The sequence below is a fragment of the Streptomyces sp. NPDC050703 genome (assembly GCF_040654435.1).
In the GTDB taxonomy this organism is placed as follows: Bacteria; Actinomycetota; Actinomycetes; order Streptomycetales; family Streptomycetaceae; genus Streptomyces.
The window spans coordinates 1-57,671 of sequence record NZ_JBFAHX010000020.1; the positions used below are offsets into that span (position 1 = coordinate 1).

Below are 57,671 nucleotides of genomic sequence, written 5' to 3' on the forward strand. Positions count from 1 at the left end.
CCGCCGAACCAGGCCGCCATCCTCGGCATCGGCGCCACCGTCAAGCGCCCGGTCGTCATCAACCACCCCGACCTCGGCGAGACCATCGCCGTCCGGGACATGACCTACCTCTCGCTCTCCTACGACCACCGCCTGGTGGACGGCGCCGACGCCGCCCGCTACCTGACCGCGGTCAAGGCCATCCTGGAGGCCGGCGAGTTCGAGGTCGAACTCGGCCCGTAGCACCGCCGCGGTACACCGCCCCAGCACCTCACCAAGAAAGGCACCCTCGTGCGGAGCTCCCGCCAGGCACGGATCCTGCTCTGGATCCTCGTAGCAGCAGTCGGCGCGACCGGCTGGTCCGTCCTCGCCCTCGCCCGGGGCGAGCGGGTCTCCGCGATCTGGGTGGTCGCGGCGGCGGTCGGCTCGTATCTGATCGCGCAGCGCTTCTACGCCCGCTTCATCGCACGCCGCGTGCTCGGCGTCGACGACCGCAGGGCCACCCCCGCCGAACGGCTCGACGACGGCGCGGACTTCCACCCCACCGACCGCCGCGTGCTGTTCGGCCACCACTTCGCCGCCATCGCGGGCGCCGGGCCGCTGGTCGGCCCGGTGCTCGCCGCCCAGATGGGGTACCTCCCGGGCACCATCTGGATCATCGTCGGAGTGATCTTCGCCGGGGCCGTCCAGGACATGGTCACCCTGTTCTTCTCCATGCGGCGCGACGGCAAGAGTCTGGGTCAGATGGCGCGGGAGGAGATCGGCCTGGTCGGTGGCGTCGCCGCGTTGATCGCGGTGTTCGCGATCATGATCATCATCCTTGCGGTGCTCGCCCTCATCGTGGTCAACTCCCTCGCCCACTCGGCCTGGGGCACGTTCTCCATCGCAATGACCATCCCGATCGCCCTGTTCATGGGGTTCTACCTGCGCTGCCTGCGACCTGGCAGGGTCGGTGAGATCAGCGCCATCGGCGTGGTGCTGCTGCTGGCTTCGATCGCCGGCGGACGCTGGGTCGCCGAGTCGTCCTTCGGCGACGCCTTCGTCCTGTCGCCGAAGACACTGGCGCTGACCTTGATGGCGTACGGCTTCATCGCCTCGATCCTGCCCGTCTGGATGCTCCTGGCGCCTCGCGACTACCTGTCGACCTTCATGAAGGTGGGCGTGATCGTGCTCCTCGCGATCGGTGTGCTCGTGACGCTGCCCGACATGGCGGCGGCGCCCGTGACCGACTTCGCGCGCGCCGGTGACGGGCCGGTCTTCGCGGGGAGCCTCTTCCCCTTCGCCTTCATCACCATCGCGTGCGGCGCCCTGTCCGGCTTCCACGCGCTGATCTCCTCGGGCACCACCCCGAAGATGATCGAGAAGGAGTCGCAGGTCGCCGCGATCGGGTACGGCGGGATGCTGATGGAGTCGTTCGTGGCCATCATGGCGCTGATCGCCGCGTCGGTGATCGACCCCGGTCTGTACTACGCGATGAACGCCCCCGCCGGGCTGCTCGGCGACAGCCTGCAGTCCGCGTCGTCGGCCGTCGGCTCACTCGGGTTCACTATCAGCCCGGACGATCTGACGGCCGCCGCGAAGGCGGTCGGCGAGGAGTCCGTGGTCTCGCGCACCGGTGGCGCGCCCACCCTCGCCATGGGTGTCGCGCTGATCCTGTCCGACACCTTCGGCAGCAGTGGGATGATGGCGTTCTGGTACCACTTCGCCATCATGTTCGAGGCGCTGTTCATCCTCACCGCGGTGGATGCCGCGACCCGGGTGGGCCGTTTCATGCTGCAGGACATGCTGGGCAACGTCGTCCCGCGCTTCAACGACAAGGCGTGGCGGCCTGGGCTGTGGACCACCTCGGCCCTGGTGGTACTGGCCTGGGGGTACTTCCTGTGGGTGGGCGTGACCGACCCCCTCGGCGGGATCAACCAGCTCTATCCCCTCTTCGGCACGGCGAACCAGTTGCTCGCCGCCATCGCTCTCGCCGTGGCGACCGCCCTGCTCATCAAGTCCGGCCGCGTGAAGTGGTCCTGGGTGACCGGCGTCCCGCTGGCCTGGTGCCTGGCGGTGACCATGACCGCGAGCTGGCAGAAGGTGTTCTCCGGCGATCCCGCCGTGGGCTTCTTCGCGCAGCGGTCCCGGTACGCGGACGCCGTGGCCGAAGGCCGTCTGCTGGCGCCGGCCAAGAGCGCCGCGGACATGGCTGCCGTCGTGCGGAACTCCACGGTGACGGGTGTGCTGTCCGTCGTCTTCGCCCTGCTGACCGTGGTGGTCGTGGCGGCGTGCGCCCACGTCTCCGTCAAGGCGATCCGCCAGGGCGGGCGGCTCCCGCTGAACGAGGCGCCGCACGTGGAGTCCGCTCTCGGCGGTCCCACGACGGTCAAGCACGCCACCGACGCCGAACGCCCCGACTCGGCCGACCCGGCCGACCCGGCCGAGCCCACCCTCAGCCCGTCCGGCGGCCGGACACGACAAACCTGACGCTGCGGGGGGCGTCGCAGCGTCATCGGACATCACCCCCCTTACGTCGGCGCCCGGCTCGGCGACGACCTGTGCGGCGGCCGGGCGACGCGGTTGCCGGAGCCAGGCGTCACGCCGCCGTCTTCGGGGTCGGCGACTCGGGGTGGAACTGTTCGACGCGGTCGCGGGCCACATACATCTTCCAGTAGTGCTCGGCGAGGTCGTCCGGGTCGGCCACGTCGACCTGCGGGCGATCAGCGACGCGACGGTGAGCATGCCGCGCGGAAGCCGCCGGGCGGCCGATGCCCGTCGCACCGCTCACCCCCGAGGAGATGTACGACGTGCTGGGCGGCCTCGCCCGCCCGGGCGCCTGACCCTCCTGGCGCCCCCTCCGACACCGTACCGGCCAAGCGGCGCTGACCCCGGACCGGTCCCCCGCGTGCCGGTCACGGGGGCGGTCTCAGTGCCAGTTCTGCTCGCACTCGATGATCCGCGCGGACGAATCGGTGTGGCAGGCCCGGGCGCTGAGACTGCGCGCGCCCTGACCGAGGTGGTAGTAGTAGCTGCTGACCTCGGCGTCGCTGTTGGTCGAGCAGTCGTTGACGAGCGTGCGGTAGTGCCAGTGGCCGGCCCAGTTCCCGTCGCTGTTGAGGTTCTCGTAGCGGATCTGCACAGCACCGCAGTAGCCGTCGTTCTTCTGGTCCGACACGGCGCCGCGTACGGCGACACCCTCGTAGCCTGTCCACCAGATCTGGGTCTTCTGGTGGACCGAGCCGGCGGTCGACTCCGCCACGCGGTAGTTCCAGCCGCTCGGCGCGGAGCCGGCGGCGAACCAGTCATCGGTCGTGTGCGCACTCGCCGGAGTGGTGACCAACAGGACGGAGCCGAGCGCGGCCGCCGAGGCAGCCAGTATCCGAGCCTTCAACGCTTCCTCCCAATGGATCGTGAAACGGACATCGCGATTGTGGCAGCGGGCGCTTCGGCACACGTCAGACCAGCGCCGTACGGGGAATCAACCCGGAGCGGTAGACCGCCCGCGGTACACGCACCGTCGGATCTCCCCGACGTCGGCCGCCGGCTCCCGGTCCGGCGGCACCACGCCCGGGGCAACGACGCGCCTCCGGAAAGTGGCCGCTGCCGGTCCGGGACATGAAGTTCCGGTGGCCGAGGGGCGGTCCGCGCACTCCGGCCGACAACGGCGCCCGTGACAGGAACCGATGTGGCGCGTTGGCACTCATGCTCCATGAGGGCCGGGGACAGCACGCAGTGAACGCCCCCTCCCCGCCCGCCCGCACGCGGCACCCCCGCGTGTGCCGTTGTTCCACCGAGTCGAGAACGAGGAACCCACGTGTCCCCGCTGACCCGCAGACGCCTGGCCACGAGCGCCACCCTGATCGCCGCCCTCGCCGGCGTCCTCACCCCCGCCACCGCCGCCTCCGCGGCACCGGCGGCCCCCACCGCCCCGACCGTCCCCGCCCCCGACATGGAGGGCGTGAGCACGGCCCTGAAGGCCGCCATGGCCAATGGCGCTCCGGGTGCGATGGCCCGTTTCACCGGTCCCGACGGGGTCCGCACCCGCACCGCGGGCGTCCGCGACCGGGTCTCCGGCGCAGCCATGGACACCCGCGCCCGCTTCCGTATCGGCAGCGTCAGCAAGACGTTCTCCAGCGTCGTGCTGCTCCAACTGGTCGACCAGGGGAAGGTGGAGCTCGACGCGCCGGTCAACCGCTACCTTCCCGGCCTGCTGCCCGACGACCGCATCACGGTCCGTCACCTGCTCACCCACCGCAGCGGCCTGGCCGACTACTCCGACGCCATGTTCGCCAAGACCGTGCCCGGCTTCGAAGCGGTGCGCAACCGCGTCTTCACCTACCAGGAACTGGTCGACCTCTCCCTGGCCGAGCCCCGCACCACGGAGCCCGGCGCGAACTACAGGTACTCCAACGCCAACTTCGTCGTCGTCGGCATGCTGATCGAGAAGATCACGGGGACCTCGGCCGCCGAGCAGTACAAGCAGCGCATCATCGAGCCGCTGAAGCTGCGCAACACCTCCTACGTGCACCCCAGGACCGAGATCGCGGGGCTGCACGTACGCGGTTACCTCCACCCCGACGAAGCGGGGGCGCCGCTGGTCGACTCCACCGAGCAGACCGGTTCCTGGGCCCAGACCGCGGGCGCGGTCATCTCCAACCCCGCCGACCTCAACACCTTCACGACCGCGCTCATGCGGGGCAAGCTGCTCTCGCCCCGCATGCTGGACGCCATGACCACGGTCACCCCGACGGACACCACCCAGACCCGCTTCTACGGGCTCGGGCTGCGCCGCTACGACCTCTCGTGCGGCACCCAGGTCTACGGCCACACCGGCACCGTGCAGGGGTTCTACACCTACGCCTTCGCCACCCGCGACGGCCGTCGCTCGCTCTCCGCCATGGCCAACGCCTCGAACCGCGGCGTGGTCAACACCGCGCTCGGCGGAACGCTGGAGGCGGCCTTCTGCGGGAAGAAGACCCCCGCCTCCGCGTCGGCCAAGGCCCCGCGCGGCCTCTCCACCCTGCCGGCCGAAGCCGACCTGCGCGAGAACCGCTGAGGACGGCCGCGCTCCGGGGCCCTGACGCGCCACGGCCCCACGACCGCGCGGCATTCCGAGGCGACCGGCCGGTCCCGTTCATGTGCACGTGAACGGGGCCGGCCGACCCCGTGGGCGCGGCCATGAGGAGAGGCCGACGGCCGGGTCAGGCCCGGTCGGCGGCCGGGGTCTGGATGACCATCATCTTCGTGACGGTGCCGTCGTCGCCGACGACGTCCTTGACGTGACGGAAGCCCAGGCGGCGGCAGAGGGCGAGGCTCGCGGTGTTCTCGGCGCCGACCATGCCGTACGCCTCGCTGAGCCCGAGGGTGTCGGCGCCGTACCGGAGCAGGCCGTGTACGGCCTCGCCGCCCAGGCCCTGGCCCCAGTACGCGGGGGCGAGCGCGGTGATGAGTTCATGGCCGTCGACGTTGCCGGTGGGCTTCACCTCGGCGTGCCCGACGTAGGCGCCGTCCATCCACAGGCCCCATACGTCGAACCGGTGCTGCGGGTAGACGTCGGTGAGGATCGCACGGAACACCTCGCGCAGTTGCGGCTCGGGCACGAGGTCCTGGCCCATCCACCGGCACACCTCCGCGTCCCGCAGCAGGGCGACGAAGTGGTCCTCGTGTTCGGGCCGGTAGGGCAGGAAGTCCAGGCGTTCGGTGCGCAGGACGGGGGTCATGTCGGGCTCCTCGGGAGTGATGCCGTTCGATGGGGGGCCGAGGGCGGTGGGGCGCCGGAACGGTGACGTGCCGGGGGCGCCGGGCCGTCGCGGATGCTCGACGGCCCGGCGTGCCGGTGCGTGCGGGTCCTGTCAGGCCCCGGCGCTCTCCATGCGCTCGCGCAGGCTCTTGGGCCGCATGTCGGTCCAGACCTCGTCGACGTAGGCGGAGCACTCGGCCTCGGTGCCCTCCTTGCCGACGGGCTGCCAGCCCGCGGGCACCTCGGTCTCGGTGGGCCAGAGCGAGTACTGCTCCTCGTCGTTGCGCAGCACCTGGTAGCGGGTGTTCTCGTCCATGTCGCCTTCTTTCGTCGTCCGGTCCGTCCGGTCCGTCCGGTCCGGAGGGAGGGTGGGGGTCGTGGGCATCGGGTGAGGGGATGCGGGGGTGGTCGGGGCGCGGGGGGCGTGCGGGCCGTGCCGGACGGTTCGCCGGGGCGGTGCCGCGCGGGGCCGGGGTCGTGTCACCGGCCTCCCCGGGCGTGCCGGGCGAGGTGGCGCAGGGCCTCGGCGAAGTCCTCCGCCGCCCGGCGTACGGCCGCCGTGTCGTGCAGTCCTGGCCGGTGGTGCCAGGTGAAGGCGAGCCTGCCGTGCTGCACCGCGCCCACCACCTCCACCGGATGGGAGCCGGGGTCCCGCAGGTCGTGGTCCTGGCCGAAGGAGCCGTGTTCGGCGCGGACCAGGCCGCCGTCCGCCGTCTCGGGGCGCGCGTCCCACTGGCCGAGGTAGTTGAACACGACCTGGCTGTGGGCCTGGGCGCCGAGGCGCTCGCGGACCTCGGGCGGGCCGAAGGTGCGCAGGGCGCCGTAGCCGATGCCGTTGCCGGGCACGGCGCGCATCTGCCGGCGGACCGACTTCACCAGGGACCGCCAGTCGCGGTCGGGGCCGAGGCCGCCGGGGCCCGGCACGTGGAGGGCGACCGGGTAGACCGTGGTGAACCAGCCGACGGTGCGCGAGAGGTCGACGCCGTCGAGCAGGTCTTCGCGGCCGTGGCCCTCCAGGTCCAGGCGGACGCGGTCGTGGCCGGTCCAGCGGGACAGGGCCAGGGCGAGCGCGGTCAGCAGGACGTCGTTGACCCGGGTGCGGTAGGCGGTGGGCGCGGAGCGCAGCAGGGCCGTGGTGTCGTCCTCGTCGAGTTCCACGCTCACCGTGGCCGCCGGTGCGTCGCCGGCCGCCGTTGCCGGGTCCGCCGGGGCGGGCTCGGCGCCCACCGTCTGCTCCCAGTGCGGCAGTTCGTGGTCGAGGCCGCCCTCGGCGACGTGCGCGGCCAGGCGAGTGGACCATTCGCGGAAGCTGGTGCCGCGCTCGCCCAGTGCGACCGGTTCGCCCTGGAGGGCCTGGCGGTAGGCGGTCTCCAGGTCGTCGCGCAGGACGCGCCAGGAGACGGCGTCCACCACCAGGTGGTGGGCGATGAGGAGGAGGTACACGGGCCGGTCCGGGTCACCGGTGAACAGGGCCGCCCGCAGGTGCGGGCCCCGGGCCAGGTCGAAGCTCGCGTGGAGTTCGTCGGCGGCCTTCGCCATCGCCGCGTCGGCGTCCTCGGAGGACAGCCCGGTCAGGTCATGTCGTACGAGGATGTCGGGGGTGTCGTCGCCGGCGGCGGGCGGCGGGTTGTACTGCCGCCAGCCGTGTGCGTCGCGGGTGAAGCGCATGCGCAGCGCGTCGTGGTGTTCGAGGAGGGCGTCGAGCGCGGTGCGCAGGGCGCGCGGGTCGGGTCCGCCGTCGAGTTCGAGCAGCGCCGACTGGTTGAAGTGGTGGTGGGCCGCGCGGGGCGTGGTCAGGAACCACTCCTGGATCGGGGTGAGCGGTACCTCGCCGGTCACCGGGCCCTCGGCGGAGCGCCGGGGCGCGGTACGGACCACGGTGGCGAGTTCGGCGACGGTCTGGTGCGTGAACAGGTCCCGGGTGGCCACGTGCAGCCCGTCGCGGCGCATCCGGGAGACGACCTGCATGCTCAGGATGGAGTCGCCGCCCAGGGCGAAGAAGTTGTCCTCCGCGCCGACCTCGGAGAGGCCCAGCACGTCGGCCCAGATGCGGGCGATGCGGCGTTCGGTGTCGGTGCGCGGCGCGGTCCGCGGGCCGTCCGCGGCCAGGGCCGGGCCGGGTGCGGGCAGCGCCCGCCGGTCGGTCTTGCCGTTCGGGGAGAGCGGCAGCCGGTCGAGCGGCACGAAGACCGAGGGCACCATGTGCGGCGGCAGCGTCTCGGCCAGGTGCAGGCGGAGTTCCCCGGTGGGCAGCGCGGTCGCGGAGGAGTCGGTGCCCGGGGAGGCGGTCCCGGACGGCTCGGGGCGGGTGTGTCCGGTGGCGGGCGGCTCCGGTACGACGTAGGCGACGAGGCGGGCCGGGGTGCCGGGCCCGTCCGCCGTCCGGACGGCCACGGCCGCGTCCCGCACCAGCGGACTGCGGCGCAGGGCGCTCTCGATCTCGCCGGGCTCGATGCGATAGCCGCGCAGTTTGACCTGGTCGTCGGCGCGTCCCGCGTACCGCAGTTGACCGTCGGTGCTCCAGCGGACCAGGTCGCCCGTGCGGTACATCCGCTCCCCCGGCGCGCCGAACGGGTCGGGCAGGAAGCGCTGGGCGGTGAGGCCCGGCCGGCCCAGGTAGCCGCGGGCCAGGCCGGGCCCCGCGATGTACAGCTCGCCGGTCACGCCGGGCGGCACGGGGCGCAGGGCGGTGTCGAGCACGTACACGCGGCTGCCGCCGGACGGGCGGCCGATGGGCGGGGCGCCGGTGCCCGGGGCCAGCGGTCCCGTCCAGGTGGCGACGACGGTGGCCTCGGTGGGGCCGTAGGAGTTGACCATCCGGCGCCCGGGGGCCCAGGTGTCGACGAGGTCGGCCGGGCATGCCTCGGCGCCGACGATGAGGGTGCGCAGATGGGGCAGGGCTGCGGCGGTCTGCGCCGGCAGGGTGGCCAGTGCCGCCGGCGGGATCAGCGTGTGGCTGACGCGCCGTTCGGCGAGTACTTCCGCCAGCCGCTCCCCCACCAGCGGTCCTTCCTCGCCCGTGACCAGCGTGGCCCCGCTAAGCAGGGAGACGCACAGTTCGAGGACGGAGGCGTCGAAGCTCGGGGAGGCGAACTGGAGGACCCGGTCGCCGGCGCCCGCCGCGTACTGCTCGGTGGCCGCCGCGGCGAAGGATGCCAGGCCCCGGTGGGTGACCACGACGCCCTTGGGTGTGCCGGTGGAGCCCGAGGTGTAGATGACGTAGGCGGGGTGGGCGGGGGTGAGCGTGCCGCCGCGGTCGGCGTCCGTGGGCGCGGTCGTCGGCCCGTCGGCGGACCACACCTGGGCGGGGTCGTCGAGGACGAGGTGGGCGCCCGCGTCCGCGAGCATGAACTCCTTTCGCTGCGGCGGGTAGTCGGGGTCCACGGGCAGGAAGGCCCCGCCTGCCTTGGCGACGGCGAGCTGCGCCACCACGGCGGCTGCCGAGCGCGGCAGCGCCAGGGCCACCACGCGCTCGGGTCCGACGCCGTCGCGCAGGAGGCGGTGGGCCAGCCGGTTGGCGGCGCGGTCCGTCTCGGCGTAGGTCAGTTCCCGCTCGCCGTCGATCAGCGCCACGGCGTCCGGGGTGCGGGCCGCCTGCGCTTCGAACAGGGCGGGCAGGGTGGACTCGGGTACCGGGCGGAAGGTGCCCCGGCCCTGCTCCAGGAGGCTCGCCGTCTCGTCGGCGGAGGTCAGCGGCAGTGCGCCGAGGGGGCGGCAGGGGTCATCGGCGATGGCGTGCAGCCAGGTGCCGAGCTGTTCCGCCATCCGTTCGGCCGTGGCCGCCTCGAACAGGTCGGTGTTGTAGGTGAGCAGGGCGTGCAGCTCGCCGGAGCCGGTCTCGGCGAACTCCAGGGTGAGGTCGAACGCGGCCTGCTCCGATTCGGGTTCGACGTCGGTGACCTCCAGGCCCGGCAGGTCGAGGGCGACGGCGGGGGTGTTCTGGAGGACGACCATGACCTGGAAGAGCGGGCTGCGGCTGGTGTCGCGGACGGGCTGCACCTCGTCCACGACCCGTTCGAACGGCACGTCCTGGTGGGCGAAGGCGTCCAGGACGGTCCGCCGTACGTCGCCGAGGAAGTCGGTGAAGGGCCGGCCGGCCTCGGCGCGGGAGCGCAGCACCAGGGTGTTGACGAAGAAGCCGACGAGGGCCTGGGTCTCGGGCCGGTCGCGGCCGGCGTTGACCGTGCCGACGGTGATGTCCCGGCTGCCGGTGAGCCTGGCGAGGTAGCTCTGGGCGGCGGCCACGAGCGTGGTGAACAGGGTGGTGCCGTGGTCCCGGGCGAGCCGGGCGAGCCGTCCGGCGGTCGTGGCGGGCACCACCAGGCGGGTCGTCGCGCCGGCGCTGGTGCGCACCGGGGGGCGGGGCCGGTCGGTGGGCAGCTCCAGCGGTGGGGTGTCGGCCAGGTGTTCCTTCCAGTAGGCGAGGTGTTCGTGGGCCTCGGTGTCGCCGGTGGTGCGCTGCCAGTGGGCGTAGTCGGCGTACTGCACCGGCAGCGGCGCCAACGCGTCCTGCCGCACTCCGCGTTCGGCTCGGTAGAAGTGTGCGAGGTCGCCGAGCAGGACGGCGGTGGACCAGCCGTCGGTGACGATGTGGTGCAGGGCGAGGGTGAGGACGTGCTCGTCCTCGGCGAGCCGCAGCAGTCCGGCGCGCAGCAGCGGTCCCTCGCGCAGGTCGAAGGGGCGCAGGCGTTCCTCGGCGAGCAGGCGGCGCACGGCCGGTTCCCGCTCCCCCGTGCCGAGCCGGGACAGGTCGTGCACGGGCAGCGGCACGTCGTGGGGCGGGTGGACGCGCTGGATGCCGTGTCCGTCGACGCTGTCGAAGGTGGTGCGCAGCGACTCGTGCCGGGCCACCACGGCGGTGAGGGCGGCGCGCAGCGCGTCGGTGTCCAGGGTGCCGCGCAGCCGCAGGGCGAGCGCGGTGACGTACTCGGTGCCGCCGGGCTCGAACTCGTGCAGGAAGTACAGGCGCTGCTGGGCGTGGGACATCGGCGCGACCGCGTCACGGGCGAGGGGGACGAGCGCCGGTCGGCCGGAACCGCGCCGCTCCCCGATCAGGCGGGCCAGGGCGGCCGGTGTGGGGTGGGTGAACACGGCGCGCGGTGTGACGTCGGTGCCGAAGGCCTCGGCCAGGCGGGAGGCCAGCCGGATGCTGAGGATGGAGTCGCCGCCGAGCTGGAAGAAGTCGTCCTCCACGCCGGGCGGTTCGCTGGCCAGGACCTCGCCGAAGACCTCGGCCGTGCGGCGCTCGGCGTCGGTGCGCGGCTCGGTGCGTCCGCGGCCCGGCGCGGCCTCCGGTGCGGGCAGGGCGGCCCGGTCGACCTTGCCGTTGCGGCTGAGGGGCAGCGCGGTGAGCGGGACGACGGTGGTGGGCACCAGGTAGTCGGGGAGGGTGCGGGCGGCGAAGGACCGCAGTGCCTCGCCGTCCCGGCCGGCCGGTCCGACGACGTAGGCGACGAGCCGCCTGGCTCCGGGGCGGTCCTCGCGGGCGAGGACGGCCACGTCGAGGACGTCGGGGTGGGCGGCGAGCGCGGCCTCGACCTCGCCGGGCTCCACCCTGAAGCCGCGGATCTTCACCTGGTCGTCGGCGCGGCCGAGGAACTCGACGGTGCCGTCGGGGCGCCGTCGCGCCAGGTCGCCCGTGCGGTACATGCGGGCTCCGGCGGGACCGAGCGGGTCGGCGAGGAAGCGGGCGGCGGTCTCGCCCGGGCGGCCCAGGTAGCCCCGGGCGACGCCCTCGCCGGCCAGGTACAGCTCGCCCGGGCAGCCCGGCGGGACGGGGCGCAGCCGGGTGTCGAGGATGAGCGCCCGCATGTCGTCCAGCGGTTGCCCGACGGGGATCGTGGCGGGCACCGCCGCCGGGTCGGTGAGGGCGAAGGACGTCGCGAAGGTGGTGGTCTCGGTGGGGCCGTAGCCGTCGACGACGGTCAGGCCGGGGCAGGCGTCGAGGACCCGGCGCACGGCCTGTGCCGGGACGACGTCACCGCCGGTCCACACCTGTGTGAGGCCGCGGAAGCAGTCGGGCGTGTCCTGGGCCAGGAGCCGGAAGAGCCCGGCGGTCAGCCAGAGCGCGGTCAGTCCGCCGTCGGCGGCGAGCCGGCGCAGCGCGGCTCCGTCGAGGCCGCCGTCCGGGGCCACGACGACGCGGCCGCCGTTCAGGAGCGGGGCCCACACCTCGAAGGTGGCGGCGTCGAACGCGACCGGCGAGTGCAGCAGCACGCGGTCGCAGACCCCGCCGGTGAACCGGCTGTCGGTGGCCAGCGCCGCCACGTCCCGGTGCCGCACCGCGACCGCCTTGGGCAGTCCGGTGGAGCCGGAGGTGAACATCACGTACGCCAGCCGGTCGGGGTCGGCGGGCGGCATCGGCGGCACGGCCGGTGCGGGGTGGTCCGTCGCGCCGGGGCGGGCGTCCGCCACCTCCGGGGCGGTGAGCGCACGGGCGGCACCGGCCTGGGCGAGCAGGGTCCTGCGCCGCTCCTCGGGGGCGCGGGTGTCGACGGGTACGTAGGCGCCGCCGGCCATGAGGACCGCGAGCTGGGCGACGACGAGTTCGGCGGAGCGGTCGAGGAGCAGCGCCACCCTCTCCTCGGCGGCCAAGCCGCCGGCCCGCAGCCGGTCCGCCAGTGCGCGGGCCCAGTCGTGCAGCTCCCGGTAGGTCAGCCGGTCGCGGCCGTCGTCGACGGCGGTCGCGTGCGGGGTGCGCGTCGCCTGCTCGGTGAACAGGCCCACGGGGCTGTGCGGTGCGGTCCGGCGGGCGGTGGTGTTCCAGGCGGCCAGCAGGGTGCGGTCGGCCGGGGCGAGCACGTCCAGCTCGGCGAGGTCGGTGTCGAACCCGTCGGCGAGGGCGGTGAGCAGCCCGGCGAGGCGGTCCGCGGCGCGTTCGGCGGTGGCGGCGTCGAACAGCTCGGGGTCGTAGGCCAGGTCGTAGCCGAGGCGTTCGGCCAGGTGGGCGCGGAGGCACCAGGGGAAGGTGGTGGCGTCGTCGGCGCGCACCTCCTCGACCCGTACCCCGGTGCGGGCCGTCGCCGACTCGTCCACGGGGTAGTTCTCGAAGACCACCATGCTGTCGAACAGCGCTTGGCCCGTCGGCACCTCGCTCGCGGCCTGGATGCGGGGCAGGGCGAGGAAGTCGAAGCGGCGGGCCTCGCTCTGGTGTTCCTGGAGCTCGCGCAGCCACGCCCGCACCGGCCCGGCGGCGGGTATGCGGGCCCTGGCCGGGACCGTGTTGATGAACATGCCGATCATGCCTTCGACGCCGGGCAGTTCGGCCGGCCGGCCGGAGACGGTGGTGCCGAAGACCACGTCGTCGCGTCCGCCCGAGCGGGCGAGGAGCAGCGCCCAGGCGCCCTCCACCACCGTGTTCACGGTCACTCCGGCGCGGGCGGCGGTCTCTCGCAGTCGCCGGGAGACGTCGGCGTCCAGTTCGTGGTGGACGGCCTCCGTGGAACGGGCGCGGTGGGCCTCGGCCGGGTTGCGGTCGTACGGCAGCGGGGTGCGGGCGGTGAACCCGGCGAGGGCGTCGCCCCAGAACTGTTCCGCCGCCGTCTCGTCCTGCTCCCGCAGCCAGTGCAGGAAGTCGGCGAAGGGGCGCCGTGCCGGGGGCGCCTGGTCGGGGCCGCCGGTGAGCGCGGCGTAGCGCTCGCACACCTCGGTGAGGAGCTGTCCGGTGCTCCAGCCGTCGAGGACGATGTGGTGGGTGGACCACACGAGGAGCACCTCGTCGCCGGGCAGGGCGGCCAGGGTCAGCCGGGTGAGCGGCGCCGTGGCGAGGTCCAGGCCCGCGGCGCGGTCCTCGGCGAGCAGCCGCTCGGTGGCCGCGGCGCGCTCGGCGGGCGCGAGCGTACGCCAGTCGAGGTGGCGCACGGGCAGTTCGGCGTGGCGGTGGACCACCTGGACCGGGTGCGGCAGGCCCTGCCAGTGGACGCTGGTGCGCAGCGCCGGGGTGCGGTCGGCGACCTGCTGCCAGGCGGCGGCGAAGGCCCGCGGGTCGGCCACGCCGGACAGCCGTACGGCCGTGCGGTCGAAGTAGGCGTGCTCGCTGTCCACGAGGCCGTGGAAGAGCATGCCGGACTGGAGCGGGGTGAGCGGCAGGACGTCCTCGGCGTGCCTGCCGGTGCCCAGGAGCCGGTCGAGCTGCTCCTGGCCGAGGCCGGCGAGGGGGAAGTCGGAGGGGGTGCGCCCGCCCGCCTCGGGGTGCGCGCAGTGCGCCACGATCTCCCGCAGGGCCGTGAGGGTGTCCTGGGCGAGCCGGTCGATGGTGGCCTGGTCGTAGACGGCGGCGGGGTAGGTGAAGCCGAGTTCGAGGCGGCCCTGCTGGACCACGCCGGTGATGTCGAGGACGTAGGGGCGGTGTTCGTCCGGGTCGGTGTCGATGCCGGCCGGGGGCAGGGCGCCGCGGAACAGGCCGTCGGGGGTGTCGGTGTCCCATTGGCCGTGGTAGTTGAAGCCGACCTGCGGGGCGGGGGCGGCGGCGAGCGGGCCGCCGGGCACGAGGTGGCGCAGGGCGCCGTGGCTCAGGCCGTGCAGCGGCACGGCGCGCAGTTGTTCCTTCACCGCGCGCAGGGTGTCGTGCCAGCCTGCGTCCGGGGCCACGCGCAGGGCGAGCGGGAACTCGGCGGTGAACCAGCCGACGGTCCGCGACAGGTCCACGTCGGCGAACAGCTCCTCCCGGCCGTGGCCCTCGACGCCGAGCAGGACGCCGTCGCGTCCGCACCAGCGGGCCAGGGTACGGCCGAGGGCGCTGAGCAGGACGTCGTTGACCTGGGTGCGGTAGGCCCGCGGGACCTCGCGGAGCAGGGCCCCGGTGGTCTCCGCGTCGAGGGTGACGGTGCGGGTGGCCGCGGTGGCGTGGGTGTTCGGGCCGGGGCGGCCCGCGGGCAGTGCGGCCGGCACCGTGCCGGTGTCCGTCCAGTACGGCAGGTCGGTGTCGAGCGCGCCGGAGCGGGTGTGCTGCTCCAGGCGGGCGGCCCAGCGGCCGTAGGAGGTGCCCGTGGGGGGCAGTTCCACGGGGCGGCCGAGCGCCGCCGCGCGCTGCGCGGTCTCCAGGTCCGCGAGCAGGATGCGCCAGGAGACGCCGTCGATGACCAGGTGGTGGGCGGTGACGACGAGTTGTCCCGGCTGTCCGGGGCCGCGGTCGAGGAACAGCACGCGCACCACACGCCCCGCGGTGGGGTCGAGGGCGGCTTGTGCCTCGTCCGTCAGCCGCTGGACCCGGTCCTCCAGTGCCGCGTCGTCGAGGCCGGCCACGTCGTGCCGGGTGAAGACGCCGTCCGGCGCCTCGGGCAGGACCTCCTGGCACCAGCCGTCGGCGGTACGGCGGAAGCGGGTGCGCAGGGCGGCATGGTGGCCGACGAGGGCGTCCGTGGCGGCCCGCAGCGTCGGGCCGGCGGTGTCCGGGGCGAGTTCGAGGCGCTGGGTCATGGTGAACCGCAGCCGTTCCCCGGGGGTGCGGCCGTCGAGATACCAGTGCTGGATCGGGGTGAGCGGTGCCTCCGCCGGCTCCTCGGCGGTGTCCGCAGGCGGGGCCGACTCCTGTACCCGCAGGGCGAGTTCGGCGACCGTCTGGTGGCGGAAGACGTCCTTGGTGGCGAGGACCAGGCCGGCCTGCCGGGCGCGGGAGACGATCTGGATGCTCAGGATGGAATCACCGCCGAGCGCGAAGAAGTTGTCGCGGGCGCCGACGCGTTCGACACCCAGCACCTCCGCCCAGATCCCGGCCAGGATCTCCTCCGTGCCGGCCCGGGGGGCGACGTGGGGTGTGCCGATCTCGGGCTGTGCGGGCGGGGCGGGCAGGGCGCGCCGGTCCGTCTTGCCGCTGGTGGTGCGCGGGATGCGGGCCAGCGGGACGAACGCCGTGGGCACCATGTGGTCGGGCAGGGTGCGGCGCAGCGCGAGGCGCAGCGCGTCCGAGGACGGGACGCGGCCGGTGGCGGCGACGACGTAGCCGACGAGCATGGGGCGTCCGGCGTTCTCGCGGACGGCGACCGCGGCGTCGGCGACGTCCGGGTGGGCGAGGAGAGCGGCCTCCACCTCGCCGGGCTCGATGCGGAACCCGCGGATCTTGACCTGTTCGTCGGTCCGGCCCAGGAACTCCAGGCGTCCGTCGCGGTCCCAGCGGACCCGGTCCCCGGTGCGGTACATCCGCTCGCCGGGCGCCCCGAACGGGTCGGCGGCGAAGCGGGACGCGGTCAGGCCGGGCCGGTTCAGGTAGCCGCGGGCCACCTGCGCCCCGGCCAGGTACAGCTCACCGGGCGTGCCGGGGGGCACCGGACGCAGGGCGGCGTCCAGGACGTGGGCGCGCAGGTTGCCGCCGGGGCGGCCGATGACCGGGCGGTGCGGCTGGTCGGCGCAGCGGCCGTAGACGGCGTCGACGGTGGTCTCGGTGGGCCCGTACATGTTGTACACCGCCACGCCCAGGTCCTGTTCGGCGCGTACGAGGTCGCGCCAGTCGCCGGGGGTGAGGGCCTCACCGCCGACGAGCAGCAGGCGCGGGCGGTGCCGGCCGGCGGCCAGCAGTCCGGCGGCGGTGAGTTCGCGCAGGTAGGTGGGGGTGACGTTGACCCAGTCGAGCCGGTGTTCGACGACGTGGGCGCAGAACGCCCGCGGGTCCAGGCGTACGTCCTCGTCGATCAGGTGGACCTCGTGGCCCAGGGCGAGGAGCAGTGGTCCTTCCCAGGAGGTGTCGAAGGAGAAGGAGGCGCTGAGCGCGGCCCGCAGCCGCTGTCCGCCGGCGGTGTGCGGGGCGAGCAGGCCCGCCCGGTGATCGTGGCAGAGGTTGACCAGGTTGCGGTGCTCGACGACGACGCCCTTGGGGCGGCCGGTGGAGCCGGAGGTGTAGATGATGTAGGCGGCGTGCTGCGGCAGCAGGGGCCGGGCGCGGTCGGTGTCGGTCGGGTCGTGGGCGGGCAGCCGGTCCCAGGGCACCGCGTCGAGGCCGGTCAGGAGGGTGTGCGGGCGGGCGTCGCCGAGGAGGAGGTCCTGCCGTTCGGCGGGGAGCTCGGGGTCCAGGCAGAGCAGGGTGGCGCCCGCCTTGAGGACGGCGAGCACGGCCACCATCAGGTCGGAGGTGCGGGGCAGCCGGACGGCGACCACGTCCTCGGGTCCCGCGCCCCCGGCGATGAGGTGGTGGGCGAGCCGGTTGGCGCGCTGGTTCAGCGCGGCGAAGTCGAGGGTGGCGTCGCGGGCGGCCAGGGCGGTGAGCGCGGGGGTGCGGGCGGCCTGGGCCTCGAACAGGGCGGGGAAGGTGGTGTCGGGCTCCGGCAGCCGGACGCCCTCTCCGTGGCGCAGGACCTGCTGCCGCTCGTCGTCGGTCATCAGCGGCAGCGCGCCCACGCTCTGCCCGGGGTCGGCGGCGACGGCCTCCAGGAGGACGCGCAGCCGGGCGGCGAGGCGTTCGGCGGTGTCGGCGTCGAACAGGCCGGTGCTGTACTCCAGGTGGCCGGTGAGTCCTCCGTCGTCCTCCACGAAGTCGAAGGCGAGGTCGTGGGTGGCGGTCCGCACCGGCGGGGTCACCGGCTCCGCCGTCAGGCCGGGCAGCCGGAGCGGCTCGGTACCGAGGTTGTGCAGGGCGACCATGACCTGGAAGAGCGGGGTGCGGCTGGTGTCGCGCTCGGGCTGGACGGCGTCCACCACGCGTTCGAAGGGCACCTCCTGGTGGGCGAACGCCTCCAGGACGGTGTCGCGCACCTCGGCGAGCAGGTCACGGAACGGCACGCCGGGACGTACCCGGGCGCGCAGCACCAGCGTGTTGACGAACATGCCGACCAGGTCGTGCAGTTCGGTCCGGTCGCGGCCCGCGGTGACGGTGCCGACGGTGACGTCCTCCTGGTCGGCCCAGCGGGCGAGGAGGGTCTGGCAGGCCGCCACCAGCGTCATGTAGAGGGTGGCGTCCGCCTCGCGCGCCCGTTCGCGCAGCCGCTCGGTGAGCGCGGCGGGCAGGGTGAAGGTCACCAGGGCGCCCTCGCGGGTGCGGACGGCCGGGCGGGGCCGGTCGGTGGGCAGTTCCAGCGGGCTCACGCCGTCCAGGGCCCGGCGCCAGTGGGCGAGTTCGGCCTCCGCGCGGTCGGCGCGTGAACGCTGCCAGGCGGCGTAGTCGCCGTAGCGGACGGGCAGGCCGGGCAGGACCGGGCGGCGGTCCTCCAGGGCTGCCGCGTACAGCTCGCCCAGATCGCGGGCCAGTACACCGCCGGACCAGCCGTCGGTGACGATGTGGTGCACGGCCAGGACGAGGACGTGCTCGTCGGGGGCGCACCGGGCCAGGTGGGCCCGGAGCAGGGGGCCGGTGGCCAGGTCGAAGGGGTCGGCGGCGATCCGGTCCACCAGGGCGTCCAGGGCGGCGGCGTCCGCGAGGACCGTCACCGGCAGGTCGACGGGCCGGGGCGGGTGGACGGTCTGCCGGGCCTGTCCCTCGTGCTCGGCGAACGTGGTGCGCAGCGTCTCGTGCCGGGCCACCACGCCGTCCAGGGCGGTGCGCAGGGCGGCCTGGTCCAGCGGGCCGCGCAGCCGCAGCACGGACAGGGTGGTGAACTCCGTGCCGCCCGGCTCGAACCGGTCGAGGAACCACAGGCGCTGCTGGGCGTACGACAGGGGCGCCGGGGTGCCGGGGGCGGTGGCCGGGATGGCGTCGGCGGTGTCCGTACCCCGCGGTTCGCCCAGGGCGGACGCGAGGTCCCGGAGCGTGGGGTGGGTGAACAGCAGCCGGGGCGACACCTCCGTGCCGAAGGCGGCGCGCAGCCGGGAGGTGACGCGGACGGCGAGGATCGAGTCGCCGCCGAGGGCGAAGAAGTCGTCGTCGGCGCCGACCTCGCCGGTGTCGAGCACGTCGGTCCAGGCGGCGGCGACGAGCCGTTCGGCCGGGGTGCGCGGCGGGGTCCGCGTGCCGTCGGCGGCGAAGCCGTCGGGTCCCGGCGCGGGCAGGGCGCGCCGGTCGAGCTTGCCGTTGGCGGTGAGCGGCAGCGCGTCCAGCGGCACGTAGGCGGCGGGCACCATGTGCGCGGGCAGCAGACCTTCGAGATACGCGCGGAGTTCGGCCGCGGGCGGCGGCGTGGCGCGCTCCCCGGCCTTCCGGTGCTCCCCGTGCTCCCCTCGCTCTCCGGAGCCGGAGCGGGAGCCGGCGTCGGCGCCGGTGCCGACGCCGACGACGTGGGCGACGAGGCGCCGCGTCCCCGCGGTGTCCTCGTACACGCCGACGGCAGCCGCGCCGATGCCCGGGTGGCCGTGCAGGGCGGCCTCGATCTCGCCCGGCTCGATGCGGTAGCCGCGGATCTTGACCTGCTGGTCGGCGCGGCCCAGGTACTCCAGGGTGCCGTCGGCCCGCCAGCGGGCCCGGTCCCCGGTGCGGTACATGCGGCTGCCCGGCCGGCCGAACGGGTCGGCGGGGAAGCGGGCCGCTGTCAGCCCCGGCCGGTTGAGGTAGCCGCGCGCCAGGCCCTCCCCGGCGACGAACAGTTCGCCCACGGCGCCCGGCGGCACCGGCTGGAGCGTGCCGTCGAGGACGTAGAGCCGCAGGTCGGAGATGCCGGTGCCGATGGGGCTCGCGGCGCGGGAGCGGGTGGCCGCGCGGTCGAGGGGGGCGTAGGTGACGTGCACGGTGGTCTCGGTGATGCCGTACATGTTGACCAGGCGGGGCGCGGTGTCCTGGTGCCGGGCGTACCAGTCGGCGAGCCTGCCGACGTCCAGTGCCTCACCGCCGAAGATCACCGTGCGCAGTGCGAGGCGGTCGCCGACGCCGGGGAGTTCGGCGTCGGCGCGGATCAGCGGGTAGAACGCGGACGGCGTCTGGTTGAGGACGGTGACCTGCTCGTCGGCGAGCAGGCGCAGGAAGTCCTCCGGGGAGCGCGCGGTGTCCTCGGGGACGATCACGAGCCGCCCGCCGTGCAGCAGCGGCCCCCACAGCTCCCACACCGAGAAGTCGAAGGCGTAGGAGTGGAACAGCGTCCACACGTCGTCGGCCGTGAAGTCGAACCAGTGCCGGGTGCGGGTGAACAGGCGGACCACGTTGGCGTGCGGGACGACCACGCCCTTGGGGCGGCCGGTGGAGCCGGAGGTGTAGATGGCGTAGGCGGGGCTCTCGGGCAGCGCGCGCCTGGCCGGCCCCGCGGCCGGGCGGCCGGCCAGGTCGGCACGGACCCGCGGGTCGTCGAGCAGCAGACGCGGTACGTCCGTGCCGGCCGCGCCCTGCCCCGTGGTGACCAGCGCCACGGGACCGGCGTCGGCGAGCATGTGCCGTACGCGCTCCGCGGGCAGCCGGGGGTCGACGGGCAGGTACGCGGCGCCGGTCTTGAGCACGGCGAGGACGGCCACGACGAGGTCGGCGGAGCGGGGCAGCGCGAGGGCCACGAACGTCTCGGGGCGGGCGCCGAGTTCGGCGAGCCGGTGGGCGAGGCGGCTCGACCGGGTGTCCAGGGTGGCGTAGTCGAGCCGTTCGTCGCCGCAGGTGAGCGCCTCGGCGTCCGGGGTGCGGGCGGCCTGGGCGGTGAACAGCGCGTCCAGCGTGTCGGCGGGGCGGCCCGACGCGGTGCCGTTCCAGTCGGTGAGCATCCGCCGCCGCTCGTCGGCGGTGGTCCAGGCGAGGGCGCGCACGGGCCGGCCGGGGTCGTCGGCCAGTTCCGTGAGCAGCAGGCAGAGCCGGTCGGCGAGGTCGCGTACGGTCGTGGTGTCGAACAGCTCCGGGTCGTAGGCGAGGTCGAAGCCGAACCGCTCCCCCTGGTAGGCCCGGAGGACCAGCGGGAAGTTGGTGGCGTCCCGGGAGGAGACGTCGGCGAGGCGTATCCCGGTCGTGGCCGAACGCGCCTCGTCGAAGGGGTAGTTCTCGAAGGCCACCATGCTGTCGAAGAGGGGGCTGCCGGCCGGCACGCCGCTCAGCGAGGTCAGCTCGGCGAGGGACACCGCCGCGAACCGTCGTGCCCGCGCCTGTTCCTCCTGGAGTTCCCGGAGCCACTCGGCGGCCGTGCGGCCGGCGTCCACGCGGACGCGGGTGGGCAGCGTGTTGATGAACATGCCCACCATCGCGTCGGCGCCGGGCAGGTCGTCGGGCCGTCCCGAGACGGTGGTGCCGAACAGGACGTCCGGTTCGGCGGCGTAGCGCGAGAGGAGCAGCGCCCAGGCGCCCTGCACCACGGTGCCGAGGGTGAGTCCGGCCGTCCGCGCGGTGCGGGCGAGGCGGGCGGAGACCTCGTCGGACAGCGTGGCCGTGTGCACGTCGGCGGACCGGGTCTCGTGGCCGGGGCGCCGGGGCCGGTCGACGGGCAGCGGGGTGGGGGTGGTGAACCCGTCGAGGACGGTGCGCCAGTGCGCGTGGGCGGCCTCGGTGTCCTGGCCGGCGAGCCAGCGCACGTAGTCGCCGAACGGCCGGCGTGCCGGCGGCCGGGGTTCGGCGCCGGTGGTGAGCGCCGCGTACTCCTCGGACACCTCGGTGAGCACCTGGGCGAGGCTCCAGCCGTCCAAAATCAGGTGGTGGGAGGTCCACAGCAGGTGCAGCCGGGCGTCGGGGAGCCTGACGAGGGTGAGCCGCATCAGGGGTGCCGTGCCGAGGTCGAGGCCGCGGGCGAGGTCGTCGGCGCGCAGCCGGTCGAGCCGCTGCGTCCGCTCCGTCGCGTCGAGTTCGCGCCAGTCCAGTCGGGTGACGGGCACCTCGACGCGGCGGTGCACGACCTGGAGCGGCACCGGGACGCCCTCCCACACCACGGAGGTGCGCAGGGCGGGGGTGCGGTCGGTCACCCGCTGCCAGGCCAGGGCGAGCGCGTCCGGGTCGCTCACGCCCTCAAGGAGCAGCGCGGCCTGGTCGACGTACACGTCGTCGTCCCCGCCGACCAGCCGGTGGAAGAGCATGCCTTCCTGGAGCGGGGTGAGCGGCAGCAGGTCCTCGACGTCGCGGCCGTCGCCGGCGAGCCGGTCCACACCGGCCTGGTCCAGGCGGGCCAGCGGGAAGTCGGAGGGCGTGCGTCCGCCCGTGCCGGGGCGGGCGCAGTGCTCCGCGATGGCGGTGAGCGCCCGTGCCATGCCCGCTGCCAGGCCGCGGACGGTGTCCTCGCGGTGCACCTGGTCGCTGTAGTGCCAGGTGATCTCCAGTTCGCCGTCGGTCACCAGGGCGGACACGTCGAGGAGGTGGTCCAGCGGCGCGTCGGGGTCCACCTCGCGGCCGGGTACGTCGGCGACGGGCGCGAAGTCGCCTTCCGCGGGCGCCTCCCACTGCCCGTGGTAGGTGAAGCACACGTCGGGCAGCGGGAGTTCCGCGAGCGCGCGGGCCTCGGGCCGGTGCGAGCCGAGGTGGCCGAGGGCCTGGTGGCCGAGGCCGCGGCGGGGTACGGCGCGCAGCCGCTCCTTGACGGACTTGAGGGTGGTGCCCCAGTCGTCCCCTCCGGCCGGGTCCAGGGTGACCGGGTACTGGGTGGTGAACCAGCCGACCGTGCGGGACAGGTCGGCGCCCTCGTCGAGTTCCTCCTCGCGGCCGTGGCCCTCCAGGGCGACGGTCACCCGGTCGACGCCCGTCCAGTCGGCGAGGACCCGGCCGAGCGCGCTCAGCAGCACGTCGTTGACCTGGGTGCGGTACGCACTCGGCACCCGCCGCAGCAGTGCCTCGGTGGTGTCCCGGTCCACGCGGGTGCGGACGGTGCGCACGGAGCCGGCGAGCGGGGTGCCGGGCAGGTCGACGGGGAGCGGGGTGCGCGGCTGCGCCGCCTCCCGTGTCCAGTGGGGCAGGTCGTCGTCGAGGTCGCCGGCCAGGACCCGTTCGGTGAGGGTCCGCGCCCAGTCGGTGAACGGGGTGTGCTCGGGCTCCGGCAGGGGGTCCTCGCCGGCCGCCGCCCGCCGGTAGGCGTGGGCGAGGTCGGCGAGGAGTACGCGCCAGGAGACGCTGTCGACGGCCAGGTGGTGGGCGGTGAGGAACAGGCGCGGCCGTTCCCCGCCCGGCAGCAGGGCCGCGCGCAGCAGGGCACCGGTCGCCGGGTCAAGGGCCGCGCGGGCCGCTTCCGCCGCCTCGGCGGGTGCCGTTGCGGAGTCGTGGCGGGTGAGCAGTCCGGTCGCCGGGCCGGTGCCGGGGTGCTGCCGCCAGGTGCCGTCGGTGCGGGTGAAACGGGTGCGCAGGGCCGGGTGGCGGGCCACCACGGCGTGCAGGGCCCGGTCGAGGGCCTGTTCGTCGAGGTCGTACGGGAGGTCGAGCAGCATCGACATGGCGAAGTGCCGCAGCGGCCCGTGGGTGGCGAAGAACCACTCCTGGACGGGGGTGAGCGGGGCGGGCCCGTCCTCGTGCGCGCGGCGGGGCGCGGGTGCGGGGGAGATGCGGCGGGACGCGGCGGCGGCCAGGTCGGCGACCGTCTGGTGGCGGAAGACGTCCTGCGAGGTGATGCGCAGGCCCGCGGCGCGGGCGCGGGAGACGGCCTGCATGCTCAGGATCGAGTCGCCGCCCAGCTCGAAGAAGTTGTCCGTGACGCCCACCCGGGCCACGCCGAGCACCTCGGCCCAGATGCCGGCCAGGGCCTCTTCGCCGGGGGTGCGCGGGGCGACGGACTCCCGCTCGTCCGGGGTGCTCTCCGGTGCGGGCAGGGCACGGCGGTCCAGTTTGCCGCTGGTGGTCAGCGGCAGCGCGTCGAGGCAGGTGAAGGAGGAGGGGACCAGCGCGTCGGGCAGGACCTCGCGCAGGGCCGTCCGCAGGTCGGCGGGGGCGGGCCGGGGCGCGCCGGGCGGGGGGACGACGTAGGCGGCGAGACGGGCGTGGCCGTGCGGGTCGGGCAGGGCGACGACCGCGGCGGCGGACACGGCGGGCAGCGCCAGCAGGGCGGCCTCGATCTCGCCGGGCTCGATGCGGTGGCCGCGCACCTTGACCTGGTCGTCGGCGCGCCCGAGGTAGTCCAGGCGGCCGTCTGCGGTCCAGCGGGCCAGGTCGCCGGTCCGGTACATCCGCTCCCCCGGCCCGCCGAACGGGTCGGGCAGGAAGCGGGCCGCGGTCAGCCCCGGCCGTCCGGTGTAGCCCCGGGCGAGCTGGCCGCCCGCGAGGTACAGCTCGCCGCCGACTCCCGGCGGCACCGGACGGAGCCGGCCGTCGAGGACGTAGGCCCGCACTCCGGGCAGGGGGCGGCCCACCAGGGGGCGGTCACCGCCGTCGATGCGGCAGGACAGCGCGTCGACCGTGCACTCGGTGGGGCCGTAGAAGTTGTGGGCGGTCACGTCGGGGTGGGCGGCCAGTTCGCGCCAGAGCGCGGGGCCGATCGCCTCGCCGCCGAGCATGAGGACCCGGGGGTGGTGCCGGGGGTCGGTGAGCAGCCCGGCGGGCAGCAGCTGCCGCAGGTAGGACGGGGTGACGTCGAGGAAGTCGACGCGGTGCTCGACGACGTACTCGACCAGTGCGGCCGGGTCCATGCGGGTGGTCTCGTCGACCAGGTGCAGCGGGTGGCCGTCGGCCATCAGGAGCACGCCTTCGAGGGAGGTGTCGAAGGAGAAGGACGCGGTGAGCGCGGTCCGGAGCGGGCCGCCGCCCGCCTCGACGACGAACCCGGCCCGGTGGGCGGCCAGCAGGTGCGCCGCCGCGCGGTGGGTGACGGCGACGCCCTTGGGGCGGCCGGTGGAACCGGAGGTGTAGATGACGTACGCGGTGTGGTCCGCCAGGAGTGGGGCGCGCCGGTCGGCGTCGGTGGGATCGGTGTCCGGGGCGTCGGCGGGCGCGGCGCGCAGGGCCGGTTCGTCGAGGACCAGGGCCGGGCGGGCGTCGTCGAGGAGGAACCGTATCCGGTCCTCCGGCAGGGCCGGGTCCAGCGGGAGGTAGCCGGCGCCGGACTTCCAGACGGCGAGGATCGCGACGATCATGTCGGCGGTGCGCGGGAGCCGCAGGGCGACCAGCCGTTCGGGTCCCGCGCCGCGGGCGACGAGGTGGTGGGCGAGGCGGTTGGCGCGGGCGTTGAGCGTGGCGTGGTCGAGCCGTTCACCGCCCGCGACGAGCGCGAGGGCGTCGGGCGTCTCGGCCGCCCTGCGTTCGAACAGCTCGGGGCAGGTGGTGTCCGTGGCGGGGAGCGGGGCGGGGTTCCAGTCGTGGACGAGGCGCCGGGTCTCCTCGTCGGAGAGCAGGGGCAGGCTGTCCAGCGCCCGGTCCGGTTCGGCGCAGGCGCCCTCGACGAGGCGTATCAGCTGTCCGGCCATCCGCTCGGCCGTGGCCGCGTCGAACAGGTCGGTGCGGTATTCGAGCAGTCCGGTCAGGCCGTCGCCGTCCGGGACGAACTCGACGCTCAGGTCGAAGGTGGCCGCGTGCCGGGGCACGGTGACCGGGGTTGTGGCGAGGCCGCGGGGGGCGGTCGCGGCGGGCGGGTCGGGGTGGAGCAGGACCAGCACGTCGAACAGCGGGTTGCGGCCGGCCTCGCGGGGAGCGCCCACCGCCTCCACGATCCGTTCGAACGGGGTGTCGCCGTGGGCGAAGGCGTCGCCCACCGTCTCGGCCGCCTGTGCGAGCAGTTCGCGGAAGGACCCGGCCGCCTCTACGCGGGTGCGCAGCACGACGGTGTTCACGAAGAACCCGACGGTCCGTTCCAGGTCGGTGCGGGAGCGGCCGGGCGTGAGGGAGCCGACGGTGATGTCGTCCTGCCCGGACCAGCGGGCGAGGAGCGCCTGGGCGGCGGCGACGAGGGCGGTGTGCAGGGTGGTGTGCTGCTCCCTCGCCAGGTCGCGCAGGCGTGCGGTCAGGGGGGCCGGGACGGTGAAGGCGCTCACGGCGCCCTCACCCGCCTCCTCGCCGCGCCGCGGCCGGTCCAGGGGCAGCTCGGGCGCCACCGCCCCGGCCAGGCGCTGCCTCCAGTGGGCGAGTTCGCCTTCGAGGCGGGTGCCCGAGAGGCGGGCGCGCTGCCACACCGCGAAGTCCGGGTACTGCGTGGCCACCGGCGGCAGGGCGGGCGCGGCGCCCTGTGCGAGGGCGTCGTAGGCGGTGCACAGCTCGTCCAGGACGACACCCATGGACCAGCCGTCGGTGACGATGTGGTGGGCCGTGAGGAGCAGGACGTGGGAGGTGGCGGACTCGCGCAGCAGCAGGGCGCGGAACAGCGGGCCGTTGCGCAGGTCGAAGGGCCGGGAGTACTCCGCGAGGAGGTCCTTGTCGAGGTCGCCCGCGTCGCGGACCGGCAGCGGCACCGGGCCCGCCGGGTGGACGCGCTGCACCGGGCGGCCGTCGGTCTCGTCGAAGGTGGTGCGCAGCGCCTCGTGCCGGGCCACGACGGTCCGCAGGGCCTCGCCCAGTGCCGCCAGGCCGGGGGCGCCGGTGAGGCGGAGGGCGACCGCGCTGTTGTAGCGGGCGTCGCCGGGCCGCAGCTGGTCGAGGAACCACAGCCGCTGCTGCGCGAAGGACAGCGGCAGCGGGCGGTCCCGGTCGGCACGCGGTATGCCCTGCCGGGCGCCCGTGGCGGTGGAGCCGGCCCGTCCCGCGAGCCGCCGCCGCAGCGCCTCCCGCATCTCCTCGGGCAGGGCTTCGGCGCGGTCACGGCGGGAAGGGCGGGCGGTCTGGGAGGGACGTGCGGAGCCGGTGGCGCCCGAGGGGGAGTCGGGAGCGGAGTTCGAAGGGGTCGAAGACGTCATGGTCGTCGGTTCCTCACCGTTCGTTGTCGTGGTCGGGGCCGCCGGACGCGGCGTCTTCGGTGTACGCGGTCTGTTCGAGTTCGCTCAGGATCTGCTCCTCCACCAGCTCCGCAAGGGCGGCGACGGTGCGGGAGACCAGCACGTCGCGGGGGGTGAGCGTGACGGCGAACGCGTCGTTGGCGCGGGAGGCGATGAGCAGGGCGCGCAGTGAGTCGCCGCCGAGCAGGAAGTAGTCGTCCTCGGCGCCCACGGGCGTCTGGAGGGTCTCCTCCCAGATGGCCGCCACCGCCTCCTCGGTGGGGGTGCGCGGCGCCACGTACGCGGCCCGCTCCCCCTCCCGCTCATCGGCCGGTGCCGGGGCGGGCAGGGCGGCCCGGTCGGTCTTGCCGTTCTCGGTGAGCGGGAAGCGGTCGAGGACCACGAACGCGGACGGCACCATGTACCCCGGCAGCGAGCGGGCGGCCAGGTCCCGCAGTTCCGCCGGGGCGGGCGGCTGCGCGCCGGGGGCCGTGAGCAGGTGGGCGACCAGGCGCGGCAGGCCCGGTTCGTCCTCGCGTACGGTCACCACGGCGTCCAGTACGCCCGGGTGGCGGACCAGGGTCGCCTCGACCTCGCCCGCCTCGATGCGGTGGCCGCGCAGCTTGAGCTGGTGGTCCGTACGGCCCAGGTAGTGCAGTTCGCCGGCGCTGTCGCGGCGCACCAGGTCGCCCGTGCGGTACATGCGGGTGCCGGGCGGCCCGAACGGGTCGGCGGTGAAGCGGGACGCGGTCAGGCCGGGCCTGCCGAGGTAGCCGCGCGCCAGTGCCGGTCCGCTGAGCCACAGTTCGCCGGTGACGCCGTCGGAGACCGGCCGCAGCCGGGCGTCGAGGACGTAGGCGCCGGTGGCGGGCAGGGGACGGCCGATGGGCGGTGCGCCGCCGTCCGCCGTGAGCGGCGCGGACCAGGTGGCGACGACGGTGGCCTCGGTGGGGCCGTAGGAGTTGACCATACGGTGATGGGGCGCCCAGCGGGCGACGAGTTCGGGCCCGCACGCGTCGGCCCCGACGATCAGCGTCTTCAGGTCCGGCAGCGTGCCGGGGGTGTCGGGCGGCAGCGTGGCGAGCGCGGCGGGCGGGAGCAGGGTGTGGGTGATGCGCCCGGCCCGCAGGACGTCGGCGAGTCCGGCGCCGAGCAGCGGTCCCGGCGGCGGTACGACGAGCCGGGCGCCGTGCGGCAGGGACGCGCACAGCTCCAGGACGCTGGCGTCGAAGCTGGGCGTGGCGAAGGCGAGGACCCGGTCCCCCGGGGCGATGTCGTAGTGGGCCGCCTCTGCGGCGCCGAACGCGGCGAGCCCGCGGTGGGTGACGACGACGCCCTTGGGCGTGCCGGTGGAGCCGGAGGTGTAGATGACGTAGGCCGGGTCGTCCAGGTCCAACGGGCGGGTGAGGTCGGCGTCGGTGGGCCGGTGCGCGGGGGCGCCGTCCCGCGCGGCGAGCAGGTCGGCGACCTCCTGGGCGTCGAGGGTGAGGGCGGGGGCGGCGTCGCCCAGCATCAGCGCGATCCGCTCCTTCGGGTAGGCCGGGTCGACGGGCAGGAAGGCGGCACCGGCCTTCGTCACCGCCAGTTGGGCGAGCACCATGTCCGTCGAGCGGGGAAGGAGCAGCGCGACGAGGTCACCGGGTCCGGTGCCGCGGGCGATGAGCCGGTGCGCCAGCCGGTTGGCCCGCTCCTCCGCCTCCGCGAAGCTCATCGGCGCCCCGCCCGCGCCGAGGGCTTCGAGCGCGGGTGCGTCGGGCCATCGGTCGGCGGCGGTCCCGACGAGGGCGGGCAGGGTGGCGGCGGGCACCGGCCCGGTCGCGGGGCGGGCCGGGCCGCGCAGCAGCTTCTCGCGCTGCGCCGGCGGCAGGACGTCGATGTCGTCGAGGCGGGTGGTGCCGTCCGAGGCGGCCAGGGCGTCCAGGGTGTGCAGCAGCTGACCGGCCAGTGACCGCGCGCTGGCCTCGTCGAAGTAGCGCGGGTCGTGGCCGAGTTCGACGGTCAGCTGCTCGCCGGGCGAGACGACCACGGTGAGCGGGTAGTTGGTGGCCTCGCGGGCGTCGAGGTCCCGCAGGGCGAGTCCTTGGGCCCCCGCGGTCGCGTCGCCGACGGGGTAGTTCTCGAAGACCACCAGGCTGTCGAAGAGGGCGGTGCCCGAGGGCAGGTCGCCGAGGGCCTGCAGGGTGGTCAGGGGCAGGTGGTCGTGGCGGCGGTCCTCGGCGCGGGCCTCCTGGAAGGCGCGCAGCCAGGCGCCGCAGCCGGCACCGCCGTCGACCTCGGCGCGGGCGGGCAGGGTGGTGATGAACAGGCCGGTGATGGTGTCGGCGCCGGGCAGGTCGGCGGGGCGGCCGGAGACGGTGGTGCCGAAGCAGACGTCCTGCTCCCCGCTCCACCGCGCGAGCAGCAGCGCCCAGGCGCCCTGCACCAGGGTGTTGAGGGTGAGGCGGTGCCGGCGGGCGAACTCCTGGAGCCTGCCGGTCCGCCGGGCGTCGAGCCGCTGGGACAGCCAGGTGCCGGAGCGGGCCGTGGCGTCCGGGGCGGGCCGCCGGTCGTACGGCAGCGGGGTCGGGCCGCGCAGGCCCGCCAGGGCGGTGCGCCAGTGCTCTTCCGCCTGGTGGGTGTCGTGGGCGGCGAGCCAGCCGGCGTAGTCGGCGAACGGCCTGCGTTCGGGCAGGTGGGGCCGGTCGCCGCGGGTGAGGGCGGCGTGCGCGGCCGTGACGTCGGACAGGACGTGGAAGACGCTCCAGCCGTCCAGCAGGACGTGGTGGAAGGTCCACACCACACGGACCGCGTCGGGGCCGAGCCTGACCAGGGCGAGCCGCATCAGCGGCGCGCTGTCCAGGGCGATGCCCCGGGCCCGCTCGTCGGCGAGCAGCCGCTCCAGCTCCGCACCGTGCCGGTCGGCGGGGAGCGTGCTCCAGTCGCGTTCGGTGACCGGCAGCGTCACGTTCCTGTGGACCACTTGGAGCGGTACGGGTACGCCGCTCAGCGCGATGGAGGTGCGCAGTACGGGGGTGCGGTCGACGACGTGCTGCCAGGCGGCGGCCAGCGTCCGCGGGTCGGGGGCGCCGTCCGCCACGAAGGTGATCTGCTCGACGTACAGGCCGTGTTCCGCCTCGTCGAGACCGTGCATCACCATACCGGTCTGGGTGGGCGTGAGGGGGTAGACGTCCGTGACGTCCCTTCCGTCGCCGACGAGCCGGTCGACGCCCGCCTGGTCCAGCGGGGCGAGCGGGAAGTCGGCGGGGGTGCGCCCGCCCGCGCCGGGTTCGGCGCAGTGCTTGAGGACGGCGCGCAGTTCGTCGGTCAGCTCGTCCGCGAGCCGGGCCACGGTCTCCCTGTGGTGCACCTCGCGGGAGTAGGACCAGGTGAACTCCAGGCGTTCGTCGCTCACTTGCCCGAGGACATCGAGGAGGTGGGGTCGTCGCGCCGAGCGGTCCATGCCGCCGGTCAGGCCGCCGTAGGGCGTGCGCAGCAGGCCGCCCCGTGTGCCGGTGCGGTCCTGTCGGCCCAGGTAGTTGAAGCAGACCGGCGGCAGGGCGGGCAGCTCGCGGCCCGCGCCGGGGTGCAGGAAGCGCAGCGCGCCGTAGCCGAGCCCGCCCCGCGGCACGGCCCGGAGGTTCTCCTTGACGGCCTTCAGGACGGTGCCGGTGTCCGCGTCCCGGGGCACGTCCAGGGCGACGGGGTACATGGCGGTGAACCAGCCCGCGGTGCGGGCGAGGTCGGTGTCCTCGAACAGTTCCTCGCGGCCGTGGCCCTCCAGGGTCACCGCCACCCGGTCCTGTCCGGTCCAGCGGGCCAGGACCCGGCCGAGGGCGCACAGCAGGACGTCGTTGACGCGGGTGCGGTACACGTCCGGCACGTCCTGGAGCAGCCTGCGGGTCTCCTCGGCGTCGAGTCCCGCCGTCAGGCTCTCCTCGTCGGCGACGCCGTTCGCGCCGTCGGGATGGTCGGTGGGCAGCGCGGCGGTGCCTTCGATGCCGCGCCAGTGGGCGAGTTCGCCGTCGAAGCCGCCCGCTTCGGTGTGCTCGGCGAGGCGTCGGGCCCACGTACGGAACGACGTGCTCTTCGGGGCGAGAGCGGGCCGTCCGCCCTCCCGCAGCGCGGTGTAGGCGGCGTCCAGGTCCTCCAGGACCAGACGCCACGACACCGCGTCCACGACCAGGTGGTGGGCGGCGAGCAGCAGTACCGGCCGCCCGCCCCCGCCCGGCCTGCACAGCGCGGCCCGCAGCAGCGGTCCACCGGCCAGGTCGAAGCCGGCGCCCAGGGCGGTGGCCACCTCCTCCGGGGCCGTCCGGTCGTGCACCTCCAGGTGGACGTCCTGGCCGCCGGGCGGGGTCCCGTACTGCCGCCACCGTCCGCCGTCGAGCGGCTCGAAGCGCATCCGCAGCGCGTCGTGGTGCTCCAGTACGGCGGAGAGGGCGGCGCGCAGCAGGGCTTCGTCGGGGTCGGCGGACAGTTCGTGGGCGACCGTCTGGCTGAAGTGGGCGGGGTCGCCCGTGAGGGTGTCGAGGAGCCAGTGCTGTACGGGGGTGAGCGGGGCGTCACCGGTCACCGGGCCCTGCTCGGCGGCGGCCGTGGCGGTGTCGGGCACCGGCTCGGCCACGGCGGCGAGTTCGGCGAGCGTCTGGTGGGTGAACAGGTGCCGGGGCGTCAGGGCGAGTCCGGCCCGGCGGGCGGCGGAGACGATCTGGATGCCGAGCACGGAGTCGCCGCCGACCGTGAAGTAGTTGTCGTCCGCGCCGACCTCGGGAATGCCGAGCACGTCGCACCAGATGGCGGCGAGGGTCTGCTCGGCCTCGGTGCGCGGCGGCCGGCCTCCCGCGCCTGCGGCCGGCGCCCACTCGGGCATGGGCAGCGCCCGGCGGTCGAGCTTGCCGGTGGCCCCGAGCGGCAGTCGCTCCAGCGGGACGACGAGGGCCGGCAGGAGGTGGTCCGGGAGGCTCCGGGCGAGGAAGGCACGGAGTTCACCGGTGTCGGGCGGGGTGGCCGGGTCCGTGGCGGTGGCGGGCTTCGGGTGGGTCCGCGAGGCATCGGTGGGCGCGCCGTCGGCGTCCGGCAGGGCCCTGGTACGGGGCACCACGTACCCGATCAGGCGGCGGTGCCCCTCGTGTTCGACGACGCGGGCCGCCGCCTCGGCCACGGCGGGGTGGCGGGCCAGGGCCGCTTCCACCTCGCCGAGTTCGATGCGGAAGCCCCGTACCTTGACCTGGTCGTCGCCGCGTCCGAGGTAGACGAGGTCGCCGTCGGCCGTCCAGCGGACCAGGTCGCCGGTGCGGTACATCCGGCTGCCCGGCGGGCCGAACGGGTCGGGCAGGAAGCGGGCGGCGGTCAGGCCCGGGCGGCGCAGATAGCCGCGGGCGACACCGGTCCCCGCGAGGAACAGCTCGCCGGGGGCGCCCGCGGGCACCGGGCGCATGCGCTCGTCCAGGACGTAGGCGCGGGCGCCGCCGAGCGGCCGGCCGATCGGCGGGTCGCGGTCGGGGTCGGCGGGGTCGCAGGTGAAGGCGGTGGCGTAGACGGTGGCCTCGGTGGGGCCGTAGATGTTGCGCACCTCACCGCCGGCCACGGCCGCGCGGACCCGGCCGACGGTGCGGGCGGGCAGCCCCTCCCCCGCGAGGACGACAGTGTCCGCGGTGACGTGGACGGCGTCCTCGGCGAGCAGCCGGTCGAGGGCCGAGGGCACCGCGGAGAGCAGTCCGGCCCGCCAGGGCCCGGGGCGTTCGGCGAGGGCCAGCAGGTCGCGGACGATCTCCACGCAGCCGCCGGCCAGGAGCGGCGAGAAGATCTCGAACACCGACACGTCGAAGTTGAGCGAGGTGGACGCCACCACGTGTGCGAGGCCGCGCCCGGTGAACTCGGCCTCCGCCCAGTCGGTCAGGGCTCGTACGGACGCGTGGCTGACGACCACTCCCTTGGGGCGGCCGGTCGAGCCGGAGGTGTGGATGACGTAGGCCGGGTGCGCGGGCAGCAGAGTGGTGCGGCGCTCGGCGTCGCCGACGGGGGTGTCCGGCAGGCCGGCGGCGGGCTCCTCGTCGAGCAGGATGCGGGCCCATGGCCCTTCGGGCAGGCGGCCCGCGGTCTCGGCGGCCGTGATCACGGCGTCCGGTCGTACGTCCTCGAAGAGGAACGCGACGCGCTCGGCGGGGTACTGCGGGTCGACCGGCAGGTAGGCCGCGCCGCTCTTCAGCACCGCGAGGAGCGCGACGACCAGGTCGGCGGTGCGGGGCAGGCACAGGGCGACGAAGCGCTCGGGTCCCGCGCCCGCGGCGATGAGCAGCCGGGCCAGTTCGCTGGAGCGGGCGTCGAGTTCGCGGTAGCTGAGGCAGGTGCCGGCGTGGCGGACTGCGGGGGCGTCGGGGGTGCGCCCGGCCTGGCGCAGGAACGCCGCGGGCAGGGTGTCGTGCGGTGCCTCGGCGACCTGTCCGCCGAACCGGGTCACCAGGTCGCGTCCCTCGGCCGGGGCGAGGAGGGGCAGGTCGGCGAGGCGGCACTCCGGTGTTCGGGCCATGCCGGTCAGGAGGGTGCGCAGGCTCGCGCCGAGCCCCTCCACCGTGGCGGCGTCGAAGGCGGCCGGGTCGTAGTCGAGGTTGACGGCCAGGGCCTCGTCGGGTGCGACGACCACGCTGAGCGGGTAGTTCGTCGGTTCCAGGTCCCGCTCCTGCTCCATGGCGAGGCCGTGCCGGGCCATGGTCCCTTCGTCGAAGGGGTAGTTCTCGAAGACCACGATGGAGTCGAACAGGACGGTGCCGCCGGGCACGTCGCTCCACGACTGCACCTGTGCCAGCGAGACGAAGTCGTGACGCCTGGCCTCCACCTGGGCGTCCTGGAGCTCGCGCAGCCAGTCCGCGAGCGCGCGCCGCCCGTCGACGCGGACCCGGGTGGGCAGGGTGTTGATGAACAGGCCGACCATCGAGGTGACGCCGGGCATGTCGGCGGGCCGTCCGGAGACGGTCGTGCCGAACACCACGTCACCGCTGCCGCCGTAGCGGGAGAGCAGCAGGGCCCAGGCGCCCTGGACGACCGTGTTGAGGGTCAGCCCGGCCCGTTGGGCCATCTCCCGCAGCCGTGCCGAGACGTCCGCGCCGAGCGCCATCCGCACGGACCCGGAGGACGAGGCCCGGTGGGCCTCGGCGGGCCGCCGGTCGCGGGGCAGCTCGGTGGGCGCCTGGAAGCCCGCGAGGGTGGCGCGCCAGTACCGCTCGGCGCCCTCGGTGTCCTGCTCGGACAGCCGGCGCAGGTAGTCGGCGAAGGGCCGCCGCTCGGGCAGCCGCGGCTGGTGCCCCGCCGTCAGGGCGGCGTACCGCTCACACACCTCTTCGAAGACCTGGGCGGCGCTCCAGCCGTCGAGCAGGACGTGGTGGAAGGTCCACACCACCCGGACCCGGTCAGCCGTCAGCCGGATCAGCGTCAGCCGCATCAGGGGCGCGGTGCCGACGTCGACCCCGGCCTCCCGGTCCTCGGCGAGCAGGCGGTCCAGCTCGCGCGCGCCGCGCTCGGCGGGCCATCCGGTCCAGTCGTGGTGGGCGACGGGCACGGTGGCCCGGTTCCGGACGACCTGGAGGGGTTCCGCGGTCTCCTGCCACACCAGGTGGGTACGGAGGACGGGGTTGGCGTCGGCGGTGTACTGCCACGCCTCGGCGAGCGCGTGCGGGTCGGTGACCCCGGAGAGCACGAACTGCACCTGGTTGACGTACGTGCCGCTGTCGGCGTCGAGCAGGCTGTGGAAGAGCATGCCCGCCTGCATCGGCGTCAGCGGGTAGATGTCCGCGACGTCCCGGCCGTCCCCGACGATGCGGTCCACGGCGGCCTGGTCGAGACGGGCCAGCGGGAAGTCCGACGGGGTACGTCCGCCCGCGTCCGGCAGGGCGCAGTGCGCGACGATGTCGCGGAGCGCCCGCAGCATGGCGTCGGCCAGCGCGGTGACGGTCTCCTCGCGGTGCCGTCCGGCGCTGTAGTACCAGGTGATCTCCAGCTGGTCGTCCTCGACCCGGGCCACGACGTCGAGGAGGTGCGGCCGTCCGGTGCCCGGCGCCTCGGCGCCGCCCAGACCGTCGGGGACCCCGGCGACCAGGGCCCCGGTGCCGGCGGACCAGTCGAAGCGGCCCAGGTAGTTGAAGCTGACGCCGGGCTCGGGGGCGCCGGTGAGCCCGTCGTCGCGTACGAGGTGGCGCAGCACGCCGTAGCCGATGCCGCGGTCGGGTACGGCCCGCAGCTGCTCCTTGACCGCTTTCAGCGCGGTGCCCCAGGAGCCGGCGGGCACGGCGAGCGCGAGGGGGAAGAGCGAGGTGAACCAGCCGACCGTGCGGGACAGGTCCACGTCATCGAACAGCTGGTCCTCGCGGCCGTGCCCCTCAAGGCCGACGGCGACGGTGTCGCGTCCGGTCCACTCGCCGAGCACCCGGCCCAGCGCGGTGAGCAGCACGTCGTCGACACGGGTGCGGTAGACGCCGGGGACGTGGCGCAGCAGGCCGTCGGTGCGTTCGCGGTCGAGGCGGACGGTGACCTCGCGGACGTCGGCCGTGGTGTTGCCGCCTGCGAGGTCCGTGGGCAGCGGCTCGGCGCAGGCCAGGGCCGTGTGCCGCCAGTGGCCGAGCTGCGCGGCGAAGCGGTCGCCCCTGCGCAGCCGGCCGGCCCACTCCCGTACGGAGGTGGTGCGGGCGGGCAGCCGTACCGGTTCGCCGGAGAGGGCCTGCCGGTAGGCGGTCTCCAGGTCCTCGGTGAGTATGCGCCAGGAGACACCGTCGACCACCAGGTGGTGGGCGACGAGCAGGAGCCGGGCGGGCCGGGCGCCGTCGGCGGTGAACAGCCGGGCGGTGAACAGCGGGCCCGTCTCCAGGCACAGTCCGGCGTGCGCCGCGGCGGTGGCGCGTTCCTCGTCGGCCGGGTCGGCCTGCTCGTGCACCCGGAGCAGCTCGGGCACCGGTCCGTCGGCGGCGATGTCCTGCCGCCAGGCGCCTTCGTCGTCGAGGTGGAACCGGGCGCGCAGGGCGTCGTGGTGCGTCCACAGGGCGGTGAGGGCGGTGCGCAGGGCGTCCTGGTCGACGGCTCCGGGCGTCTCGATGACGACGGACTGGTTGAAGAAGGCGGGGTGCGCGGGGCGCGGGTCGAGGAACCAGTGCTGGATCGGCAGGAGGTCCGCCGCTCCGCTGACGGGTCCGGTGCCGGCGACGGCGGGCGCGGCGCCGTCGGTGGCGGCGGCCAGTTCGCCCACGGTGGGGTGGCGGAACAGGTCGCGGGGGCTGATCGCGAGTCCCGCGGCGCGGGCCCTGGAGACCACCTGGATGCTGAGGATGGAGTCGCCGCCCAGCATGAAGAAGTTGTCGTCCACACCGACCCGTGCCACACCGAGCAGTTCGGCCCAGATCCCGGTGAGGACGCGTTCGGCCTCGGTGCGCGGGGCACGGTGGGCCCGTTCGCCGCCCGCCGCCCAGTCGGGTGCGGGCAGCCGCCGCCGGTCGACCTTGCCGTTGGCCGTCAGGGGCAGTTCGGGCACGGTGACGAACGCGGCGGGCAGCATGTAGTCGGGCAGGTCGGCCGCCAGGTGGGTGCGCAGCCCCGCGGCGGAGGGCGGTTCGGCCCCGCCGGCCGGCACGAGGTGGGCGGCGAGCCGCTTGCGTCCGCCGTCCTCGTACAGGGAGACGACGGCCTCGGCGACGGCGGGGTGGGCGGTGAGGCGGGCCTCGATCTCGGCGGGTTCGACGCGGAAGCCGCGGATCTTGATCTGGTCGTCCGCGCGGCCGACGAAGTGCAGTTCGCCGTCGGCGCTCCAGCGCACGACGTCGCCGGTGCGGTACATGCGGGTGCCGGGCGGGCCGTAGGGGTCGGCGAGGTAGCGGGCGGCGGTCGCACCGGGCCGTCCCACGTAGCCCCTGGCCAGGCCGGCGCCCGCGACGTACAGCTCGCCGGGGATGCCGGGGGGCTGCGGCTGGAGTGCGCTGTCCAGGACGTACACGCGGGTGTTGTCGAGGGGTCGTCCGATGGGCAGCACCGCGGGCAGCGGGTCGCCGGAGCGGAAGACGCGGCGGGTGGCGAAGGTGGTGGTCTCGGTGGGGCCGTAGCCGTCGACGACGGTCAGGCCGGGGCAGGCGTCGAGGACCCGGCGCACCACGGCGCCGGGCACGGCCTCGCCGCCCGTCCACACCTCGCGGGCACCGCGCAGGCAGCCGGGGTCCTCCTGGGCGAGCAGGCGGAACAGGCCCGCGGTCAGCCACAAGCAGCTCACCCGCCGCTCCGTGACGAGGTGCCGGACCTGGGCGGCGTCCAGGTCGGCGGGCGGGGCGAGGACGGCCGTGCCGCCGCGCAGCAGCGGCACCCAGACCTCGTAGGTGGCGGCGTCGAAGGCGTGCGGCGAGTGCACGAGGACCCGGTCGTGCCCGGTGAAGGCACGGTCGAGGGCGAGCGCGGCGACGTCCCGCTGGCGTACGGCGACCCCCTTGGGCGTGCCGGTGGAGCCCGAGGTGAACATCAGGTACTGGACGTTGTCGGGGTGCGGGGCACGGACGGGCGTGGGACCGGCCGGTTCGAAGGCGGCGTCGGCGCGCAGGACGCGGCCGTCGGGCAGCACTTCGCGGGCCGTCGTCTCCCGGGCGGCGTCGGTGAGCAGCAGGCGTGCCCCGGCCTCGGTGAGGGTCCGGCGCAGCCGCTCGGCCGGCGCCCTGCCGTCCAGCGGCACGTACACGCCGCCGGTGCGCACCAGCGCGAGCTGGGTGACGACCAAGCCGACGGAGCGGTCCATGAGGACGCCGACCGGGTGTTCCGGGCGTACGCCCGCCCCGGCCAGGCGTGCCGCCAGCGCGGCGGCGCGGGCGTCCAGTTCACGGTAGGTGAGGTGGTCGTCGCCCGCTTCGAGGGCCACGGCGTCGGGCGTGCGGCGCACCTGGGCGGCGAAGAGGTCGGCGACGGTGGTTTCGGGCAGGTCGGTGGCGGTGTCGTTCCAGGCGTGCAGGACCTGTTCGCGCCGTTCCTGGCCGAGCAGCGGCAGCCGGGCGGGCGGGCTTGCCGGGTCGGCGGCCATGGCGGTGAGGAGGACGACGAGGTACTCGGCCATGCGCCCGGCCGTGCCGGCGTCGAACAGCTCGGGGTCGTAGCCGAGGCGGAGGGCCAGTTCGGTGCCCGGGTAGGCGGTCAGGCTCAGCGGGTAGTTGGTGGTCTCGACGCCTTCGAGGCCGCTCAGGCGGAGGCCGTGGGAGGCGGCGAGGTCGTCGTCGACCGGATAGTTCTCGAAGACGACGATGCTGTCGAAGAGCCCGACGCGCTCGGGGAGTTCGGTGAACGTCTTCATCCGGGTGAGCGGCAGGTGGTCGAAGCGCCGGTCCTCGCTCTGGTCGTGCTGGAGCGCGCGCAGCCAGTCGAGGAGGCCGCCGTGGCCGGGGACCGTGGCCCGGGTGGGCAGGGTGGTGATGAACAGGCCGGTCATGGCCTCGGCGCCGGGCAGCTCGGCGGGGCGGCCGGAGACGGTGGTGCCGAACACCACCTCGTCGCGGCCCGCCTGCCGGGCGAGCAGCAGCGCCCAGGCGCCCTGGACCAGGGTGTTCAGGGTGAGGCCCGAGGTGCGGGCCAGCTCCTCCAGCTTCCGCGTGCCGGCCGCGGGCAGCGTGCCGTGGACCGCGTGCGTGGACTCGGCGCGGTGCGCCTCGCGCGGCTCGCGGTCGTAGGGCAGCGGCGTGGCCTCGGCCAGGCCGGAGAGGCGGCGCCGCCAGTGCTGTTCCGCCGCTTCCCGTTCGCGCCGCCGCAGCCAGGACACGTACTCGCGGTAGGACGGGCGGTGCGGGAGTGCGGCGTCGGGGCCCGCGTGGTGGGCGAAGACGTCCGAGAGCACCTGGAACATGCTCCAGCCGTCGAGCAGCAGGTGGTGGAAGGACCACACCACGCGTACGGCGGTGGCGGAGACGCGGGCGAGCAGGAGTCGCTGGAGCGGGGCCCGTCCGAGGTCGATGCCCGCCGCGCGGTCCCGGACCAGCAGGTCGTCGAGGCGGGCGCGGCGCTCGTCCTCCGTCAGCTCGCACCAGTCCAGGTGGGTGACGGGTACGGCCGCGTGGCGCTCGACCACCAGCAGCGGTTCGGGTACGTCCTGCCAGACCACCCGGCCGCGCAGCACCTCGGTGCGGTCGGTGACGTGCTGCCAGGCAGCGGCGAGTGCCGCCGGGTCGGGCACGCCGTCCAGGACGAACGTCAGTTGCTGGACGTAGACGCCGCGGTCGTCCTGCGACAGACCGTGGAAGAGCATGCCCGCCTGGGTGGGCGTGAGCGGCAGGACGTCGGCCACGGCTGCCGGGTCGGCGCCGGTGATCCGGTCCACGGCGGCCTGGTCGAGCCGGGCCAGCGGGAAGTCGGACGGGGTGCGCCCCGCGGTGCCCGGCCGGGCCGCGTGCCGGGCCAGGTCGGTGAGTGCGTCGGTGAAGCGTTCCGCGAGGTCCGCGACGGTGTCCTCGTGGCCCGGCAGATCCGCGTGGAACCAGGTGAACTCCAGCTCGTCGCCGACGAGTCGGCCCACGACCTCAAGGGCGTGGGGGCGCTCCGTCGCCGGGTCGGCGTCCAGTTCCAGCGGGCGCACGGTGCCCCGGTAGAGACCGCCGGAGTCCTCCGGCGTGTCCATGCGGCCCAGGTAGTTGAAGCTGATCCGCGCGCCCGCGGTGCGCGGTGGCGTCCCGTCACCGGTGAGGCGCAGCAGCGCGTCGTGGCCGATGCCGTTGCGGGGCACGGCGCGCAACTGCTCCTTGACCTGCTTCAGTACGGTGTCCCAGCCGGCGTCCGGGGGAACGGCGAGCGCGACGGGGTACCGGGTGGTGAACCAGCCGACCGTGCGGCTGATGTCCAGCTCGCCGAAGAGCTCCTCGCGGCCGTGCCCCTCGACGTCGACCACCACCCGCTCCCGGCCGCTCCAGCCGCACAGGGCGCGGCCGAGCGCGCCGAGCAGGACGTCGTTGGCCTGGGTGCGGTAGGTGTCGGGCAGGGTGCGCAGCAGGGCCGATGTGGCCTCGGCGCCGAGGCGCACGGTGAGCGCCCTCTGCGCGGCGTAGGTGCCGGGGCTGCCCGTCGGCTCGGCGGGCAGGGCGTCCTCGGCGGCGGGGAGCGCCCCGGTCCAGTACGCGCGCTCGTCGTCGAAGCCGCCGCCCTCCGCGTGGGTGCGCAGCCTGCGGGCCCACTGCCGCAGCGGCGAGGACTTCGCGGGAAGTGCCGCGGTGCCGTCCTCGCCCGCGCGGCGGGCCCGGTAGGCGCGGTCCAGGTCTTCGAGCAGCAGCCGCCAGGAGACCCCGTCGACCACCAGGTGGTGCACCGCGAGGTGCAGTACGGGAGGCTCGTCGGTCCCGGTGTCGTGCAGCACGGCCCGCAGCAGCGGCCCCGCGGCGAGGTCGAACGGGCCGAAGTGCGGGGTGTCCGTCGCCGGACCGGTGTGGCGGGCCAGGAGGATGCGGGGTGCCCGTTCGTCGATGTGCCAGCCCGCGGGAGCGCCGGCGGTGAAGCGGGAGCGCAAGGCGTCGTGGTGGGCCACCAGGTCGTTCAGCGCGTCCTCAAGCGCCGCCGGGTCCAGGTCGGCGGGCATCCGCAGGGACAGCGCCTGGGAGAAGTGGCCCGCGCGTTCGCCCGCGGCTTCGAACAGCCAGTGCTGGATGGGGGTCAGGGGGGCCGGGCCTGCGGGCTCCTCGGGCGCGGGCGGGGCCTCGCGCGGGCCGGCCGCCGCGTCCGCGCAGTGCGCGAGCGCGGCCACGGTCTGGTGGCGGTAGAGGGCGCGGGAGGTGATCGGCAGGCCCTCCTGCCGGGCGCGGGCCACAACCTGGATGCTGAGGATCGAGTCGCCGCCGAGCTCGAAGAAGTTGTCGTCGACGCCGACGCGTTCCTCGCGCAGCACCTCGGCCCAGATCGCGGCGAGAGCGCCTTCGGTGGGCGTGCGGGGCGCGACGTGGCGCACCGCGCGCACGGCGGGTCCCGGGCTGGGGAGCCGGCCCCGGTCGAGCTTGCCGTTGGGGTTGAGCGGCAGGGCGTCGAGGACGACGACGGTCGCGGGGACCATGTAGTCGGGCAGCGTGCGGCCGAGGTCGCGGCGCACCGCCTCCGGGTCGGTGGACCGCCCGGCGGCCGGGACGACGTAGCCGACCAGGCGCCGGTTGCCGTCGGCGTCGGTGGCGGCGACGGCCGCCGCCTCGGCCACGTCCGCGCAACCGCGCAGCGCCTCCTCCACCTCGCCCAGTTCGATGCGGAAGCCGCGCACCTTGACCTGCTGGTCGGTGCGGCCCAGGTAGTCGAGGCCGCCGTCGGGGCGCCGGCGCACCAGGTCACCGGTGCGGTACATCCGCTCCCCCGGTACGCCGAACGGATCGGCGACGAACCGGGCGGCGGTCAGTCCGGGCCGCTTCAGGTAGCCGCGGGCCAGGCTGCCGCCCCCGAGGTACAGCTCGCCGGGGACGCCGACGGGCTGCGGCCGCAGGGAGGTGTCGAGGACGTAGGCACGGGTGAGCGCCACCGGGTCGCCGATCGGCGGGGCCTGCTCCGGGAGTTCCTCACCGGCGAACCAGGCGGTGGCGTACACGGTGGCCTCGGTGGGGCCGTAGACGTTGGCGACCCGGCAGTCGGGCATGGCGGCCCGCAGGTCCTGCATGGTCTGCGCGGGCAGGGCCTCGCCCGCGAGGACGACGGTGTCGGCGCTCAGGGGCGCCGTGCCGCCCGCGACGAGCCGGGAGACGACGGACGGCACGCCGCTGAGCAGGGTGGCGCGCCGGGGCCCGGCGCCGTCGGCGAGGGCCGGCAGGTCGGCGACCACCTCGACGGTGCCACCGGCCGCCAGGGGGCAGAGCAGTTCGAACACCGAGACGTCGAAGTTGAGGGAGGTGGAGGCGATCACATGGGCCAGGCCCTCGGGACCGAACCTCTCCCCCGCCCACTCGGCGAGCGCCGCGGCACTGCGGTGGGTGACGATCACGCCCTTGGGGCGGCCCGTGGAGCCCGAGGTGTAGATGACGTACGCGGGATGGTCGGGCAGCAGCGGCCGGAGCCGGTCGGCGTCGGTCAGCGCTGCGTCGGACACGTCCGGGGCTGCGCAGTCCTCCAGGAGCAGCGGTTCGCACTCCGCGGGCAGCGCGGCGGCGGTCTCCCGGGTGGCGAGGACGAGGGCGGGCCGGGCGTCGTCGAGGATGAGGCGGACCCGCTCGGCGGGATAGGCCGGGTCGAGCGGGAGGTAGCCTGCGCCGGAGGCGAGCACCGCCCACAGCACGGGCACCAGGTCGGCGGAGCGCGGCAGGCAGAGCGCGACCAGGGTCTCGGGTCCCGCGCCGCGCGCGACGAGCAGCCGGGCCAGCCGGGACGCGCGCCGGGCGACCTCGGCGTAGTCGAGCCGGACCTGGCCGCAGACGACGGCCGTCCGGTCCGGGACGCGGGCCGCCTGGGCGTGCAGCAGCGCGGGCAGGGTGCCGTACTCGTTCTCGCGCACCGCGCGGGCGGGCGGATTCCAGGACTCCACCAGCGTGCGCTGCTCCCCGGCCGCGAGCATGGGCAGTTCGGCGAGCGTGCGGCCCGGTCCTTCCGCCATGCCGTCGAGGAGCCGGTGCAGGTGGGCGGTCATCCGGGCCACGGTCGCCGCGTCGAACAGGTCCGTGTTGAACTCCGCGGTCAGCACGCAGCCGCCGTCCGCGTCCGGTGTGAACTCCAGGACGAGGTCGAAGCGGGCCGCGGGGCGGGGCAGCGGGTGCCCGGTGACGCGCAGGCCGCCGGCGAGCGGTGGCGCGGGAGGCGCGCTCTGCTGTACGACGAGCACCTGCACGAGCGGGGTGCGGCTCGGGTCGCGTGGCGGGGCCAGTTCCTCGACCACCCGGTCGAACGGCGCGCCGTCGTGGGCGAAGGCGTCGAGCAGCGTGGTCCGCATCGTCTCCACGAACCGGTCCACGGTGGCCCGTTCGTCCACCTCCTCGCGGAGCACCACCGTGTTGGCGAAGAACCCCGGCACGTCCTCCAGGTCCCGGCGGCCCCGCCCGTTGGTGACGGTGCCGAACGCGACGTCCCGCTGGCCCGAGTAGCGGGAGAACAGCAGCGCGGAGGCGCCGGCGAACAGGGTGAACAGGGTGGTGCCGCGCCCCGCCGCCAGTTGCCGCAGCCGGGACGTCAGCTCCGCGGGCAGCACGTGCCGGTGGGCCGCTCCGGCGGTGGTGCGCACGGCGGGACGCGGCCGGTCCGTGGGCAGCTCCAGGTGCGGGAGGTCCGCCAGGTGCCGCTTCCAGTAGGCCAGATCGGCGGTGTCCGCGGCACCGGTCCTTTGCCCTCGCTCCCAGACCGCGAAGTCCGGGTACTGCACGGCGGGTGGCGTCAGCCCGTCCGGTTCACCGGTGGTCTCCGCGTGGTACAGGGCGGCGAGTTCCCGGGTCAGGATGCCGACCGACCAGCCGTCGGTGACGATGTGGTGCTGGGCCAGGAGCAGCAGGTGGTCATCGGCGGCGAGCCGGACGAGCAGCGCCCGGGTGAGCGATCCGGTGGCGAGGTCGAACGGGCGGCCCAGTTCCTGGGTGAGCAGTTCCTCGGCAGCCTCGGCGCGGCGTGCGTCGGGTACGCCGGTGAGATCGGCGGTCCGCAGGGGTACGTCGGGGTCCGGTGCGACACGCTGGACGCCCTGGCCGTCGACCGTGGGGAACGTGGTGCGCAGGGAGTCGTGCCGGGCCGCGAGCCGGAGCAGGGAGCGGCGCAGCGCGTCGGTGTCCAGGGCGCCCCGCAGGCGGAGCGGGACACCGGTGTTGTACTCGGTGCCGCCCTCGGTCAGGTCGTCCAGGTACCACAGCCGCCGCTGAGCGCTGGACAGCGGCAGCCGTCCCTCGCGGGGGGCCGGCGGGATCGGCTCCGGCGGCGCGGCGGCCGACGGGTCGGCGAGCAGGGGCGCGAGCGCGGCGATCGTCCGCGCGGTGAACACGTCCCGCACGGTCAGCCGGACGCCCACGTCGTCCCGGACGCGGGCCAGCACACGTGCGGCGAGGATGGACTCGCCGCCCAGGTCGAAGAAGTCGTCGGTGACCCCGACCGCGTCCACGCCCAGGACGTCCGCCCAGATCCCGGCGAGCACCCGCTCCTCGGCCGAGCGCGGCGGCACGTACCCGGCCACGGCCGACCGCTCCGGCGCGGGCAGGGCCCGCCGGTCGATCTTGTGCTGCGGGGTGAGCGGCATCCGGTCGAGCACCACGACGGCGGACGGCACCATGTGCCCGGGCAACACGGCCGCGACGGCGGCACGCAGGGCGGCCGGGTCGAGGGGCTTGGGGGTGGGCTCAGGGGTGGGGTGGGCGGAGTTGGCGGGGGCGATGGGAACGGCCGAGCCGGTGGGACCGGCAGAGCCGGAGGGACCAGTGGGGTCAGCGGAGTCGGTGGGGCCGGCAGAGTCGGCGGAGTGGGTGGGACCGGCAGAGCCGGTGGGACCAGCAGAGCCGGTGGGACCAGCAGAGCCGGCAGAGTCAGCGGGACCGGCGGGATGGGCGGAGCCGGTGGGATGCGCGAAGTCGGCGGAGCCAATGGGGCCAGCGGGGTCGGCCGAGCTGGCGGGGTCGGCGGGGTCGGCGGGGTCGGCCGAGCCGGAGGGAGCAGCGGGGTCGGCCGAGCCGGAGGGGCCGGCGGGGTCGGCGGAGACGGTGGGCGGAGGGGTGGCTGCGGTGACGTAGGCGACGAGGCGCTGGTGGCCCGGCACGTCCTCGCGTACGACGGCCACGGCCTCGCCGACGGCACCGCCGCAGGCCCGGCGCAGCGCCGCCTCGATCTCCCCCGGCTCGATCCGGAAGCCGCGGATCTTCACCTGCCGGTCGAGCCGGCCGAGGAACTCCAGCTCTCCCCCGGCCGTCCACCGCACACGGTCACCCGTGCGGTACAGACGCGCTCCGGGCGCGCCGAAGGGGTCGGCGACGAAACGCGCGGCCGTGAGGCCGGGCCGGCCCAGGTAGCCGCGGGCCACCGCGACACCGCCCACGAACAGCTCACCGTCCGCGCCGGGCGGCACGGGCCGCATCTCGGCGTCCAGGACGTGCACCCGGGTGTGCGGCAGGGCGCCACCGATCGTCGGCGTACCACTGCCCGCGCTGAGCGGCCCCGTCCAGGTGGCGACGATGGTGGTCTCGGTCGGCCCATAGGAGTTGATCATCCGGCGGCCGGGGGCCCAGCGGTCCACGAGCCCGGCCGGGCACGCCTCGGCGCCCACGATCAGTGTGCGCAGGTGGCGTGCGGTGCCCCGCTCGGGGTCGGGCAGGGAGGCCAGCGCGGCGGGCGGGATGAGGGTGTGGGTGATGCGGTGCTCGTCCAGGACCGCGGCGAGTTCGTCTCCCAGCCACGGCCCGTGCGGCGGCACGACCAGCGTGGCACCGGACAGGACGGAGATGAACAGCTCCAGGACGGAGGCGTCGAAGCTCGGCGAGGAGAACTGGAGCACCCGGTCGCCCGGCCCCACCGCGTACCGCTCCGCGGCGGCCTCGGTGAAGCCGCCGATGCCGCGGTGGGTCACCGTCACGCCCTTGGGGCGCCCGGTGGAACCGGAGGTGTAGATGACGTAGGCCGCGTGGTCGGGGTCGACGCTGGTGCCGACCGGCCGGCCACCGGCGCCTCCGGTGGCATCGGCGGCCGTGTCGGCGGCAGCGGTGTCCAGGAGTTCCCCCACCCGGCGCGGATCGTCCAGGGTGAGCGCGGGCGCGGCGTCGGCGAGCATCAGCGCACGGCGCTCGGCGGGGTAGGCGGGGTCCACCGGCAGGAACGCGGCACCCGCCCGGGCGACGGCCAGCTCCGCCGCGATCAGCTCCATGGAGCGCGGCAGGACCAGGGCCACCACCCGGTCCGGCCCCGCTCCCCCGGCTATCAGGTGCGCGGCCAACCGGTCGACGCGGGCGGCCAGTTGACGGTAGGTCCAGCTCCGTCGGCCGTCGGTGAGGGCCGGTGCGTCCGGGGTCCGGGTCACCCAGGCGGTGAACAGCTCACCGAGCGTCGGATACGCCGGAGCCACCGCGCTCTCCTGCGCGTCGGCGGCGGGGCCGCCCTGCGGCAGGGAGGACGCCGGTGCGGGCTTGTCGTGCAGGTCCGTCATGGGTGAAGTCCTTCTGGAGAGCGGGGCGATGCGGCGCGGGCCACGCGGACGATCCCGACCCCGCCCCGTGGGCGGTGCGCTGGACCGGACGTGACACACCGGACGTGCGCGGCGGTGCGGGTCGGTGACCTTGGTGTGGGCGTTGTGGGCGTTGCGGGCCTTTCGAGCCTTGCGAGTCTTGTCAGTCCTGTGGACGTTGTGGACCTTGTGATCCCTGTGGGCCTTGTGACCGCTGTGGGGAGCGGACGGGTGCGGCCGGGTGGTGCGGTGGCCGGTGCCCGTGGACGGTCGGCGGGTCCACGGCCCGGTCACCGCGGACCGGCGCACCGGCCCGGCGGCGGGCCACCGCCGGCTCCCGTCGACCGGACCCCGGCCCGCTCCGGACCCCACCTGTGGACCCGGCCGCCCAGCGACCGTCACCACGGGAAGCCGCGGACCTCCGCCGGGCCGAGGCGACAGTGGTCCGGCAACGGTGCTCGGCCGATCCGTACCGGCCGCGTCGGACCGCCACGGGACCGGTGCCACACGGCAGGGCGGCCAGGCGCACCGGCTCCCGGGGCCCCAGGGCTGGGCCCGCGACCGGTGTCGGCACAGGCCGGACCGGGGGTGGCCCCGGCTCAGCCGTCGTCGGTGCGGCGCGCGGTGCGCCCGGATATCTGGACCCGGTCGATCACGCCCGTGGCCGGGTCGCGGTGGAACCGGCCACCGGGTTCGAGGCGCCCGGTGGCCGGATCGCGCAGATCACAGGACAAGTCGGCGTAGCAGACCAGGGGAAGGGCCAGATCTCCGTCGACGGAGAGGGCCGGCGTGCCGTCCGGCCCGGGCGCGACGCGGTAGACCGTGCTCCCGTTGCGGTAGGTGCCCGCGCAGCCGGGCAGGTCGACGGGGCCGCCCCGGTCGGCGATGGGCGTCTCGGCGGGCACCCGTATGCCGGTGAGCCGGGCCAGCTCCTCGGCGAGGTCGCGCCAGAGAGCGGTGGCGCCCCCGGCGTTGCCCGTGAAGGCGACCACGACCCCGCTCTCCGGGTCGGCCCGCAGGTGGCAGGAGGTGCCCTGGGCGTTGCCGTCATGGCCGCACCAGACCCGGCCGTCACGCTGGTAGAGGGCGAGTCCGGCGCCCCAGCCGTCGGCGAGAGTGCCGGGGTCGGCGGCGGTCTCGGCCCGGCGCATCTCCTTGGCGACGGCGGGCGGCAGCAGGTCCGAGCGGCCGGTGAGCGCGTTGCCGAACGCGACCAGGTCCAGGGCGCCGGCGAGCAGCGCGCCGGCCGGTGCCTCCAGCGGTGCCAGGTTCTGCCGGGTGGCGACGGGCTGCCCCGTGGCGGTGTTGACGGCGTGCCCCACGGCCACCGGGCGCCCGGGCGCGGTGTCCGCGAGGAACGCGGGCCGCGCGCCGAGGGGTTCGAGGAGCAGCGTCCGCACGGCCTCGGGCCACGTCATGCCGGTGACCGTCTCCACCAGCCGGCCGGCGGCGACGTATCCGGCGTTGGAGTAGGAGAAGTCGGTCCCCGGCGGGAACAGCAGGTCGCGGGCGGTGCAGACGGCCGCGAGGTAGCGCGCGGCGGTGGTCGCGGCGGCGGTGTCGGAGTCGGGCCCCGTGGGCAGACCGCCGGTATGGGAGAGGAGTTGGCGTACCGTCACTTCGGGGGTTCCGGCCAGTTCGGCCAGGTGCCCGGCGGCCGGTTCGTCCAGGTCGAGGTCGCCGTCGTCGGCGAGGAGCATGACGAGCGCGGCGGTGAACGGCTTGGTCAGCGATCCCAGGGGGACCGCGGTGTCCGCGGTGAAGAGTCTGCCGGTGGTGACATCGCTGGTGCCGGTGTGCACGGCGAGGACGTCGGTGCCGGTGTCCAGGGCCAGTTGGGCGCCGGGCACCCGGTGGGTCCGGGCCAGTTCGTCGAGACGGTCTTGCAGCTCACGGTGGGGCAGGGACGGTGCCCGTAAGGCGACCGGAGCGGCGGGCATGGTGTACGGCATGAGAAGGGGACTCCCGTTGGGTGGGTCTCATGTGCGGTTGTGCCGATCCGGCCCGGATACGAGCGGTGCGGGTGCGGGCCGGCCGGTGGGCGCTGTGCGCGCCCCGGCTACGGTCTGCCGACCTCTACGGGCAGATGCCGTACGCCGATGATGACGGCCGGGTTCTGGTAGACGATGTCCTCGTAGGAGGGGATCACCATTTTGCGGAATCGTTCGTGCAACATGTGAAGAGCGATCCGCGCTTCCAGCCGGGCCAGCGGTGCGCCGAAACAGAAGTGGATGCCGTGCCCGAAGGTCAAGTGGGGATTGGGACTCCGGGTCACGTCGAGGACGTCGGGGGCGGTGAAGCGGGCGGGGTCGCGGTTGGCGGTGCCGAGGTGGGCCATCAGCATCGTGTCCGCGGGGATCTCGTGGCCGCCGAGGACTACGGGGCGGGTGACCCTGCGGCCCAGTTCGGGGAAGGGCGGCAGCCAGCGCAGCACCTCTTCGACGGCGGCCGGGACGCGCGCGGGGTCGGTGCGCAGCGCCGCGTCCACCTCGGGGTGTCCGTCGAAGGTGACAATCGCGTTGCCCAGGAGCGCGGTCGTGGTGATGTGCCCGGCCACGAGCAGCAGGGCCACGAACCCGACCATCTCCTGGTCACTGAGGCGGACGCCGTCCACATCGGCGGCGATGAGCCTGCTGGTGAGGTCGTCGCCGGGGTGGGCACGGCGGGCGCGGATGTGCTCCAGCATGTAGCTGTTCATCTCGCGCACGGTGGGCGCGATGGCTTCCAGCGCCCGCTCCAGGTCGGCCATGTCGGGGGCCTCGCCGAGCTGGTCACCGCCGAACAGCACGCTCGCCCATTCCTGGAAGAGCCGGTGCTCGTCGGCGGGGATGCCGAGGAGTTCGGCGATGACGATGATCGGCAGCGGATAGGCCAGCGCGTCGACCAGGTCGAAGCGGTCGCGGTCGGACACGGCGTCGAGGAGCCGGGCGCAGATGGCCTCGATGCGGGGTTCGAGTCCTTGTACGACGCGCGGGGTGAACGCCTGGCTCACCAGCGTGCGCAGCTTGCGGTGTTCCGGCGGGTCCATGCCGACGAAGTTGCCCTGGGTGAAGGTCTCGAAGTCGGACTGGGTGGGCGCCAGACCGGAGAGATCCGAGGAGTACGTCGCGGGGTCGGCGAGCACGGCGGAGACGCTCTCGTGGTCGAGGACCTGCCAGACGCGCTGGGTCTCGTCGTACCGCACGGGGCCGGCCTCGCGTAAGTGCCGCCAGCGGCCGGGTAACTCCTCCAGGAGGGGTCGCTCGCCCGTCGGTTGCTTGCTTGTCACCTTGTCTCCCTTGCTAGCGGCTGGCGCGTGCGGGCACGTTGGAGTCACGCCCACAGGGGTGCGGTGGAGCGGGCCGGCCGGGGCGGGACGGCCTCGGGCACGGCGGTGTCACTGACGTCTGGAATCGGACGAGAGCCGCGCGGGCCCCCGGGGGGCCCCGCGTGCGGCGGGGCGGTCAATCGGTGTCAGTGGGACACCTGGACGGGCTCCCGGCCCTCAGCACACGCGGTGCGGGACGTCGTGGCGGCCACCTGGCCGACCACCCCCCGCAGCCGACCATGTCGTGCGGCGCGCCAATCCGACATAACCCATCCCCCTCGGCGATACCTCCCGCGCACCGGATGCGCGGAACCCTCCCGGCTCCTGGACGGCCTGCGGCTCCCCTGCCCGGCCGTTCGAAACGGGTTTGAGAGTACGCAGCCGCAGCGCGTGTCGTGCCACGAATGACATCTTGCGCCCCCAAAACACCTTCGTTTCGATGGAACTCGGCCACAGTCTTCACGGCGGGTCACGTCCAAGCAATCCCCCAAGCTTGAACGGAGAGTGTCGGATCGGTGCTTTTCCGTCACGTCTCGGTCGCTTCGCCCGTACGGCCGCCCATCGAGGCCGACCGTCGAACGTCGCACCGCCGCGTGTGCCCCGGGGGCGCGTCTGCAAACCGGACTGTGCGCAAAAGAACGCGGCCAGCGGCGCGGCGGCCCCACCGAGAGCCGCCCGTGCCAGCCGGAAGAATGTTCGGTGCCACCCTCCGCGGATCGCCCGATTCCCCCCACGATCTGGGGTGATGATTGAGCCGACCGCCGCTCAGGGCCGCGCCGCGGAGCCGGTGGCCGAATCCGCCGCAGGCGGAACCGGGCCATCACGGCCGCGCCCCGGTCGGCTCCGCGCCACCGCTCCCCCTCACCGCACCCGGGCGGCCCCCCGCCGCTCTCCCGTCACAAGAATTCGGCCAATCGGCGCCGGCGCGAAGGACCCAGTCATCCGGAGGCGGCGTCCTTGGACGGGCCGGGCAATTCGACGGACTGGGCGTGGCGGAAGACGTTGTGGGGGTCCCAGCGCTGCTTGACCTGCTGCAGCCGGGCGTAGTTGGCCTTGTAGTACAGCCGGCGGGACCGCTGCTCGGAGGTGTTGAGTCCCGTGTCGTCGAGGTCGACGTCGGGGTAGTTGACGTAGCAGCCGTCGGTGCCCGCGGACCGGGAGGCGGGCCAGGCCGGATCGGCGACGGCCGGCACTCCCTTGGTCTCCTGGTAGACGCCCGCGTAGATCGCGCGGATCCACTTCAGGTGGGGCTCGGCGATGCGGGCGTCCTTCTCCGCGTCCCGGTAGTCGTAGACGCCGTTGTGGTCGGCGTCGGCGTTCCACGTCCAGTACGTCTGGTACTGCAGCTTCATGACCGAGGAGCGCTGCGGCACGGCCGTCGCGCCCGCCTCGGTGTCGTTGACCTTGCCGCCGTAGGAGTCGATCTGCAGCAGCGCGTCGGGGTTGCTGTAGTCCGCGTCGGTGAGGTGGTGGTACATGGCGTCGATCTGCTGCTCGGTGAACGCCTTGGTGTGGTACGCCGACTTGTACTTGCCGCAGCGGTTGGGGCCGGAGTCGTTCAGGCTCTGGGTGGCGGTCAGCCACGGCAGCAGGGTGGGGATGAACAGCTCCCGCTGCGCGGGGTGCTCGCCCATCTGCCGGTCCAGGACGGTCTGGGCCACGTGCGGCCCCGGACCGGCGGCGAACCCTTCGGTGAGGTGGTCCAGGAAGGCCTTCAGGCGGTCGGGGGAGTCCTTCTTCGTGCCGTCCATCTGGACGATCAGACCGACCTTGCCGTTGGACATGTGCGTGAGCTTGAGCAGGGTGAACATGTCGCGGTAGCCGCGGCGGACGAAGTCCGGGCCCGTGCCGGCCTGCTCGTGCTCGAAGAACTGGCCGTAGCGGCGCACCAGGGACTTGAACAGATCGGGCCGCTTGAGCAGGTCCTTCCACTCCCAGGCGACCGAGCGCAGCAGGACCTGGGCGGGCGGGCGCGGCAGGTCGCGGAACCAGTAGCGGGTGATCACGCCGAAGTTGCCGCCGCCGCCACCGGTGTGGGCCCACCACAGATCCCGCAGCGCGGCGTCCTGGGAGTCCTTGCGGGCCAGGGTGACCGTCGCCTTCCCGCCGTCGGCGACGGTGACCACCTCGACGGCGTACAGGTAGTCGACCGTCAGGCCGAACAGCCTCGACAGCAGGCCGTATCCGCCGCCGGAGATGTGGCCGCCGCTGCCCACGGAGTAGCAGGAGCCGCCCGGCAGGGCCCGGCCGGCCGTGCGGTACAGCTGGGTGGTGCTGTGCCAGTTCGTCGCGCCCGCCTCGACGCAGTAGGCGTTCATCGAGGGATCGAAGTAGGCACGGTTCAGCTGGCTGACGTCGATGGTGACGGCGACGTCGGCGGAGGAGACGAAGTTCTCGTAGCAGTGGCCTCCGGAGCGGACGGTGAGCCGTCGTGAGGCATGCGCCGGGCCGGCCAGGAACTTGTCGACGGCGGCGACCACGTCGTCGGCGGACGTGGCGACCACGATGTAGTCGGGTGCGGCGATCCAGCGCTGGTTGAACCCGCGCCGCAGTGCGTCGTACCGCGCGTCGTCCGCCTTGACCTCGATCGGTTGTGTCGTCATGGCGCCTTTCAGGTCTGCTCGGACTCGTCGGCCGGTTGGTCTGCGACCGTCGACCACCCGACGCGTACGGCAGTCAACGTAGGGCAGGGACCGGCGCCGCTCCGGGAAGGCCGTCCGCGTGGCCGAATAGTGACGTGACCCTTCAGGTGTGCGGAGGCATTGACGGCACACACCGGGCCGCGGGCTGCCAATCGTGCGCCGTCCCGGCCCGGGTGTGCGCCGTCGCACCCCGCCATGGCGCACGAGCGCCCGTGCGCCGACTCGTCCGTTCGCGCCCGGTGCGGCCGACCGGTGCCTCAGCGGGTCGGTGCGTGGTTCCCGTTCACTGGTGTGCCCTCGTGGTGCGCCGGGGGCCGGTTCACACGATGCCCGCGTCGGCCGCGTCACGCGGCAGCGGGAACCAGCGCAGGGCCTCGGCCTCGGGAGGCAGGGCGGTGCCCGCGCCGCCCGGACCGGACGGGTGCCTACGGAGGATGCGGCGGCCTTCCTGCCTGTGGGCCGCCAGCACGTCCTCCCCCGCCCGAGGGCGCGGGGGCCGCGGTGCCACGACGTCGATGGCGCCGCGCAGACTGCCGGCGTCCGGTTCCGGCGGGGCGGCGCGATGACGCCAGGCACCGGTACGGGCGTCGAAGCCGTAGTCGGCGAGAAGCCGGTGGCCCGCATCGGCGATGATCTCCACCGCCTCGATGACATGGTCGCGGACCGCGTCCGACATGAAGTAGGGGAAGCTGACGCGGGTCCAGCCCGGCTTCATGCCGTCGAGGCCGCCGTCCGTGACGATGTCGCGGAAGGCGTGGGACCGCCTGGTGTCGATCGCCAGGAGGTGATGACCATAGGGACCCGCGCAGGAGCAGCCGCCCCGCGCCTGGATGCCGAACAGGTCGTTCAGGAGCGCTGCGACGAAGTTGTGGTGCAGGTGGCCGTCGCGGTGGCGGATGAGGAACGAGACGACCGGCAACCTGGGCGCGTCGGTGTTGCCCAGCACGTCGATCCGGGGATGGCGCAGCCAGCGGGCGCGCACGCGTCGCCATGCCCGCTCCTCACGTGCCCGGATCAGGTCGGGGCCGACGGAGTCCTTGAGCGCGAAGACGAGGCCCGCCCGGATGGACTCGACGATCGCGGGGGTGCCGCCCTCCTCGCGCGTGACCGGGTCGGGTGCGTACCGGTGCCCGTCCGGTCCGACGTAGGTGACCGTGCCCCCTCCCGGGACCACGGGCACGGCGTTGCGCATCAGGTCGCGGTGGACGACGAGTACGCCGGGGGTCTGGGGGCCGCCCACGAACTTGTGCGGGGACAGGAAGACGGCGTCCTTGTGGTCCCGGCGTCCCGGCTCCGACTCACCGACGCGTATGGGCAGGTAGGGGCCTGCGGTCGCGTAGTCCCACAGGGACAGGGCGCCGTGGCTGTGCAGGAGTGAGGAGACGGCGTCGGTGTCGGTCAGTATGCCGGTGACGTTCGAGGCGGCGGACATGCTTCCTATGCGCAGCGGCCGGTGGGCGTACTCCCGCAGCCGGTCCCGCAGGTCCCGCAGGTCGATGCCGCCGGAAGCGTCCTCCCGTACGACGACGACGTCCGCCTGGGACTCGCGCCACGCGAGGTCGTTGGAATGGTGTTCATAGGGGCCGACGAAGACGACGGGCCGTTCCGCCTCGGCGAGCGTGCCGGCGCCCGCGTGGGCGGGGTTCCGGAGCCCGAGGACGCCGACCAGTCTGTCGACGGCGCCGGTGACGCCGGAGCCGCAGAAGATGACGTGGTGGTCGGGGCCCGCGCCGACACCGGCCGCGATGATGGCGCGGGCCTCTTCTCTGAGCCGGTTCGTCGAACGGCCGTTTCCCGAACTCTGCGTGTGCGTGTTCGCGTACCGCGGGAGAACGGCCTCTCGCAGATAGTCCTCGATGAAGTCCAGCGGGCGGCCGGAAGCGGTCCAGTCCGCGTACGTGTTCCTGCGGAGGCCGAAGGGGCCTGGTACGAGGTCGCCCTCCCCCACCAGGCCGGCGCGGATGCGATCAAGGACGTCAGCGGCGGGAGCTACCGGACTTGGCGTGGGAGCAGCGGCTCTTACGGTGTTTATGTCCATATTCATACGACGCTCGTTCCGCTCCGGTGGTTCGACGGGACGGCGCACGGACGCCACTTGGCGTGCGGGCCCCTCGGCCGCTCCTTCCGGTCGAAAAAGTTTCGGTCGTGTCGCGCCATTGTTTCGGGAGCGCACATCCTCCAGGATCGCTCTCGGCAAACCCCGTCCGGGCGAACGCGGGACAAGGGCGGCCCGTCGCCTCCTGAAAGCTTTCGGGGCAAACCGGTGCGGCCAGGCCCGCGTTCACCCTCCGGGGATGCCTTCCCCCCGACGAAAGGTTGACATGATCATGATCAGATCAACCCGATCATCGCGCACCGCCACCCGCAGGGCCCTGGCCCTCACCGTCACAGGGCTGCTCACGGCCACCGGTGTCGCCGCCCTGTCCGGCACCGCCCACGCGGCGAGCACCCTCGGCGAGTCGGCGAGCGCCAAGGGCCGCTACTTCGGCACGGCGGTCGCCGCGAACCACCTCGGCGAGGCGCCCTACGCCGCCACGCTGAACACCGAGTTCAACTCGGTGACCCCCGAGAACGAGATGAAGTGGGACGCGCTGGAGGCGTCCCGGGGATCGTTCACCTACGGGGCGGCCGACCGTATCGTCAGCCACGCCCAGAGCCGCGGCATGAAGGTGCGGGGACACACCCTGGTCTGGCACTCCCAGTTGCCCGGCTGGGTGGGGTCGCTGGGCGCGGGCGATCTCCGTACGGCGATGAACAACCACATCACCCAGGTCATGCGGCACTACCAGGGCAAGATCCACTCCTGGGACGTCGTCAACGAGGCGTTCCAGGACGGCAGCAGCGGAGCTCGCCGCAGTTCGCCCTTCCAGGACAAGCTCGGCAACGGCTTCATCGAGGAGGCGTTCCGCACCGCGCGGGCCGCCGACCCGGCCGCCAAGCTCTGTTACAACGACTACAACACCGACGGGGTGAACGCGAAGTCCAACGCCGTGTACGCCATGGTGAAGGACTTCAAGCAGCGCGGCGTGCCCATCGACTGCGTGGGCTTCCAGAGCCACTTCAACAGCCAGTCCCCCGTCCCCGCCGACTTCCGGCAGAATCTCCAGCGCTTCGCCGATCTCGGCGTCGACGTGCAGATCACGGAGCTGGACATCGAGGGGTCCGGGGCCGCGCAGGCCGCGAGCTACGCCAACGTGGTGCAGGCGTGCCTCGCCGTGACGCGTTGCACGGGCATCACCGTCTGGGGCGTCACCGACAAGTACTCCTGGCGCGCGAGCGGTACCCCGCTCCTCTTCGACGGCAACTACAACAAGAAGCCGGCCTACGCCTCGACGCTGGCCGCCCTGGGCGGCACGGGCGGCGGCGACGGAGGGGACGGCACCCGCACCTGCACCGTCTCGTACGCGAAGCAGGAGACGTGGGGTGACCGCTACAACGGCAAGGTGACCGTGACCGCGGGGAATTCCGCCATCAGCGGCTGGAACGTACGGGTGACCGTCGCGTCGGCGCAGCGGATCTCGGCCACCTGGAACGGCACACCCAGCTGGGACAGCACCGGGAAGGTGATGACCATGACGCCGAGCGGCAACGGCAGCCTGGCGGCCGGTGGCAGCACGAGCTTCGGCTTCACCGTCATGACGAACGGCGACACGGCACCGCCCGCCATCAGCGCCTGCACCGCGTCCTGACCGGAGCGTCCGGCCGGAGGGGCACGAGGGCCTTCGCGGGCGGGGTCTCCCGCCCGCGGGAGTCCTCCGGCCGGCGCACACCGGTGTTCTATGCTCCTCGCCATGCGCGATGACGAGGAGACGGGCCGCGTCACCCTGGCCCAGGTGGCCCAGCGGGCCGGCGTCTCCATCTCGACGGTCTCGAAGGTGCTCAACGGGCGGCAGGACGTGGCGCCTCCCACGAGGGTCAAGGTGGAGCGCCTGCTGGAGGCCCACGCGTACCGGCGCACCACACGGTCGGCCCACGAGGCCCCGCTCATCGAGATCGTGTTCCACGAGCTGGAGAGCATCTGGGCGATGGAGCTGATACGGGGCGTGGAGAACGTGGCCAAGGCGCACGGCGCCGGGGTCGTCCTCACCGAGAGCGGAACCCGTCACTCGCCCGGCCCCGACTGGCTGGAGGCGATGCTGCAACGCCGGCCGCTCGGTGTCGTCCTGGTCTTCTCCGCCCTTCCCGGCGCGGTGAAGCAGCAACTCCAAGCGCGTTCGATCCCGTTCGTCATCATCGATCCGGCGGGTGATCCCAACCCCGACGTCCCCTCGGTCGGCTCCGCCAACTGGAACGGCGGTCTGGCCGCCACCCGCCACCTCATCGAGTGCGGACACCGGCGCATCGGGATCATCACCGGGCCCGAGGACCTGCTCTGCTCCCGCGCCCGGCTCGACGGCTACCGCTCGGCAATGGCCATGGCGGGGCTGGAGGTGGACCCCGGGCTCGTCCTGTTCGGTGACTTCCACGTCGAGGGCGGTTACGACCGGGCCGCCGAGCTGCTCTCCCTGCCCCGGCCGCCCACCGCGGTCTTCGCCGGCAGCGACCTCCAGGCACTCGGCGTACTGGAGGCCGCCCGGGTGCACGGCCTGCGCGTCCCCCATGACCTGTCGGTGGTCGGCTATGACGACGTGCCGATCGCCCGCTGGGCCAGCCCGGCGCTGACCACGGTCCACCAGCCGCTGCGCCGGATGGCGGAGGAGGCCACCCAGATGCTCATGCGGCTGCGGGCCCGGGAACCGGTGTCCACGCGGCTGGAGCTGGCCACGAGCCTGGTCGTGCGCAAGAGCACGGCGCCGCCGCCGCCCGGGAGGTGACCGCGGCGGGCCGGCGGTTCAGCGCTGCAGGGTGAGGAGACCCGGCCTGTACGGCAGCCGGTCGTAGGGTCCGTCGGCGGTCGGGGACTTGCCCTGATAGAGGAACCGGAGGTTGCAGGGGTCGACGGTCATGGTCTGGTCGGGGTTGTCCCGCACCAGGTCACCGTGGCTGATGTCGTTGGTCCAGGTGGCACCGCTGTTGGCCTTGCCCGCGAAGGGGTTGCTCTCACCGGCGGCCTGCGGGGTCCATGAACCACTCAGGCTGGAGGCCGTGAACGAGCGGAAGTAGCGCCCCTGGGAGCCCATCGCCTCGACGATCATGAGGTACTGGTTCTGTCCCTGGACCTTGTAGACCTGGACCGCCTCGAACAGGTTGTTCGTCGAGTCGCTCATGATCGTCGTGTACGACGAGCCGAAGTTGCCCGGGAAGTTCCCGATCGGCATGCTCGCCCGGTAGATCTTGCCGTTGTCACCGGCGAAGAACAGGTACATGTTCTGGCCGTCACCGATCAGGGTCTGGTCGATGGGCCCGGTGTTCGAGCCGGAGATGCTGCCGGTGAACAGCGGCTGCGGGGAGGACCAGCCGTTGGGGTCGGCGGGATTGCTCGACGTGCGGTAGACGAAGGGCGACGAACCCCACTGGTACGCCAGCACCCAGATGTTCTTGGGGGCGAAGTAGAACAGCGTGGGCGCCACCGCCGCCTGACTCATCCCGTGCTGGGCCGCCGACCCCATGTCCGACCAGTCGGAGAAGGGGCTGAACATCATCGAACCGTACGACGACCCCGACGAGTTGGACGCGTAGACCAGGCGCTTTCCGTTGTGCATCACACTGGTGAAGTCCTTCAGCGAGACCCATCCGTTCGCCGGTTGCGCCAAGGCCCCCGTCGACTTCCACCGGTACGTCGACGGAAGAGAACACGTACCTCCCGCGGAGAGGCCGGTCCACCTCTGGCTGCTCCCGCCGTTGCAGGTCTGGATCTCCACCGCCGTGCTGTTGGCCGTACCGGAGCCCGTGACGCCCAGACAGAGCCCGGACTCCTCACCGACGACCGTGCCGTCCGCGTTGACCCGCCACCGCTGGTTCGCGCCACCGGAACAGGTCCAGATCTGCACGCGCGTACCGGCCGTGGTGGCGTGGCCCGGAACATCCAGGCACTTGTCGCCATACACGGTCAACTGCTTGGCGTCCGTCCATGTCCACCGCTGGTTGGCGCCGTCCCAGCAGTCGTATATCTGGAGGTACGTGCCATTGGTCTGGCTCGCGCCCGGCACGTCGAGGCACCGGCCCGACCCGACACCGCGCACGGCGCCACTCGTGGCCGCCTGGGCCGGGACGGCACTGAGCAGCGCCGCCAGCAGAGCCAGGACCGCGATCCCGGCGGTGTGCAAGACGGTCGGACGTCTGCGATTGCCACATCCACTGCGCATGGGACTCCTCTGCCTTAACTGTTCGGGATTTCGAACGAGGTTCGGAGATTCGAGCAATCTGAATGATAGGGAGTGAGGCAGCGGCGTCAATACCTCGCAAGCGTCACGTGGGTCGGCGGTGGCACCGGGGGCGAGCAGCGACGGCCCGCGGGCCTGGTGGGCGTCC

General features: G+C 74.3%; 15 protein-coding genes. 5 read left to right on the plus strand and 10 right to left on the minus strand.

All coding sequences use genetic code 11. The features are described from left to right. Positions 1 to 222, plus strand: a 222-nt coding sequence (locus AB0I16_RS19590; RefSeq protein ID WP_363250686.1) for a 2-oxo acid dehydrogenase subunit E2, incomplete at its 5' end; no start/stop codon positions are given. A gap of 48 nt (positions 223 to 270) precedes the next feature. Next, positions 271 to 2,448: a carbon starvation CstA family protein gene (locus tag AB0I16_RS19595; protein ID WP_363250687.1), complete on the plus strand. Its 2,178-nt coding sequence runs from the start codon at positions 271 to 273 to the stop codon at positions 2,446 to 2,448. Between the two features lie 439 nt (positions 2,449 to 2,887). On the opposite strand, the gene AB0I16_RS19600 is transcribed toward AB0I16_RS19595, so the two are convergent. Then, positions 2,888 to 3,352 carry a hypothetical protein gene (locus AB0I16_RS19600; RefSeq protein ID WP_363250688.1) on the minus strand — a complete coding sequence of 155 codons (465 nt, stop codon included), beginning with the start codon at positions 3,350 to 3,352 and terminating at the stop codon, positions 2,888 to 2,890. 423 nt (positions 3,353 to 3,775) lie between these two features. Here AB0I16_RS19600 and AB0I16_RS19605 point away from each other — a divergent pair, with 423 nt between their 5' ends. Continuing rightward, the gene (locus tag AB0I16_RS19605; RefSeq protein ID WP_363250689.1) at positions 3,776 to 5,017 is read left to right on the plus strand and encodes a serine hydrolase domain-containing protein; all 1,242 of its coding nucleotides are present in this window, start codon (positions 3,776 to 3,778) and stop codon (positions 5,015 to 5,017) included. A gap of 145 nt (positions 5,018 to 5,162) precedes the next feature. On the opposite strand, the gene AB0I16_RS19610 is transcribed toward AB0I16_RS19605, so the two are convergent. The 8 genes from AB0I16_RS19610 to AB0I16_RS19645 form a co-directional block, all read right to left on the minus strand. Next, the gene (locus AB0I16_RS19610) at positions 5,163 to 5,681 is read right to left on the minus strand and encodes a GNAT family N-acetyltransferase (protein ID WP_363250690.1); all 519 of its coding nucleotides are present in this window, start codon (positions 5,679 to 5,681) and stop codon (positions 5,163 to 5,165) included. Between the two features lie 132 nt (positions 5,682 to 5,813). Further along, the gene (locus tag AB0I16_RS19615; protein ID WP_363250691.1) at positions 5,814 to 6,017 is read right to left on the minus strand and encodes an MbtH family NRPS accessory protein; all 204 of its coding nucleotides are present in this window, start codon (positions 6,015 to 6,017) and stop codon (positions 5,814 to 5,816) included. A 164-nt stretch (positions 6,018 to 6,181) separates the two neighbouring features. Then, positions 6,182 to 26,245 carry a non-ribosomal peptide synthase/polyketide synthase gene (locus AB0I16_RS19620; RefSeq protein WP_363250692.1) on the minus strand — a complete coding sequence of 6,688 codons (20,064 nt, stop codon included), beginning with the start codon at positions 26,243 to 26,245 and terminating at the stop codon, positions 6,182 to 6,184. Positions 26,246 to 26,258: 13 nt separating this feature from the next. Continuing rightward, a complete protein-coding gene (locus AB0I16_RS19625) occupies positions 26,259 to 45,293 on the minus strand; it encodes a non-ribosomal peptide synthase/polyketide synthase (protein WP_363250693.1) in 19,035 nt (6,344 codons plus the stop codon). A gap of 617 nt (positions 45,294 to 45,910) precedes the next feature. Next, positions 45,911 to 47,263: a serine hydrolase domain-containing protein gene (locus AB0I16_RS19630; protein ID WP_363250694.1), complete on the minus strand. Its 1,353-nt coding sequence runs from the start codon at positions 47,261 to 47,263 to the stop codon at positions 45,911 to 45,913. A gap of 107 nt (positions 47,264 to 47,370) precedes the next feature. Beyond that, on the minus strand, positions 47,371 to 48,579 hold the full coding sequence (locus tag AB0I16_RS19635; protein ID WP_363250695.1) for a cytochrome P450: 1,209 nt from the start codon (positions 48,577 to 48,579) through the stop codon (positions 47,371 to 47,373). A 977-nt stretch (positions 48,580 to 49,556) separates the two neighbouring features. Further along, the gene (locus AB0I16_RS19640) at positions 49,557 to 51,221 is read right to left on the minus strand and encodes a BBE domain-containing protein (protein ID WP_363250696.1); all 1,665 of its coding nucleotides are present in this window, start codon (positions 51,219 to 51,221) and stop codon (positions 49,557 to 49,559) included. Positions 51,222 to 51,579: 358 nt separating this feature from the next. Next, complete coding sequence (locus AB0I16_RS19645; RefSeq protein ID WP_363250697.1) at positions 51,580 to 53,208, minus strand: aminotransferase class V-fold PLP-dependent enzyme; 1,629 nt, start codon at positions 53,206 to 53,208, stop codon at positions 51,580 to 51,582. 379 nt (positions 53,209 to 53,587) lie between these two features. Between AB0I16_RS19645 and AB0I16_RS19650 the strand changes: the two genes are divergently transcribed. Together AB0I16_RS19650 and AB0I16_RS19655 are read left to right on the plus strand one after the other, a co-directional pair. Next, positions 53,588 to 54,949 (plus strand): endo-1,4-beta-xylanase, encoded by a 1,362-nt coding sequence (locus AB0I16_RS19650; protein ID WP_363250698.1) that lies wholly within the window; start codon positions 53,588 to 53,590, stop codon positions 54,947 to 54,949. A 90-nt stretch (positions 54,950 to 55,039) separates the two neighbouring features. After that, a complete protein-coding gene (locus tag AB0I16_RS19655) occupies positions 55,040 to 56,074 on the plus strand; it encodes a LacI family DNA-binding transcriptional regulator (RefSeq protein WP_363250699.1) in 1,035 nt (344 codons plus the stop codon). An 18-nt stretch (positions 56,075 to 56,092) separates the two neighbouring features. Here the strand turns inward: AB0I16_RS19655 and AB0I16_RS19660 are convergent, their stop codons facing one another. Continuing rightward, positions 56,093 to 57,505, minus strand: a complete 1,413-nt coding sequence (locus tag AB0I16_RS19660; protein WP_363250700.1) for a non-reducing end alpha-L-arabinofuranosidase family hydrolase — start codon at positions 57,503 to 57,505, stop codon at positions 56,093 to 56,095. Positions 57,506 to 57,671 lie beyond the last annotated feature (166 nt).

Excerpts from the sequence above, each read along its gene's own strand:
- AB0I16_RS19630 (WP_363250694.1), bottom strand. The coding sequence starts at position 47,263 with ATGCCGTACACCATGCCCGCCGCTCCGGTCGCCTTACGGGCACCGTCC.
- AB0I16_RS19660 (WP_363250700.1), bottom strand. The coding sequence starts at position 57,505 with ATGCGCAGTGGATGTGGCAATCGCAGACGTCCGACCGTCTTGCACACC.
- AB0I16_RS19640 (WP_363250696.1), bottom strand. The coding sequence starts at position 51,221 with ATGACGACACAACCGATCGAGGTCAAGGCGGACGACGCGCGGTACGAC.
- AB0I16_RS19650 (WP_363250698.1), top strand. The coding sequence starts at position 53,588 with ATGATCAGATCAACCCGATCATCGCGCACCGCCACCCGCAGGGCCCTG.
- AB0I16_RS19610 (WP_363250690.1), bottom strand. The coding sequence starts at position 5,681 with ATGACCCCCGTCCTGCGCACCGAACGCCTGGACTTCCTGCCCTACCGG.
- AB0I16_RS19625 (WP_363250693.1), bottom strand. The coding sequence starts at position 45,293 with ATGACGGACCTGCACGACAAGCCCGCACCGGCGTCCTCCCTGCCGCAG.
- AB0I16_RS19620 (WP_363250692.1), bottom strand. The coding sequence starts at position 26,245 with ATGACGTCTTCGACCCCTTCGAACTCCGCTCCCGACTCCCCCTCGGGC.
- AB0I16_RS19655 (WP_363250699.1), top strand. The coding sequence starts at position 55,040 with ATGCTCCTCGCCATGCGCGATGACGAGGAGACGGGCCGCGTCACCCTG.
- AB0I16_RS19615 (WP_363250691.1), bottom strand. The coding sequence starts at position 6,017 with ATGGACGAGAACACCCGCTACCAGGTGCTGCGCAACGACGAGGAGCAG.